The sequence below is a fragment of the Microbispora sp. NPDC049125 genome (genome assembly GCF_040802045.1).
Lineage (GTDB): Bacteria > Actinomycetota > Actinomycetes > Streptosporangiales > Streptosporangiaceae > Microbispora.
The window spans coordinates 1-57,086 of the sequence record NZ_JBEZDW010000042.1 but is presented as its reverse complement, the minus strand read 5'-3'; the positions used below and the strand labels follow the sequence as shown (position 1 = coordinate 57,086).

The following is a 57,086-nucleotide window of genomic DNA, read 5'->3' as shown; positions in this document are numbered from 1 at the left end:
CGGGACCGGACCCAGGCGGTGATCGCCGCTTACGAGACAGGGTTCGTGGTGGCGGGAACGGGTCGATGAGCGTCAAGCCCGGACCGACCGGGCCGGATCGACCAGCCCGGAAGAACAAGCGCGGAAGAACAAGCGCGGAAGAACGCCCTGATGGATGAGGCGTGACCGCTTCGCGAGATGCCGCCGGCCCTGACGTCCCTGGGGGACGACGGCCGAGATGATCGGGCATCGCACCTAGGCGCGGCCTAGGGGTCGCCTCAGGGCATGGTCCGGTAGATCTCCGATGGGACGGTTCCCAGCCCGCCGCCACAGTGATGGCCATGGGGATATTGCTTGGATATGTCGTATTGGCGGCGGGCATGTGCGGGATGGTGATCCTGCATCTCGTGGCGGGTCTCAACCCGCTGAGGCACATGATCAGTGAGTACGCCTTCGCGTCGCACGGCTGGCTGCTGCCCGCCTCGCTGGCATTGGTCGCCGCCGGCTCCGCCACGCTCGCCGTGGGGCTGGCGAGGCGCGACCGGCGTGCCGCGCTGCTGGTCGGGCTGTGGAGCTGCTGCCTGCTGCTGGTCGCCGGGTTCCCCACCGACCGCCCCGGCATGTCGTTGTCCATGTCCGGAGGCATCCACCGTTACGCGGCGTTCGTCGCCTTCCTCAGCGTGCCGCTGGGCGGCCTGCTGCTGTACCGGCGCACCGGTTCCCTCCTGGCCCGGCTGTTCAGCTTGATCGCGCTGGGGTCGCTCGTCCTGGTGGTCCTGCCGTACGTGTGCGGGGCGCTGGGGCTCGACCCGGGGTTGGTGCCGGCCGGGCTCACCCAGCGCATGACGGTGGTGTCCGACGTGGTCGCCCTGATCGCGATGGCCGCGTCAGCCGCCGCAGGCTCCGTACGTGAACGTTCCGGCCCGGACCTTGTAGGAGTCTCGCACCTTCACCCCGCCGGTCTCCGTGTCGACCTCCAGGACGGTGACGTGGTCTCCCGACCCGCCGGTGGCCATGATGTGGAGGGTCACCTGGTGGTCACCGGTCCAGTCCACCATGTCCGGCAGGGTGCCGCCGGGGAGCTTGAAGCGCACCGAGCCGACGACCTGGTCGGTGACCATGTCATACAGCTTGAGCACCGGCTTGCGGGCGGACCCCGTCACGAACGCGACCGTGCGGTCGTCGGAGGACAGCGCGCGGGGGAGGTTGTTGGCCACCACCTGGGGAGGGACGACACGGGCGATCTCCTCGCCGCGCAGGTCGTAGGCGATCAGCTCGGTCGTGTTGTCGCCGGCGAGCTTGGTCACCAGAAGGGCGGATCCGTCGCCGCTGAAGCCCTCGATCTCGTCGGCCGCGGGGATGTCCCCGTTCTCACGGGGGTTGGAGACGTCGAAGACGCGGGCGCGCCAGTCGGCGTCGTCGCCGGTGTACTCGACCGCCAGGTGCCGGCCGTCCTGGGAGAGCCGCAGGTCGGCCTCGTCCGTGCCGACGCCCTTCGGCAGCGCGTTCTTCGGCATGACGTGCACCGGGCCGTGCGTCTCGCGGACGACGATCCGGCCGTCGGAGCGGCGGAAGTAGGCGACGGCCCCGCCGTTCCCGCTGACCGTGATCGGCGCGGCGACCGCGCGGACGGTCTTGCCCTTGGCGTCGTGCGCCCGCACCTGCGCGTCCTTCAGCGTGACATGTGTGCCGTCGTGGAGGTCGAGCCGCCAGGATCCGCAGGGGATCGAACCGGACTCCTTGTCCTCGCACCCCTTGACGGAGACGTAGCGGATGGAGCCGTGGGCCCGCGCGTGGGCCTGCGTGCCGGCCCCCGCCCGAGCTTGAACGCCGGCCTGAACGCCGGCCTGAGTGCCGGCCTGCGCGGGGGAGGGCACGGCCGTGGCCGCCCCCGCCGCCGTCAGAGCCGCGAGGGTGAGGCCTCCCAGCCGTCCCTTCATGGACGGGGTCGTGTGCCGCATGACGATCTCCATCTGTCTCGTTATGTCGTCAGGCATTAGACCCGGCACACCGCGCTTCGGTTGATTACATGTCGGCATCGGCCGCGGGACGGCCGAGAGCTTCCAGGGCGTCCTCGACCGCGCGGTGGAAGGTGGGGTAGGCGTACATCATGTGCCGCAGCCGCGCCACGGGGATCTCGTTCTGCACGGCGACGACGAGTAAGCCGAGCACCTCGCCCCCGGCAGGCCCGGCGCTGACCGCGCCCGCGAGCACGCCGCGGCGGCGGTCCTCGACCAGCTTGACGAAGCCGTCGTTGCCCGCCTTGTGGATCCAGCCGCGGGCCGACTCCGCGACGGGCGCGAAACCCACGCGGACGTCGAGGCCCCGGTCGCGCGCCTGCTCCTCGGTCAGCCCGACCGAGGCGATCTCGGGGTCGGTGAACGTCACCTGGGGGACGGCGCGATAGTCGGCGGCCGGCCCGTCCTCCCCGAGAATGTCGCGGGCGGCGATCCGGCCCTGATAGGCGGCGACGTGGGTGTAGGCGCCACGGCCGGTGACGTCGCCCACCGCCCAGATCCCCTCGGCGGCCCTCATCCGGCCGTCGACCTCCACGAACGCGGCCGACTCGTCGAGACCGGCGGCCGCGGCCCCCACGGCCTCCAGATCGGTGCGGCGGCCGGTGGCGACGAGGAGATTCGCCGCCTTGAGCACCGGCCCGCCGTCGAGGGACAGCGCGAAGCCGTCACCGTCGTGCTCCGCCTTGGCGGCGGTCACCCCCGTGTGGACGCCGACGCCCTCCCCGGCGAACACGCGGGCCAGCAGTTCGCCCGCCTCCGGCTCCTCCTGCGGCAGCAGGCGCGCGGCGCCCTCGACCACGGTCACCTCGGCGCCGAACCTGGCGAACACCTGCGCGAACTCGCATCCGACGGCGCCGCCGCCCAGCACGATCAGTGACGGCGGCACCCGCTCGGCCGCGACCGCCTCGCGGTTGGTCCAGTACGGCGTGCCGGCCAGCCCGTCGATGGGCGGGATCGCGGGCGCGGTGCTGGTGGCGATGACGATGCCACGCCGTCCGCGCAGCACCCGGCCGTCCACCGTGACCTCTCCCGGCCCGGTGATCCTCCCGCGGCCGCGGACGATGTGGACGCCCTTCCTCTCGTACAGCTCCGCCTTGGCCGTGTCGTTCCAGCCGTCGGTGGCCTCACCGCTGACCCGGCGGGCCACCGGCGCCCAGTCGGGGGACACGCGGGCCGATCCCGCCATCCCCGGGACGCGCCGCGCCTCGGCCAGGAGGCCGGCGGCGCGGATCATCATCTTGGACGGCACGCAGCCCCAGAAGGCGCACTCGCCGCCGATCAGGCCGGCCTCGACTCCCGCGACGTCGAGGCCCGCCTCCGCCAGCCGCCCCGCGACGTTCTCCCCGCCGGGGCCCATCCCGAGCACCACGATGTCGTAGTCGTCCCCGTGGTTCGAGGGAGTGTGTCCCCTGCTGTCTGTGACCATGCCCCTTACCTGCCCACGCGCGGGCGTCCCGCACGGGACGGCACCCCCTGCGGACAGCGGAAGGGACCGGCCCACGGAGGACCGGTCCCTTCCGGCGGCCCGCACGGCGGGCGTTGTCCGCGCACGCGGGTCAGAGCAGAATCCGCGGCTCAGAGCAAGGTACGCCGGTCAGAGCAAGGTACGCCGGTCAGAGCAGGGTTCGCCGCTCAGAGCAGCCCGAGCGCCCGTACGGCGTCGCGCTCCTCGACCAGCTCGTTCACCGAGCGGTCGATCCGCTCGCGCGAGAACGCGTCGATCTCCAGGCCCTGGACGATCTCCCACGACCCGTTCCTCGACACGACGGGGAAGGAGGAGATGAGCCCCTCCGGCACGCCGTAGGAGCCGTCGGAGACGATGGCGGCGGAGGTCCAGTCGCCCTCGGGGGTGCCGCGCACCCAGTCGTGCACGTGGTCGATGGCGGCGTTGGCGGCGGAGGCGGCCGAGGAGGCGCCGCGCGCCTCGATGATCGCCGCGCCGCGCTTGGCCACGGTCGGGATGAAGGTGTCGCGCAGCCACTCCTCCTCGACCTGCTCGGCGGCGATCTTCCCGCCGACCTCGGCGTGGAAGAGGTCCGGGTACTGGGTGGCCGAGTGGTTGCCCCAGATCGTCAGCTTGCTGATCTCCGCGACCGGGACCTGGAGCTTGGCCGCGAGCTGGGACAGGGCGCGGTTGTGGTCGAGCCGGGTCATCGCGGTGAACCGGTCCGCCGGGACGTCCGGGGCGGCCGACCTGGCGATGAGGGCGTTGGTGTTGGCCGGGTTGCCCACGACCAGCACGCGGATGTCGTCGGCCGCGTGCTCGTTGATGGCCCTGCCCTGAGGGCCGAAGATGCCGCCGTTGGCCTCGAGCAGGTCGCCGCGCTCCATTCCCGCCGTGCGGGGGCGGGCGCCGACGAGCAGGGCGACGTTCGCGCCGTCGAAGGCCTGTGCCGGGTCGTCGGAGATCTCGATGCCCCGCAGCAGCGGGAACGCGCAGTCGTCCAGCTCCATCGCGGTGCCCTCGGCCGCCTTCACCGCCTGCGGGATCTCGAGCAGGCTCAGCGTGACGGGGGTGTCCGTCCCCAGCAGCTGGCCAGAGGCGATGCGGAAGAGCAGCGCGTAACCGATCTGGCCGGCCGCGCCGGTCACGGTCACTTTGACGGTCATGACGGTCCCCATTCGAGATATGTGTGACTTACGGATGTTACCCGCCAGGGCCCCCGGATCGCGGACCGGCCGGGCGTGGTGCCGGCGGTCATCGGCGGCCCCGGCGGTGTCGGTGGAGCCGCCGTTGCCCGGTGAAGCCGTCCGTTTAGGCGGCCACGCCTTCCGGCGCCGAGAGTCAGGGCGGCCGGGACGTGAGACGGGCGAAGCCGCCACGAGTCATCGGATGTTAACGCGTCCATGCGCACGTCGGAGGGGATGAAAGCGGGGTGGCGCCCGTAATTTCGCGCAGCCTCGAGAGGGCGGAATGAAGATCAAGAAAAGGCGTTTCCGATGATTCGCGGTGAAACTTTCACGAAACAACCACGGGTACCCGGCCGTAACACGGCGACGGAAGCGCTGCTCGGAGGGGGGAGCGGCGTACCTGGGAAGATCCAGGCGAAGTTGCCTCTTGACCTGTCCCTGTACGGCGCCAGAGGTCATGCCTATGGTCTGTGGGAGCGCTCCCAAGCGCAATCATCATCGCCAGGAGGACCTTCGCAATGAGATCCACCCCCCGAGCCGGAGCCGCGCGCTCCCTGGTGCGCCGCGGCACGGTCGCGGCGGCCGTGCTCGCGCTCGGCTCCACGATGGCCGTGGCCGCCGCCACATCGGCGAGCGCCGCGGTCTCGTGCAAAGTCGTCTATGACGTCAATCAGTGGCAGGGCGGCTTCACCGCCAACGTCACCCTCCAGAACCTGGGCGACCCGGTCAACGGGTGGTCCCTCGCGTTCACTTTCCCCAACAGCAGCCAGAAGGTCAGCCAGGGATGGTCGGCCAACTGGAGCCAGTCGGGCAGCAATGTTACGGCGGCGAACCTGGACTGGAACAAGTCGCTGGCCACCGGGGCATCGGTGAACCTCGGCTTCAACGGCGCCTGGTCGGGCAGCAACCCGTCACCGACCGCCTTCAAGCTGAACGGCGTCACCTGCAACGGCCCCGGCCCGACGCAGAGCCCGTCGCCGTCGCCGTCGCCGTCTCCGTCGCCCTCTCCGTCTCCATCTCCTTCCCCCTCGCCCTCTCCGTCTCCGTCTCCGTCGCCTTCGCCGTCGCCGTCGCCGTCTCCGTCGGGGACGCCTCAGCCGGGTGTCCACGTGGACAACCCCTACGCCGGCGCGACGGGCTACGTGAACCCCGAGTGGAAGGCCAGGGCCCAGGCCGAGCCGGGCGGGTCGAGGGTCGCCAACACCTCGACCGCCATCTGGCTGGACCGCATCGCGGCCATCGCGGGCAGCTCGAGCTCCATGGGCCTCAAGGCGCACCTGGACGCGGCCGTCACGCAGGACGCGGCCAACGGCTCCGCCCCGCTGACGGTCGAGGTCGTCATCTACGACCTTCCCAACCGCGACTGCTCGGCGCTCGCCTCCAACGGTGAGCTGCTCATCGCGCAGAACGGTCTCAACCGGTACAAGAGCGAGTACATCGACGTGATCGCCGGCATCATGGCGGACTCCAAGTACTCCAACCTGCGGATCGTCACGATCATCGAGCCCGACTCGCTGCCCAACCTGATCACGAACACGAACAGCTTCCCCAAGTGCCAGGAGGCGCAGTCCAGCGGCGCCTACATCCAGGGTGTCCAGTACGCCCTGAACAAGCTGCACGCGATGAAGAACGTCTACACCTACATCGACGCGGCGCACCACGCCTGGCTCGGCTGGGACTCTAACTTCAACCCGGCCGTGAACATGTTCTACTCGATGGCCACCGGAACCACGGCCGGAGTCGACAGTGTGGACGGCTTCATCGTCAACACCGCCAACTACTCGGCCGTCACCGAGCCGTACTTCACGATCAACACGACCGTGGGCGGCCAGTCGGTGCGGCAGTCGAAGTGGGTCGACTGGAACTACTACGTCGACGAGCAGTCCTTCGCCACGGCCCTGCGCAACGCGCTGGTCGCCAAGGGCTTCAGGTCCGGCCTGGGCATGCTGATCGACACCTCCCGCAACGGCTGGGGCGGTTCGGCCCGGCCGAGCGGGCCCAGCACCTCCACCAATGTCGACACCTTCGTCAACGAGTCGAAGATCGACCGCCGTAACCACGCCGGCAACTGGTGCAACCAGTCCGGTGCCGGCCTCGGCGAGCGTCCCAGGGCCAACCCGGCCGCGGGCTTCGACGCCTATGTCTGGATCAAGCCTCCGGGTGAGTCCGACGGCGCGAGCGAGCAGATCCCGAACGACGAGGGCAAGGGCGCCGACCCGATGTGCGACCCGGCGTACAACGGCAACAGCCTGAACGGCAACAACCCGACCCACGCTCTGCCCAACGCCCCACTGTCGGGCAAGTGGTTCTCCGCGCAGTTCCAGCAGCTCATGCAGAACGCGTACCCGCCGCTCTCGTAAGACCGCACCACAAGCATCACCGCACGGCATGAAGGAAACGGGCCCTGCCGCCACCGGCGGCAGGGCCCGTCCCTGTTCTTGTTGGTCGCTCTGGTTGTCCGGTCGTGCCTGGCGCCGGTCCTGCTAGGCGCCGGAGGCGGTGGCATCGGGTCAGGCGTAGTGATCGGAACGGCCGGATCGGGTCAGCTTGAGCACGACCGACACGATCAGCGCGAGGGCGCCGATGATCAGCAGCCACTTCAGCGCGCCGAAGATGAGGCCGATCACCGAGCCGAGCACGAAGAACCCGACGATGACGAGTGCCGCGATGAGGAGAATTCGTCCCATGCCCTTCACGGTACGGGCCGTCCGCCCCGCGCTACCAGGGAGGACGGCCAAGTTCAGGGCCGTATCAGGGACATCTCAGGGTGCGGTGAGGGCCGGTGTGCGGAGCGGCCTGACACAGGGCTATTCAGTCGTTGGCGTGCAGGGCGGCGTTGAGCTCGATGCCCCTGCCGTCCCTGGCGACGGCCTCGACCGTGCCGTTCGTGGAGTTGCGGCGAAGCAGGAGCCCTGACTTTCCGGACAGCTCGCGGGCCTTCACCACGGCGCCGTCGGGCATGACGACCTTGGTCCCGGCCGTGACGTACAGCCCGGCCTCCACCACGCAGTCGTCGCCAAGGGAGATGCCGATCCCCGAGTTGGCCCCGAGCAGGCACCGCTCGCCCACCGAGACGACCTCCTTGCCGCCTCCGGACAGCGTGCCCATGATCGAGGCGCCGCCGCCCACGTCGGACCCGTCGCCCACGACGACGCCGGCGGAGATGCGGCCCTCCACCATCGAGACGCCGAGCGTGCCCGCGTTGTAGTTGACGAAGCCCTCGTGCATGACGGTGGTGCCGCTCGCCAGGTGAGCGCCGAGCCGTACGCGGTCGGCGTCGGCGATCCGCACCCCCGCGGGCAGCACGTAGTCGACCATCCGGGGGAACTTGTCGACGCCGTAGACCGTCACCGGGCCACGGGCGCGCAGCCGCAGCCGCACCTCCTCGAAGCCCTCCACCCGGCACGGCCCGTGGTTGGTCCACACGACGTTGGCCAGCAGGCCGAAGATCCCGTCGAGGTTCAGCCCGTGCGGCCGGACCAGCCGGGCGGACAGCAGGTGCAGCCGGAGGTACACGTCGTGGGCGTCCACGGGCGGGTCCGACAGGCGAGCGATGCCCGTGCGCACCGCGACGACCTCCACCCCGCGGGCGGGGTCGGGCCCGGTCAGCGCCGCCAGCTCCTCGTCGAGGCCGGCGGCGAGCCGCTCGGTGCCCGCCGCGGCGGGCTCCCCGAGCTCGGGAGAGGGAAACCAGGTGTCGAGGACCGTGCCGTCGGAGGCGATCGTCGCCAGGCCGATGCCGTGCGCGCCCGAGGTCGTGGGGTCGATGGCTGTCATGTCCCCAAAGGTTATCCTCCCCGGAGGAAGACGCCGCCCCGGTCCGCACCCACGGCGCCGCCCGGTCAAGGGCCTTCCGCGCCGGCCCGCCGTCCCGTCCGGCTTGGGACCCGCGCCCACTCCGCCGCCCCTCCGTGCCGCTTCACCGGGGTCTGACAGGCGAGTTGACCGTGAGGCGGATCGATCTCTGACCCCCTATCCGGAAATGTCTAGCTTTCATGCCCGATCAGTAGGTTTTTCATGTTGACTGGTTAAACGTGAAGATTGCGGGGACAACATCATCCCGGCACGGCCGTGTCCTCGATCTCGCCCGCAACCAGGATCGGCCAGGTGGCGCGCCTCGGTGACGACGGCCGGAGCCTGCGGGGGGATCTCGGAACCGGCGGGCGGGCGGCGGAACAGCCGCCCGCGTACACGCCGATGGAGGGGCGAATGATCGACGTGCAGGCGTATGCCCAGCGGTGTTTCCGGGGGGTCACCTCCGACCGGCTGGGCGTGGAGCTGGAGTTCCTGGTTTACGACGCGGAGGCTCCCACCCGGCCGGTGCCCGTCGAGCGGATCGCCGCCCTGCTCCCGCCCTTACCCGGGGACAGCCGCGTCACGTTCGAGCCCGGCGGGCAGCTGGAGCTGTCCGCGCCGCCGGAGGTCCTGCCGGCCGCCGTCGCGCGTCTGGTCGCCGACGTCGGTGTCGTACGGCGGGCACTGGGCGGGGCGGGCCTGGTCCTCGGCTCGACCGGTCTCGACCACCTGAGGCCCCCCGTCCGCCAGCTTCACGAGCCCCGGTACGACGCGATGGCGGCCTTCCTCGGCACTCCGTACGGGGCGGCCATGATGTGCTCGACCGCGTCCATCCAGGTGAACCTCGACTTCGGCGACGACCCGGTGGCCCGATGGCGGCGGGCCCACGCGCTCGGCCCGGTGCTCGTGGCGGCCTTCGCCAACTCGCCGGCCGAGGGATGGATGTCCGGCCGCCAGGAGGTCTGGAGCCACCTCGACCCCAGCAGGACCGCCCCGGTGGACGCGGGCGGCGACCCGGCCGCCGACTGGGCGCGTTACCTGCTCGACGCCCGCCTCATGATGACCAGGCAGGACGGCGACGGCTTCCGGCCCGTGCCCGGCCGCGCCGCGTTCCGCGACTTCGCCCGGGTGGCCGGGCGGGAGCCGGAGGAGGCCGACCTGGCCTACCACGCCACCACGCTCTTCCCGCCCGTACGGCCCCGCGGCTGGCTGGAGATCCGCTATCTCGACGCCCAGGGGCCGGACGACTGGCCCGTCTGCGCCGCCGTCGTCCACGCCCTCGTCACCGACGACCGCGCCGGCTCGGCCGCCATGGCGGCGGCGGAGCCGGTGATCGGCCGATGGGAGGACGCCGCCCGCCTCGGGCTGGCCGACCCCGCCCTGCGGCGGGCGGCCCGCGCCTGCTTCCTGGCGGCGGCCGAGGCGCTGCCCCGGCTGGGTGCCGAGCCCTGGCTGGTCGGCCGGGTCTCCGCCTTCGCCTCCCGGCACATCGAACCCGGCCGTTCGCCGGCCGCCGATCTGATGGAGGAGATGTTCGCGTGACCGAACTGCGCGATCTGCGAGACGTGACCGTCCTGAAGGAGAGGATCGCGGCGGAGCTCGCCGCCGTACGGGACCGATCCCTGTCGTACACCGACCTGGACGACGAGATGCTCGTCAGCCAGCACTCGCCGCTGATGTCGCCGCTGGTGTGGGACCTGGCCCATGTAGGCAACTACGAGGAGCTGTGGGTCCTGCGTGAGGTGGGCGGGATCACCCCGCTGCGCCCGGAGATCGACGAGCTCTACGACGCGTTCAAGTACCCGCGCCGGGACCGGCCCTCCCTGCCGCTCCTCGGCCCCGGCGAGGCCAGGCGCTACATCTCCGGCGTACGCGGCCGGGTCCTCGACGTGCTCGACGCGGCGGACTTCGACGACCGGGACCCGCTGCGGGCCGGGGGCTTCGTGTTCGGTCTCGTCCTGCAGCACGAGCACCAGCACGACGAGACCATGCTCGCCACCCTGCAGCTCTCGCGGCAGCCGGGCCTGATCCGCGAGGGCGAGCTGCCGCCCGGCCGATCGCCGCATCTCGCCTCGGCCCCCGCCGAGGTCTTCATCCCCGGCGGGATCTTCACCATGGGCACCAGCTCGCATCCCTGGGCGTACGACAACGAGCGGCCGGCCCACCGCAGGTTCCTCCCGAGCTACTGGATCGACCGGTTCCCCGTGACCAACGGCGCGTACGCCGCGTTCGTCGACGACGGCGGATACCGCGAGCCACGGTGGTGGCTGCCCCAGGGCTGGGAGTGGGTTGAGCGCACCGGCGTCGAGGCGCCCCTGTTCTGGACGAAGGACGGGGACGCCTGGTGGCGGATCCGGTTCGGCCGCGAGGAGCCCGTGCCGCTGGACGAGCCGGTGCAGCACGTCTCCTGGTACGAGGCCGACGCCTACGCCCGGTGGGCGGGCAAGCGGCTGCCGACCGAGGCGGAGTGGGAGAAGGCCTGCGGCGGCCACACCTACCCGTGGGGCGACGGCGAACCGGCTCTCGACCAGGCCAACCTGGGCCACCGGGCGGCCCGGCCGGCGCCGATCGGGGCGTTCCCCGCGGGGGCCGGCCCGTACGGCGTCGAGCAGCTCGTCGGCGACGTGTGGGAGTGGACCGACTCCTGGTTCCAGCCCTATCCGGGGTTCCGGAGCTTCCCGTACAAGGAGTACAGCGAGGTCTTCTTCGGGGAGAGCTACCGGGTGCTGCGCGGCGGCTCCTGGGCCACCCACCCCTCTGCCGTCCGGACGACCTTCCGAAACTGGGACTACCCGATCCGGCGCCAGATCTTCGCCGGCTTCCGCTGCGCCCGATCGGAGGAGTGAATGTGCCGCCACGCGGCCTGGCTGGGACCGGTCCGGCCTGTCTCCTCGCTGGTCTCCGAGCCGGAGCACGGCCTGCTCCGCCAGTCGTACGCGCCCCGGATGCAGCGTTACGGGGCCGTCAACGCAGACGGCTTCGGCATCGGGTGGTACGACGGGGCGCGCGAGGAGCCGGTCCGCTACCGCCGGGCGATCCCCATCTGGGCCGACGCGAACCTGCCCGCCCTCGCCGAGGTGGCGCGGTCGGCGTGCCTGATGGCGGCCGTACGGTCGGCCACCGTCGGCATGCCCATCGAGGAGACCGCCACGGCGCCGTTCGCCGACGGACGGTGGCTGCTCAGCCACAACGGCCGGGTGCGCCGGGAGGCGGTCCGGGAGATGGCGTCCGATCCGCAGAGCCTGTGCGACTCGGCCTGGCTCGCCTCGGCCGTGTTCGCCCGGCTGCGTGCCGGCGACCCCCTCGGCGAGGCCCTGACCTCGGTGGTCGGCCGGGCTGGGAAGGAGGATCCCGAGGCCCGGCTCAACCTGCTCGTCACCGGCGGCGACCGGCTCGCCGCCGTCGCCTGGGGCGACACCCTCTTCACCCATCTCGCCGAGGGGGTGCTCGTCGCCAGCGAGCCGCTGGACGACCGGCCCGGGTGGCAGGCCGTCCCCGACCGCACTCTCCTTCTCGCGTCTCCCGACGGAGTGCTCGTGACACCCATCGACTGAGGAGCGACCCATGACAGTGACCGACCACCTCGACGGCGCCTACCTGCGACAGGCCCTGGAGCAGGACGTCCGCACCGGGCTCACCTCGTCGCCCAAGTGGCTGCCCCCGAAATGGTTCTACGACGCGGCGGGCAGCGAGCTGTTCTCCGAGATCACCCGGCTCGCCGAGTACTACCCCACCCGCCGCGAGCTCGACATCCTGCGCCGCCACGCCATCGAGATCGCGCGACTGAGCCGGGCCGACACCCTGGTCGAGCTGGGCTCGGGCACCAGCGAGAAGACCGTGCTGCTGCTCGACGCGCTCGCGGCCATGGGGACGTTACGGGCCTACACGCCCGTCGACGTCGACGCCGTCACGCTGGAGGCCGCCGCCGCCCGCCTCGCCGCCCGCTATCCGCGGCTGGACGTACGGCCGGTCCGCGCCGACTTCGAGCGCCATCTGTCGCTGCTGCCCAGGACGGGCCGCCGGCTGGTCGCCTTCCTCGGCGGGACCATCGGCAACCTCCCTCCCGCGGCCAGGGAGGTCTTCCTCAAGGAACTGCGCGCCACCCTGCGCCCGGGGGACACGCTGCTGCTCGGCACCGACCTCGTGAAGGACCGCGGCCGCCTCGTGGCCGCGTACGACGACGCCCTGGGCGTGACGGCGGCGTTCAACCGCAACGTCCTGCATGTCATCAACCGGGAGCTGGACGCGGACTTCCCGCCCGAGGCGTTCCAGCACGTCGCCCTGTACGACGAGGACAACGAGTGGATCGAGATGCGCCTGCGGGCCACCCGGCCCATGCGGGTCGGGATCCGCGCGCTCGGCCTGGACATCTCCTTCGACGACGGCGAGGAGATGCGCACGGAGATCAGCGCCAAGTTCCGCCACGAGGGCGTCGCGGACGAGCTGGCCAAGGCGGGCTTCTCGGTCACCCGCTGGCTCACCGACCCCGCGGGCGACTTCGCGCTCACCCTGGCCTCGCCCCGCCCCTCCGCGAGAGCCTGAGGCGCCCAGCCGGGTCAGACCGTGGAGAGGGGGAGGCGGACGACGAAGCGGGCGCCCTTGGGGGAGTCCTCGACGCGCAGGCTGCCCTGATGGGCGGTGACGATGGCGCGGGAGATGGCCAGGCCGAGACCGGTGCCCTTGGGGTCGCGGCGGTGGCCGTCGCAGAGCCGTACGAAGGGCTCGAAGACGCGCTCGCGGTCTTCGGGGGCGATGCCGTCGCCGTCGTCGAGCACCGTCACCACGGCCTGGCCGTCCACGGGCTCGGCGATGACCCGCACGCCGGTGTGCGCGTGGCGCTGCGCGTTGACCAGGAGGTTGGTCAGCACGCCGATGAGCTGCACCCGGTTGCCGAGGACCTTGAGATCACCACTGGCGTGCGCCTCCACCGGCACGCCACGGGTGCCGGCCGCCTCCTCCAGCACCAGCGCGCCCAGGTCGACCGGCTCGGGCGCGGTCGCGGTGGCGGCGCCGATCCGGGCCATCGCCAGGAGGTCGTCGATGATCGCCTGCATCCGGTCGGTGACGTCCAGCGCGGAGCGGACGGTCTCGCGGGCGTCGACGTCGTCGGGGTAGAGCATCGCCTCTTCGAGCTGGGCGCGCAGGCCGGCGAGAGGCGACTTGATCTCGTGGGAGACGACCGACACGAAGTGGCGCTGGTGCCCGACCGCCTTGTCCAGCCGGTCGAGGGTCTCGTTCGCCGTGCGGGCGAGCTGGGCGATCTCGTCGTCCCCGGGCGGCTGCGGCACGCGCAGGCTGAGGTCGCTCACGCTGATCTGGGACATCTTGGTGCGGATGGCGGTCACCGGGCGCAGGGTCCGGCCGACCACGACCCAGTTGGCCCAGGTGCACAGACCGGTCAGGAGGAGCACCGCGGCGCCGATGGACACATCCAGGTCGTGGCCGGCCAGGACCGACGGCAGCGAACGTCCGGCGTAGACGGCGTGGGGCTCGCCGTCCCAGATCAGACGGGTCGCCAGCGGAGGGACCCGGACGGCCGTGAACATGACGCATCCGTCGCGGGGCGTGCACCGCGTCAGGAACTGGAACCGGTCGGAGGGGGGCGGCAGGGCCGGGCTCAGTGGCGGCAGGGCCGCTCCCTTGGCGTTCGCCGCCACCACCCTTCCCTGAGAGTCGACGAGCTGGAGCACGCCCATGGAGGGGGGTGGATCGAGGGACGCGCCGGGCCGCATCCTCGCGATCCAGTCGGTCGCCGTCTTCTGCGTCTCGATGGCGAAGTGATCCTGGATCTTGGTTCTGATGGCGTAGTCGGCGCCCATGCCGATCAGTGTGAGCAGGATCAGCAGCATGAACGCCGACAACAGCGTGGAGCGGGACCGGATCGAGCGCGGAGGCCACGGGAACGGCGGTCGACCGGCGGCCATGGTCCCCTCCTCCTCTGCGGCGTTTTTCACCTCCACCCGGGGAATTGTATGCCACAGCGTCCGTTTGATGACGATATGCGTGGTTTGTGGTGATTGTTATGACTGGATGGCGGCGAATTCTTGACTGGCGCTTTGTCAGAAGGCGTGCACCGGCTGTGGGGACGGGGTCCTGTGCCGCCGGACGTCCCGTGCCGGCTGGCCGGTGCCCACCGCCATCTTCTCGATCCGGAGCCGGTTGAGCGCGATGGCGAGGGACGTGCCCCAGACCAGGTGGCCGGCGACGAGGACGGCCTGCCTGCCGCGGCTGTCCCGCGAGGCGGGCGGGTAGGCGCCGACAGCCGGGGCCAGCCCCTGGTGGCCCAGGTACCACACGACCAGGCCGTACGCCGCGCCGATCGGAGCGGGCAGCCGCTGCCCGGCGGACAGCAGCCCCAGCACCGATCCGCAGCCCGCGCCGAACGCGTAGTGGGCGATCGTGCCGACGATGTTCTCACCCGGGACCGGCCGGGAGCTCCGGCCCGACATCACCGTCCTCGCCACCCGCCGTGGCGGCTTCTCCCGGATCAGCCCCGCCCTGTCGCCCGCCATCAGTACGGCGCTGTACACGGCCGTCGCGAGCGCGCCCCCGACGGCGCCGTTCACCACATTGCGCATCATGCTGATGGCTTTTCCCGCAAGGGCCGGTTCGTGTGCCCCCGGACTGCCCCGTTCTCGGTAAACAATCACAGCATGCCGTCTACCAGCGCAGATGCCCAGATTCGGCGCTCTCGGCGCACATCACAGGCACGCGGCCACTCGTCCAGGCGATCGCCGGCTACTCCCTGCGTCGTAGATCGACCCGGCGGGTGAACCCGGTGGGGTAGCGCGGGAGACGCCCGAGGTCGGACGCACCCGCCGCCCGGCAGGACGACGATGAGGCGACGTGAACCCAGGAGAAGCCACATGACGACAGCCCAAGTGACAAGCAACAAAGAGACGCTGAGCCGCTTCCACGACGCCGTCAACAGCGGCGACACGGAGATCATCTCCAAGACCATCGACGAGCTCGTCGAGCCGGACCTGCTGTTCCACGCTCCGGTGCCGACCGGCGCGACGGCGGTGCAGGCGCTGAAGTACGTGTGGGAGGTGCTCGTTCGCGCGTTCCCCGACATTCACGTGGCGGTCGAGGACGTGATCGCCGAAGGGGACAAGGTCGTCTGCAGCAACACGGTCACCGGGACGCACCAGGGCGAGTACCTGGGTCTCCCGCCGACCGGCAGATCCGTCACGTACCGCGAGATCTTCATCTTCCGCCTCGCGGGCGGCCGAATCGCCGAGATCTGGGGGGTCGTCGACCTCGCCTCGCTGATGCGGCAGCTCGGCATTCCCGGAGGCTTCCAGGTCCCCGGCGGCGGAGAACCCGGTGGCGGTGCATCGGCGACCGCGGGGGAAACCCCTCGATGAATGTGTTCCTGTGGATCGTGCAGGCGATCCTGGCCGCCCTGTTCGCCCTGTCGGGCCTGGTAAAGCTTCTCCAGCCGAAAGACGCGCTGACCGGCAGATATCCGTGGATGCTGGACTTCTCCCAGGCGGCCGTGCGGTTCATCGGCGTGGTGGAGCTGCTCGGCGCGATCGGGCTCGTCGCACCGGCCGCGACCGGAATCGCGCCCATCCTGACGCCGATCGCCGCGACCGGGCTGGCCGTCACGATGGCCTTGGCGGCAGGCACGCACATCCGCCGCAAAGAGCCGGCCGCGGTGGCGGTCACCGCCACCCTGTTCGTGATCATCGCGCTCCTCGCCTGGGCTCGATTCGGCCCCTACGGCTGGTGATCGCCCCAGGGCGGTGCGCCGGCGCCGCCAGGCGGCACGTCACCGGCTCCCGCGGTCCCCGCTGGACAGGTCATCTCGCCGTGGAGGCGACCTCGCCGAGCAGGCGCTCCCAGTCGGACAGGAACCGGTCCAGGCCGTAGCGGGCGAGCGCGGCGGCCCGCGCGGCCTTGCCGGTCTGCGCGGCCAGCTCGGGGTCGGCGGCGTACCGTTCGAGCGCCTTCATCAGCGTCGGCACCTTGGTCGACACGACCCCCGCCTCCGGCGGCACCGCCTCGACGGCCTCGGTGGTGGCGAGCGCCACCACCGGCATGCCGATCATCATGGCCTCGATGAGCGACAGGCCGAGCGAGGTCCACCGGTAGGGATGCAGGTAGACCCGGCGCCGGGCGAGAGCGGTGTGCATCTGCGCCTGCGGCAGGTCCTCGAACGTGCCGAGATGCCCGGCGAGGCCGAGCGTCGCGTCGAGGGCAGCGACCTTCATGCCGAACACGTCGAGCGGCGCCGCCGTCGCGAAGGCGGGCAGCAGGTCGGTCCCCGCGACCCGCCACCGGCGGACGGGCTCGTTGACGACGACGCCGGCCCGCGCCAGCTCCCCGGTGTAGACGTGGCCGGGGTCGAGCACCCCGTGCTCGATCACGTGGGTCGGGGCCTTCCCAGAGTCCCAGAACAGGTCGTTGAAGTGCGTGACGTGGACCAAGGGGATGTCGTCCCGGTCGGCCAGCGGGTGACGGGTCTTCGGCACGTCCCCCGCCGGCGTGTTGTGCTCGACGTAGACGCCCGGGACGCTCCGGCCGAGCCACTCGCGGGCCAGGTCGAGCTCGTGGGGCCGCTGGTAGACGACGACGTCGACGTGCTCGTCGCGCAACCGGTCGTGCGGGACCTCCACCACGCTTTCTGGCCACGGGTAGGTGCGGGCGCGCCCGCGCCCGTCTTCGCCGCGGTCGGGCGTGAGCGGCACCAGGTAGTCGTGCTCCCCCTGCACGAACGAGGTGGTCCACGAGCCGTGGACATGCCAGACCAGGATCCTCATCGCCTCATCGCTCCCCGTCCATCAAGTCGTCTTCCGCCTCAGGCGCCCCTCTCCCCGCGGGCGCCTCACCCCTCTGCCCGGATGGCGGCGAATTCATCCCCGCCGCCGGGCCGAAATCCCTCCAGTGCCATTTCCGCCGCGCGGCCTATGTCGGCGGCCACCTCGCAGGCCGCCGCCACCTCGGCGTGCCGCGTCACCGGGGTCGGCACGAGGATGCCCCGCGCTCCGGCGACCCGCGCCGCCTCCACGTCGCGGCCGATGTCGCCGATCACCACGCAGTCGGCCGGATCGACGCCGAGCGTGCGCGCCGCCCACAGCACCAGGCCGGGGGCGGGTTTGCGGCAGTAGCAGCCGTCCGCCTCGTCGTGCGGGCACACCGCCCACACGTCGAACGGGCCGAGCAGCTCCTCCACCCGGGCGTTCACCTCGCTGAGCGCCTCCTGGCTGATGAGGCCCTTGGCGATGCCGGACTGGTTGCTCACCACCCCCAGCGGCACGCCGGCCCGGCGGAGCCGGTCAAGCGCCTCACGGGCCCCCGGCACCGGCTCCACGAGGCTCGGGTCGCCGTTGTACGGAACGTCGTGGATCAGCGTTCCGTCGCGGTCGAACAGGACCGCGGCGGGCGGATGGGCATGCCGGTGAGGATGGGACACGTCGGCCTCCTGCGCGGCGTACTGGTGAATCGCCGAACGGCTACCCGGGCGTGGCGAGGGCAAACCCCGGGCATGACTACACAGAGTGACGATGGTTGTGTCCCTCTCCCGCTCACGTCGAGTTCTCCGCAAAGCGGCGTTTAGAAGCGCTTCTCTCGGTAACCAGACCCCCACTGCGCAACGGAGGTACACCGTGCGATTTTTAGGAATAAATGCGATATTCCATGATCCGTCCGCAGCGCTCGTGGTGGACGGCGAGATCGTCGCGGCCGCCGAAGAGGAGCGGTTCAGCCGCCGCAAGCACGGCAAGCGCCCGGTCCCGTTCTCCGCCTGGGAGCTGCCCGAGCTGGCGGCCGCGTGGTGCCTCGAACAGGCCGGCCTGCGCCCCGAGGACCTGGACGCCGTCGCCTACTCCTACGACCCCGAGCTGGTGCGGGCGGAGGACGTCCCCGCCGACCGGTGGGAGGAGCTGCGGACCACCTACGCCCGGCGGGCTCCGAACTTCCTCGCCACCGCGCTGCCCGGTCTCGACCCGGCCCAGGTCCGGTTCGTGCCGCACCACATCGCGCACGCGGCCTCCGCCGGGCTGGCCGCGCCGTACCGCGAGTCGGCCGTGCTCGTCTGCGACGGGCGCGGGGAGGCGGTCTCGCACCTGGCCGGGCACTACCGCGACGGCGAGCTGACGGTGCTGGCCAGCCAGGGCCTGCCGCACTCGCTCGGCCTGATGTACGAGGACCTCACCCAGCATCTCGGCTTCCTGCGGTCCAGCGACGAGTACAAGGTCATGGCCATGGCCTCCTACGGGGAGCCGCGCTTCCTCAAGGAGATGCGCGAGCTGATCTACCCCACCGGCGACGGGGGTTTCCGGGTCGAGCCGATCGACTGGAGCGCGTACGCCAAGGCCCTCGGGAAGGGCGAGCGGTGGACGGCCGACCACGCCGACCTGACGGCGAGCGTGCAGACCCGGCTGGAGGAGGTGCTGCTGGAGCTCGCGCGCTGGCTGCACGGGCGGACCGGGGCCCGCTTCCTGACCATGGCCGGGGGGGTCGCGCTGAACTGCGTGGCGAACACCCGGCTGCTGGCCGAGGGGCCCTTCGAGGACGTGTGGGTCCAGCCCGCCGCCGGCGACTCGGGCACCGCGCTCGGGGGCGCGCTGCACCTCGCTCAGGCCCACGGTGACCCGATCACCTCGATGCCGGGCGCCGATCTCGGCCGCCAGTGGTCCGACGAGGAGCTCGCCGCCTGGCTCGACGTGGCGCGGGTGCCGTACGAGCGGCCCGCCGACCTCGCCGCGACGGTCGCCGAGGAGCTCGCCGCCGACCGGATCGTCGCCTGGTTCCAGGGGCGCAGCGAGTACGGCCCGAGGGCGCTCGGCCGCCGCTCGCTGCTCGCGCACCCCGGCAAGCCCGGCAACACAGAACGGCTGAACGACGTGAAGGGCCGCGAGCAGTTCCGCCCCATCGCGCCGATGGTGCTGGCGGAGCGCGCCTCCCAGATCTTCGGAAGAGGGCCGATGCCGAGCCCCTACATGCTTTTCGTCCACGACGTGCGGCCCGAGTGGCGTGACCGGATCCCCGCCGTCGTGCACGTGGACGGCACGGCCCGGATCCAGACCGTCGAGAGCGGGCGCGACCCGCTGCTCGCCCGGCTCCTCGCCGAGTTCGAGGCCCGTACGGGCCTGCCCGTGGTGGTCAACACGAGCCTCAACACCGCGGGCCGTCCCATGGTCGACGACCCCAGGGACGCCCTGGAGTGCTTCGGCTCCTCGCCGGTGGACGTGCTCGTCCTCGGCCCGTACGTGGTGCGCAGAGGGGCGGTGTTCGCCGGATGACCAAGTCCCAGACCAGCCGGGCGACCAGCCGGACGACGGGCCCCGCGACCGGCCCCGCGACCGGCTCCGTGACGGGCTCCGCGACGGCTACGGCGCCGCCGGTGACCGTGGTGATCCCGACCATCGGGCGGCCGAGCCTGCACGAGACCCTGGCGGCGATCGGCCCCGGGCCCGACGTCCTGGTGGTCGACGACAGGCCCGGGCCCGCCGGGGCGCTGCCGCCGCTGCCCGTGCCGGACGGCGTCCGGGTGCTGCGCTCGGGCGGCCGGGGCCCGGCGGCGGCGCGCAACGTGGGCTGGCGGGCGGCCACGACGCCGTGGGTGGCCTTCGTGGACGACGACGTCGTCCCGATGCCCGGATGGGCGGACGCCCTGGCCGGCGACCTGGCCACGCTCCCGGCGGATGTGGGCGGCTGCCAGGGACGGCTGGAGGTGCCGCTGCCGGTGCACCGGTTGCCGACCGACGCCGAGCGCCACACGGCGGGCCTGGTGGTGTCCGAGTGGATCACCGCGGACATGGCCTACCGGCGCACGGCCCTGGAAGCGGCCGGCGGCTTCGACGAGCGGTTCCCCGGCGCCTACCGGGAGGACTGCGATCTCGCGCTGCGCGTCGAGGCCTCCGGATTCTCGCTCGTCAAGGGGGAACGCCTGGTCAGGCACCCCGTCCGCGACGACGGCTTCTGGGCGAGTGTGCACCACCAGCGGGGCAACGCCTCCGACGCGCTGATGCGGCGGGTGCACGGCCCCGGCTGGCGTGCCGCCACCGGCGGCCGGCCCGGCCGCCTGAAGATCCACGCGCTGACCACGGGCATGGGCCTGCTGGCCGCCGGGCTCGCCGGGGCGGCCTCCGTCCAGGCCGCCCGCAATCGTCCGGCCTCCCGGACGGCCGGCGCCGCGAAGGCGGCGGGCCTCGCCTGGCTGGGCCTCACCGCGCAGTTCGCCTGGTCGCGGATCGCGCCGGGACCCCGCACTCCGGAGGAGGTCATGCGGATGGTGGTGACGAGCGCCGTCATCCCGCCGGTGGCCTGTGCGCACCGGCTGAGGGGAGAGCTGGCAGCGCGGAGAGGGGGAGGCTCGTGATCGGGACCGCGCTCGTCGTGCGGCCCGACAACGCCGGTGACGTGCTGCTCGCCGGGCCCGCCGTGCGCGCCGTCGCCGCCGGGGCGCGCGAGGTGGTCATGCTCGCCGGGCCGTACGGCAGGGCGGCCGCCGAGCTCCTCCCCGGCGTGGACCGGGTGCTGGAGTGGCGCGCGCCCTGGATCGATCCCGGCCACGTGCCCGTCACCGGCGCCGACACCCAGCGGCTGATCGACGAGGTCCGGCGGATCGCGCCGGAGACGGCGCTGATATTCACGTCGTTCCATCAGTCGGCGCTGCCGATGGCGCTGCTGCTCCGGCTGGTCGGCGTCCCGGTGATCGCCGCGATCAGCGAGGACTACCCCGGCTCCCTGCTCGACGTACGCCACGTGGTGGACGAGAGCGTGGACGTGCCCGAGGCGGAGCGCATGCTCGGCCTGGCCAGGGCGGCCGGGTTCGAGCTGCCGCCGGGCGACGACGGGGCGCTCGCCGTGCGGGAGCCGCTGCCCGACGTGGAGCGGCTCACCGGCCCGCCCGGCTACGTGGTGGTGCACCCCGGGACGACCGCGCCCGCCCGATCCTGGCCCCTGGAACGCTGGGCGGAGGCCGTCCAGGAGCTGGTGGCGGCGGGGGAGCGGGTCGTCGTGACCGGCAGTCCCGGCGAGCGCGCGCTCACGGCCCTCGTCGCGGGCCCGGAAGCGGCCGACATCGGCGGCGCCACCTCGCTGGCCGAGCTCGCCGCCGTGCTGGCCGGCGCGTCGTCGGTGGTCGTGGCCAACACCGGCCCCGCGCACCTGGCCGCCGCCGTCGGCACCCCGGTGGTCAGCCTGTTCGCGCCCGTCGTCCCGGCCGCCCGGTGGGCGCCGTACCGAGTGCCGTCGGTGCTGCTGGGCGACCAGCACGCCCCCTGCGGCGGGACCCGGGCGCGTGTCTGCCCGGTGCCCGGACACCCGTGCCTCTCGTCGGTCCGTGGCGAACAGGTCGCCGAGGCGGTCCGCCGCCTGGCGGCCGTGAAGGAGAGGGTGCCATGAGGATCGCCCTGATATCGGAGCACGCCAGCCCGCTGGCGGCTCTCGGCGGCGTCGACGCCGGCGGGCAGAACGTGCACGTCGCCGCGCTCGCCGCGGCCCTCGCCGCGCGGGGCAACGACGTGACGGTCCACACGCGCAGGACCTCGCCGGACCAGCCGGACGTGGTGCCGGTGGCGCCCGGCGTGACGGTGGAGCACGTGCCCGCCGGGCCGCCGGAGCCGGTCCCCAAGGACGAGCTCCTGCCGTACATGCCGGAGTTCGCCGACCACCTGGCCGGCCGATGGCGGGCCGAGCCTCCCCACGTCGCGCACGCCCACTTCTGGATGAGCGGGCTGGCCGCGCTCACGGCGGCCGACGACCTCGGCGTCCCGGTCGCGCAGACGTTCCACGCGCTCGGCACGGTCAAGCGGCGCTGGCAGGGCGACGCCGACACCAGCCCGCCGGACCGGATCGCCATCGAGCGCGATGTCGGCCGGCGCGCCCTCGCGGTGATCGCGACCTGCGGCGACGAGGTCAAGGAGCTGCTGGCGATGGGCGTGCCGGACGAGCGGATCGCCGTCGTGCCGTGCGGCGTGGACCTCGAACTGTTCCGCCCGGACGGCCCGGTGGCCCCGCGCGGCGGACGGCCCCGCGTGCTGAGCATCGGCCGCATGGTCCCCCGCAAGGGGGTGGACACCGTCGTCAGCGCGATGCGGCTGGTCCCCGGGGCCGAGCTGGTCATCGCGGGCGGAACGGACGGGGACGAGGAGCCGGAGCGGCTGCGTGCGCTGGCCGGCGCGTTCGGCCTGACCGACCGGGTCCGGCTCATCGGCAGCGTCGGCCGGGCGGAGGTGCCCGCGCTGATGCGCTCGGCGGACGTGCTCGCGACCGTGCCCTGGTACGAGCCGTTCGGCATGGTGACACTCGAGGCCCTCGCCTGCGGTGTTCCCGTGGTGGCGTCGAGCGTCGGCGGCCACCTCGACACCGTCGCGGGCTGCGGGGTGCTGGTGCCGCCGCGCAAGCCGCGCGCCCTGTCACGAGCGTTGTGCGACCTGCTGGACCGGCCCGAGCTGCGCGCCGCGCTTTCCGCGGCCGGGGTGCGGCGGGCCCGATCGCGGTACGGCTGGCCGCTGGTCGCCGCCCAGACCGAGTCCGTGTACCGCGACATGGTCGGCGAACGCCTGGACGGCGTCGCCGCCGCGGGAGGTTGAGCGATGCATCCTCACCTGGCCCGGCTGAGCACCGCGCTGACCGCGGTGGACCCGGAGACACCCAAGATCAACGCGTGGGGCCTCAAGCTCGCCGCAGTGCTGTCCGGCGGAGGCCGCCTGCTGGCGTGCGGCAACGGCGGCTCGGCGGCCGAGGCCCAGCATCTGACGGCGGAGCTGGTCGGGCGGTACAAGGTCGACCGGCGGGCGTACGCGGCGATCCCGCTGCACGCCGACACCTCGACCCTGACCGCGATCGGCAACGACTTCGGCATGACCGAGCTGTACGCGCGGCAGGTGCGGGCGCACGGCCGGCCGGGGGACGTGCTGGTCTGCCTGTCGACGAGCGGCTCCAGCCCCAACGTGACGGGGGCGGCGGAGGCCGCGCGTGACTGCGGCCTGACGACGTGGGCGCTGACGGGGCCCGCTCCCAACCCGCTCGCGGAGTTGTGCGACGAGGCGATCGCCGTTCCGGTCGGCGACACGGCGACGATCCAGGAGGTGCACCTCACCGTGATCCACATGCTGTGTGACGTGATCGAGAAGGCCTGCACGTGAGGAGGACCGGCCGGTTGACACGTGGGTGCTGTCACGAGCGTGGTGAGCGGGCCCGGGCGCGGCGGCGCGCCGTCGGGCACGTCGGTGGGCACGGTGGCGGGCACGGTGGCGGGCACGGTGGCGGGCACGTCGGCGTCGCGAACCCGCCGGTGAAGGAGGCCGCATGAGCCGGCTCAACGGTCGTGGAGAGCGAGCCGGGAGACCGGGCGCGGGCCCGCTCGTCATCGTCGGGGACTCGCTGCTCGACGTCGACGTCGACGGGGACTCCAACCGCCTGTGCCCGGACGCCCCCGTGCCCGTCGTCGAGAGCCGGGCCGAGCGCCACCGCCCGGGAGGGGCCGGCCTGGCGGCGCTGCTCGCCGCCCGCGACGGCGCCCGGGTCGTGCTGGTGACCGCCATCGGCGACGACCCGTCCGGCCGCCGTCTCGAAAGCCTTCTCGGAGCGTCGGTCGAGATCGTCCGGCTGCCGCTGCGCGGGACCACCGTGCGCAAGACACGTATCCGCGCGCGGGGACAGACCCTGCTGAGGGTCGACACCGGCGACGGCCGGCCCGAGGCCGGTCACGGCATCTCCGCCGGAGGCTCCGACGCCGGCAGGGCTGTTGGCGGGGCCGCTCCAAAGGCCGCTGACAGGGCCGCTCAAAGGGCCGCGGCCGCTCTGCGGAGCGCGAGCGCCGTCCTGGTGGCCGACTACGGCGGCGGCGTGGCCGAGCTTCACCGGGACGTCCTGCGCGGCCTCCGGGTCCCGATCGTCTGGGACCCCCACCCCAGGGGCCCCCTGCCCATGCCGGGGTGCGCTCTCGTCACGCCGAGCGAGGCCGAGGCGCGGGGGCTGAGCGGCCTGCCGTCCGCGGAGCCCGACCGGGTGGCCCGCCGCCTGGTGCGGGACCTCGACGTCGAAGCGGTGGCGATCACGCTGGGGGAGCGGGGAGCGGTGCTGGCGCGCCGGGGCGGCCGGCTGGTCCCCATCCCGCCTCCCGCCGTCAGCGTCGGCACGGACCCCTGCGGCGCCGGCGACAGGTTCGCGGCCGCGGCGGCGGCCGCCCTGGCGGACGGGGCCTCCACCGAGGACGCCGTCGCCCGGGCGGTCGGCGAGGCCACCCGCTTCGTCGAGGCGGGGGGCGCCGCGGCGCTGCGCCTGCCCGGTTCCGCCGCCGAGGCGCCCGCGTCCTTCGGCCCTGCGCCGTTCGGCCTTGCGTCGTTCGGCCCTGCGTCGTCTGGTCCTGCGCCGTCTGGTCCTGCGTCGTTCGATCCCGCGTCGTTCGATCCAGGGGCGTTCGATCCCGGGGCGTCGGCCTTCGAGGTCGCCGCCGCCGTCCGCGCGGCGGGCGGACGGCTCATCGCCACCGGCGGCTGCTTCGACCTGCTGCACGCCGGTCACGTCAGCCTCCTGCGCCGGGCGAGGTCACTCGGCGACGCGCTCGTCGTGTGCCTCAACTCCGACGACTCGATCCGGCGGCTGAAGGGGCCGAGCCGCCCCCTCGTCGGCGAGCGCGACCGGGTGGAGATCCTGCGGGCGCTGGCCTGCGTGGACGCGGTGGCGGTCTTCGAGGAGGACACGCCGTCGGACGTCATCGGACGCCTCTGCCCCGACGTGTGGGTCAAAGGCGGCGACTACACCGAGCGGTCCATGCCCGAGGCCGAGGCCGTACGGCGGGTAGGCGGGGAGGTCGTGATCCTCCCCACCGTGCCCGGTCACTCCACGACCGGCCTGATCGCCGCCGCTCAGGCGGCCTCCTGACCGACTCCCGGCGGGCCGCGCGGCCCGCCCACAGAAAGGGACATATCGATGGTGGGAAACATATTGATCACCGGAGGGGCGTCCGGCCTCGGCCGGGCGACCGCCGCCGCGGTCGCGAAGGCGGGCGGACGGCCACTCGTGGTCGACCTCGCGGCGCCCGACGGCGACGTGGACCACGTCCGCGCCGACCTGTCCGACCGGGAGCAGGCCGAGCGTGCCGTACGTGAGCTGGCCGAGCGTGCGGGCGGGCTGGACGGCGTGGTCACCGCGGCGGGCATCGACGCCTGCGGGCGGCTGGAGGACGTACCGGCGGAGAAGTGGGAACGGGTGCTCCAGGTCAACCTGCTGGGAACCGCCTCGGTGGTCCGGGCGGCCCTGCCGTACCTGCGCCGCTCCGGGGGCAAGGTCGTGACCGTCGCGTCCACGCTGGGGATCAAGGCGGTGAGCGACGCGACGGCGTACTGCGCCGCGAAGTTCGGCGTGGTGGGCTTCACCCGCGCCCTCGCCGCCGAGCTGGCCGGTGAGGTGGGGGTGACGCTGCTCATCCCCGGCGGCATGCACACCAGCTTCTTCGACGACCGCGACGAGCAGTACAAGCCCGGCCCCGACGCGCGGCTCAACCAGCCCGAGGACGTCGCCGCCACGATCCTTTTCGCGCTCGGTCAGCCGCGCGGGTGCGAGGTGAAAGAGCTCGTCGTCTGCTCCTCCACGGAGACGTCGTGGCCGTAGAAGTGGCTGGAGAACAGGAGGGGGACGGGCGGCCGGTGCTGCTCGCCTTACGCGGGCTCGGGCTCGGCGACCTGCTCACGGCGGTCCCCGCGCTGCGGGCCCTGCGCCGGGCCTACCCCGGGCATCGCATCGTGCTCGCCACGCCCGCCTACCTCGGCACGCTGCTGCCCCTGATCGGCGGCGTCGACGAGCTGCTCGACGTGTCGGGCCCGGGACCGGTGCCCTTCACGGCCCCGGACATCGCGGTCAACCTGCACGGGAGCGGGCCGGAGAGCATCATGGCGTTACGCCGCACCCGGCCGGGGCGGCTGCTCAGCCACGCCCATCCCGGCGTCCCGGCGGTCGACGGCCCCCCTTGGCGCGCGGAGTCGCACGAGGTGCGGCGGTGGTGCTCCCTGCTCGACTGGTACGGCATCGCCGCCGATCCGGACGACCTGGCCCTGCGCGACCCCGGCCCCAGCCCGCTCCACGGCGGCGAGGTGATCCTCCACCCGGGGGCGTCGGCGTACGCCAGGCAGTGGCCGCCGGACAGGTTCGCCAAGGTCGCGGCCGAGCTGGCCGGGCTCGGCCACCGGGTGGTGGTCACCGGCGGCATCGACGAGACGGCCCTGGCCAGGCAGGTGGCCGCCCTCGCAGGCCTGCCGGACGACGCCGTGGTGGCGGGCCGTACAAGCCTGCCGGAGCTGGCCGCGCTGGTCGGCCACGCGGCACTGGTGATCTGCGGGGACACCGGCATCTCGCACGTGGCCACGGCGACGGGCACCCCCTCGGTGATCCTCTACGGGCCCGTGGCGCCCGCGCTGTGGGGGCCGCCCCCCGGCCGCCCGCACGTGCCTCTCTGGGCGGGGCGGACGGGTGATCCGCACGCGGACAGCCCCGCGCCGGGCCTGCTGGAGATCGGTGTGACCGAAGTCCTCGACGCCGTACACGGACTGCTGGAGGTGGGTGTGTGATGAACGGTGCCCGTGTGGTGGTGACCGGCGGGGCCGGCTTCCTCGGCTCCTATCTGTGCGAACGGCTCCTGGAGCGGGGCGCCGCCGTGGTGTGCATGGACAACTTCCTGACGGGGTCGCCCCGCAACGTGGAGCACCTCATGGGCCGGCCGGCGTTCCGGCTGGTCGAGTGCGACCTCACCGGGTTCGTCCACGTGACCGGCGGCGTCGACCTGGTGCTGCACTTCGCCTCCGCCGCGTCCCCGGCCGACTACCTGCGCCACCCGATCGAGACGCTCAAGGTGGGCAGCCTCGGCACGCTGCACGCGCTCGGGCTCGCCACCGAGAAGGGCGCCAGGTTCGTCCTGGCCTCCACCAGCGAGGTGTACGGCGACCCGCTGGAGCACCCTCAGAAGGAGACGTACTGGGGCAACGTCAACCCCGTCGGCCCGCGCAGCGTGTACGACGAGGCCAAGCGGTTCGCGGAGTCGCTGACCACGGCCTACCGCAACTCGCGCGGCGCCGACACGGGCATCGCGCGGATCTTCAACACCTACGGCCCCCGGATGCGGCCGCACGACGGCAGGGCGATCCCCACGTTCATCCGGCAGGCGCTGACCGGCGAGCCGATCACCGTGACCGGTGACGGCGGCCAGACCAGGTCGATCTGCTACGTGGACGACACGGTGGAAGGCATCCTCGCGCTCGCGGCCGGCGACTTCGCCGGGCCGGTCAACATCGGCAACCCGGCGGAGATGTCGATGACCGAGCTGGCGGAGATGATCCGCGACCTCACGGGCTCCTCGTCGCCGATCCGGTACGTCGAACGGCCGGTGGACGACCCGGCCGTGCGGCGGCCGGACACCACGCTCGCCGAGTCGCGGCTGGGCTGGCGTCCCCGGGTCGACCCGGCGACCGGCCTGCGCCGCACCATCGAGTGGCTGGCGGAGGAGCTCCGCTCGCCCTACCCCGCCGTCGCCTCGTGACCCGCACGCGCTCCACTGCTTTGCGCCGCGATTCGCGCGAAGAAGTTCACGATTTGATCCAGTCGGTCGACGTAGTGAGCGAACGCTTTGCCGAAGTCGGGGTCAGGGGCGGCCGACAGTAGACGTTGATCCAGTCAGCGTCGGGCACATGCTCGGCGGTCATCCCGCATCGAACTGCGGCCGGTACCAGGGCGGCTGTACCCCGAACCCGCTTACTACTTGAGGTCTGAGGCGGCTGGACGGGCAGCGGTCTCGCCGGTAGCCGTGGGTCTCTTTGGATCGCTCATGTCAGAACGTGTTCTGATGTACCCTGATGGTGTGAGCACTGGCCATGCCGACGCAGTGACCTTCTCTGACTTGTCGAGAAATCCCCGGGCGGTCGCCGAGCGCGCGGCACGCCTGGGACGCGTGCGTGTCACCCATCGCGATGCTCCAGATTTCTACCTGACGGCAGCGGACCGTGAAGAGGAGCGCGAACAGTCGTTCACCACCGCGTCCCGGCTGTTCCTTGCCTTGATCAAGCATGATCCCACTGCGCGTGCGCTGGTAATAGCGATGCCGGAGGTCTTCCCTTGGGTCCGCCACCTATCTTCTGACGAACTGCGTGCCTTCACCCTGGAACTGGTCGAAGCGCTCTCCGATGCGGCGGAGCTGGAGGTCGATGCCACCACGCAGGAAGTCATCGCCGGCTGGCGAGCCACTGCCAGGATCAAGGCCCACCCTGCGCACTACGCCGAGGCTCGTAAGCCCACAAACGGCGACTTCGGGCCGGTGCAGGTTTCGGCATGAGCCCGAAGCGTGGAGATCGGGTTACGGTGCCACCACCGGATGGCGAGTGGGATATCCGGTTTGGCGCCAGCGAAGCGGTCAGGGGCTGGGAAGAACTGTGCCGTCATGCCTTGGCCAATACGCGCCGATGCTTCGAGGCGCTGCGGGTTGATCCCCGTTCACGCTCGAACCGCGACCGTCAGCATCGCCTACGCGGCGATCTCGCGACTCATCGTCACAACGGCGAGGATTTGGAGCAGTGGGAATTCGAGGTCACCAGCGGCGGGCGTGTCCGCTATGCCATCGATGATGTCACTCGCACTGTCTGGGTAATCTATGCGTCGCCTCGGCACCCCAAAGACACCGAATAGCCGGCGACAGCTGCACGAAGACAAGTGTTGCTACCAGTAGTACGAAAACCCCAGGAGGCGCCGGCCCGTGGGGAGGACGAGTGGCTTCGGGCTCACGTGGAGGACTCTCTCGCCTTTTGGGGACGCTTGATGTGCTTCTCCGAGGGGCGGCGAGCATGGGCGGGATCGGGTGGCCAGTTCGTCGAGATGCGCTTTAAGGACCTCGACGCAGCCTTGCGGGCTGGGTATGCCCAGGTGCAACACCGTGTTGAGGCTGAGTCCGTCCAGCAATGAGCTCAAGCGCCGGGGCGGAATCGACCGGGTCGGCTGTTCGGTGGATGCCGAAGCGCCGCCCGTCGGGGATGCTCGGCGCGTGATCTCCTTGGCTACGCTGAGCGTCATGGCATCGGTTCCCGTCGGTGACAGCGCCGTCGACGCGCTCCGGTGGTGAACGGCGCCCGCGCCGGCGTCTCGCGGTGGGATCGCGCGAGGTCGGCCGTGCCGTACCTGTTCATCCTCTTTCCGGCGGTCTTCGCCCTATCGCGCGACTGGCGGCCGGAGGTGCTGGCTCTGGCGTCGCTCGCAGGAGCCCTGCACTGGCTCGTGGTCATGTCGGGTCCCGGCCGGATCACGCGACCGCTGACCGCGATCGGCTACTTCGCCGTGATGCTGGTCATCGTGGGGGCACTGGTCAGGATCGACCCGCTTTTCACCGTGGCAGGCGTGGGAGCGTTCATACAGGCCTTCGCCCTGCTGCCGGGATGGTGGGCGTACGGTGGGGTGGTCGCGACGGCCGGTGTGCTCGTCGCCGCCCCCTCCGGGCTCGGGCGGACTCCCGGCGAGAAGCTCTACTCCTTCCTCATCGCCGTGCTGGTCGCCTCGGCGAGCGGCCTTTTCATGCGGCGGATCTCCGACCAGAACGAGCAACGCAAGGTGATGATCGTGCAGTTGCGGGCGACCGGCGCCAGACTGGCCGCGCTCGCCGAGGAGAACGCCGACCTGCAGGCCGAACTGCTGATCCGCGCCCGTGAGGCCGGCGTGCTGGGGGAACGGCAGCGGATGGCCCGGGAGATCCACGACACCATCGCGCAGGATCTGATCGCCATCCTCACCCAGCTCGAAATCGCCGACAGCGTGAGCGACGACGCGGCCGCCGCCCGCGCGCGCATGGAAACGGTGCGTTCGCTGGCCAGGCAGGGCCTGAACGAAGCTCGCCGTTCGGTCCGTGCGTTGCGCCCGGCGCCGCTCGACGACGCCCAGCTCGCCACCGCCCTCCGCGACGTCGCCGCGAAATGGGCGCAGACCACCGGCGTGTCCGCCTCGGTGACCGTCACCGGCGATCCGCTGCCGCTGCACACGGAGGTGGAGATCACCTTGCTGCGGGTGGCGCAGGAGGCGCTGGCCAACGCCGGCAAGCACGCCTCGGCCACCCGGGTCGCCCTCACCCTGTCGTACATGGAGGACGTCGTGGTGCTGGACGTGCGCGACGACGGGGCCGGTTTCACCTCCGGGGCGACTCCCTCGGCCGCGGGCGAGGGCGGCTTCGGCCTCATCGCGATGCGTCAGCGCGTCACACGGCTGGCGGGGAGCTTCGCGGTCGAGTCGGCGCCCGGCCAGGGCGCGGTGATCTCCGCCACGGTCCCGGCCATTCCCCCCGACCCGGACACGGAGTCGCCAGGCCCCTCCGCCGACGCGGTGTGAGACACACGCGCCGCGATGCCGGCTTCCGGCGAATCCATGACGCCGGCGTGCCGGGGAGCCCGCCACGCCGCCGGCCTCGCGGAGCGTCACGCGGAGTCCTTCACCGCCGTCCATCCACCGTCGACCACAAGGCACGCGCCGGTGACGTACGAGCTCTCCTCGCAGGCGAGGAAGGTCACGGCGGCGGCCACCTCGTCGGGCCGGCCGAACCGCGCCGCCGCGGTGGCGGCCGCGCTGCGGCGGCGGTCCTCCTCGCCGATGCCGTCCCAGGCGGGGGTGAGGATCGGCCCGGGAAGCACGGTGTTGACCCGCACCTCCGGGCCGTACTCCACGGCCAGCTGACGGCCGAGCGACACGAGGCCGCCCTTGGCGGCGGCGTAGGCCGGATGCAGGGGGATGCCTACCAGAGCGTGTACGGACGAGCTCAGCACGACGGCGCCCCGGTTCTCCCTCAGGAGCCCGAGGCACGCCTTGACGCCCAGATACGTCGCCGTCAAGTTGACCGCGAGCTGCCGGTCCCAATCGTCTTCGGCCATCTCGTGGGCGGGAGCCCTGACCACCACGCTGGCGTTGCTGTGGAGCACGTCCAGCCGTCCGAACTCGGCTCGCGCCACGTCCGCGATCCGCCGCCAGGTCGCGGCGTCGGCGACGTCACCGGTGATCGCCAGCACTTCCGGCCGGTCGGCGGCCTGGCCGGCCACGTCCACCGCGATCACCCGGGCCCCCTCGGCGAGGAACCGCTCCACCACCGCTGCACCGATGCCGGAAGCCGCGCCGGTCACCACGGCCACCTTCCCGGACAGCAAACCTCGCCCCATCATCCCCGCCTTATCGATATTTGAGTGATATGTCCGGTCGGTCATCGTCGTCAGTCAACACGTGCGCGGGCTCGTGCGGAATGGTGGATGCTGGAGATCACCTGGACGTTCCGACGGCATGCCATACTGGGCGGATGCCGATCCAGGAAGGGTTCGCCAACCAGCGGCTGACCGTCGTGCCGCGGCGTGTCGTGATCGAGGCGCACTCCCGCCCGGTGACCCGGCGCCTCATGGTCACCGACACCGGGTACTATCCGCATGCCACGGATCACCTGATGAAGCGGCCTGGTGGCATCGCCGAGTCCATCCTCATCCTGTGCACGGCCGGCACCGGATGGGCGGAGATCGAGGGAACGCGGCATCGCATCGGGTCGAGCACGGCTCTGGTGATCCCGCACGGAACACCGCACGCGTACGGCGCCTCGGAGGACGCACCCTGGACGATCTGGTGGTGCCACCTCCGGGGAACCGACCTGCCCGAGCTCGTCAAGGAGATCGGCGTGGGCGCGTCCAGGCCGCTGCTTCCCATCCGCCGGCTCGACCGGGCGGTCGCGCTGCTCGACGAGATCGTGACGACCCTCGAACGGGACCATTCGCCGGCGAGCCTGATGGGCGCGGCGGGCGCGGCGTGGAAACTCCTCACACAGATCGTGGTGGACCGGGCCATGCCGGTGCCCGGAGACCCGCTGCAACGCGCGATGGCCTACCTCGCCGAGCGGCTGGACAGCACGGTCCGGGTCGCGGACCTGGCGTCGATGGTCGGCGTCTCTCCCTCCCATCTGAGCGCGCTGTTCCGCCGCGCCACCGGGGGCGGGGTGCTCGCGCACCACACGGCGCTGCGGATGGCGCAGGCGCGCAACCTCCTCGACACGACGGACGCCACGGTGGCGGCCATCGCCCGCGAGGTCGGCTATCCCGACCCGTTCTACTTCTCCCGTCACTTCAAGCGGATGCACGAGGCCAGTCCGACCGAGTACCGCAACCGAGCGAAGGGCTGAGCCCGTCCGGGCCCTGCCTCACGGCGTCACGACAACGCGACATCACGGCGTCACGATGCCGGCGGCGCGCTCACGACCCGCAGCAGCACCGACCGGTCGACGTCCAATGAGGGCGCCTCGACGCCGGCGAGCCGCAGCGCGCGTCCCGGCAGCGTGACCCCGGCGCGCTGCCACGGCGGGAGGACGGTGCCCGCCGCGGGCGCCGATCCCGGGTAGACGGCTTCGACGGTGTAGTCGCGCGCGTCGTCCAGACCGGGCAGCCGGATGCGGCCGGGCGGCCAGGTCGCGGGCCGTTCGACGACGCTGAACGCGTAGAGCGCCTCACCGCGGTCGCGCGCAACGACGCCCTCCAGGCGGAACGCCGCGTCGGGAAGGTCGGCGTGGACGACGTCGCCCGAGTGGAGCAGCGCCCGATGCTCCTTGTGGAAGGCGATCCACCGGGCGAGCGCCGCCCGGGTCTCGTCGTCGGCGGTGAGCAGGTTCGTCTCGACCCCCAGGTGCCCCCACAGCGCCTTCTCCGCCCGATAGTCGAGCGGATGCGTCCGGTGCGTCGTGTGCGACTCCTCGGCTCCGATGTGCGTGCCCTGCATCTCCGGGGGCACCAGCAGCCCCGTCCAGCGCTGGATCTCCAGCCGCTCGTGCGGGTCGTTGCAGTCACTCGGCCAGACCCGGTCGGCGAACTCCAGGACGCCGAGGTCGACGCGTCCGCCGCCGCTGGCGCACGACTCGATCTCCAGCCCCGGGTGGGCGGCCTTGAGCTGCGCCATCAGCCGGTAGACCTGCTCGACCTGCGTGCGCACCCCCGGGCGCCCACCGGGAGTGTGGCCGGCGTCGAGCAGGTACCGGTTGTGGTCCCACTTGATGTAGGCGATGCCGAGCGACCCGACGAGGTGGCTCATCCGCTCGAACAGGTACGCGTACGCGCCGGGGTGGCCGAGGTCGAGCACGTGCTGGTAGCGGGAGGCGGGGCCGGGGCCGTGCCCTCCGTCGAAGATCCATTCCGGGTGCTCGCGGGCCAGATCGGAGTCGAGGCTCACCATCTCCGGCTCGAACCAGAGCCCGAAGTCCATCCCCAGCTCGCGCACCCGGGTCGCGAGGGGTTCGAGACCGCCGGGCCAGACGTCCGGATCGACCGTCCAGTCGCCGAGCGAGTTGGTGTCGTCGCGGCGGCCCAGGAACCATCCGTCGTCGAGCACGAACCTCTCGGCGCCAGCCTGCGCTCCGCGTTCGGCGAGCGCGGTCAGGGTGGCGAGATCGTGGTGGAAGTAGACCGCCTCCCAGGTGTTCAGCACCACCGGCCGGGGGGAGCGAGGGTGATGCGGCCGTGACCTCAGGTGCCGGTGGAAGCGCGAGGCGAGGTCGTCCAGCCCGGCTCCCCACGACCCGTACTGCCACGGAGTGCGATGAGACTCGCCCTCCCCGAGCACCACTTCGCCCGCGAGCAGCACCTCGCCCGCGGTGAGATGCCGGGTGCCGGCGGGGGTCCGCTCGGCGGCGAGCACCTGGTTGCCGCTCCACGCGAGATGGGTGGCCCACACCAGGCCGTGCCGGAATCCGAAGCCCTCCTCACCGGCGACCAGCAGCAACGTGTGCTCAAGCCCCGGCTTGCCGCCCCTGGAGGCCCGGACCCACTCCCCGACATGGAAGGGGCGGCGCTGCGGCACCCGCTCAAGCGCCCAGCGGCCGGTCAGGTCGAGGATCTCCGTCGCCTCCGGCGGCACGGGGAGAGCCAGTTCCAGGGAACCGACACGGTACGGAGCCGCCGTGTCGTTCCTGACGGCCGCACGCTGGCGGACGAGCCCGCTCGCGGAGAGCACCTGGATCTCGATGTCGACGGACAGGCCGTACTCGGGGTCGTGCGCCGTGCTGCGCAGCACGGGCCCCTCGGCGTCGTCGCGGGCCTCATGTGCCGCGTCGCGGAACTTCGGGGCCCAGCGACGGCCGTCGCTGTCGCCGGTGAGCCCGGGGCGGCCGAGCCAGCCCTCCGTCAGCTGGGGAAGCACCGGGACGGGCTGGGGGTAGGTCACCTCGCTGTCGCCGACGGCGGGAAGAGCGGCCGTCCGCAGGGCCGCCAGGGCGTCGTCCCCGAGCGCGCCGAGATCCGGTCCCCAGTGCAGGACGCGCGGAAGCCGTCCGCCGTCGACGGCGATGACGAGGCTGGTGCCACCCGCGCGCAGGTGGATCGGCGTGTCGTTCACTTGTGTCTCATCCACTTGTGTCTCATCCCTTGAGTCCGCTGCTCGCGATGCCCGCGAAGAACTGCCGCTGCAGAACCAGGAAGACGATCACGAGAGGTATCGAGCACACGAGCGCACCCGCCATGAGCGTCGGGTAGTCCGTTCCGAACTGTCCCTGCAGTCCCGCCAGGCCCACCGGCAGCGGCCGGTTCTCCCCGGAGGGGGAGACGATGAGCGGCCAGAGCAGGTCGTTCCACGAATAGAGGCCGGTCAGCACGGCGAGCGCGGCGAGCATCGGCCTGGCCATCGGAAGCATGACGTACAAGAACACCTGGAACGTGTTGGCGCCGTCGAGCCGCGCCGCCTCCTCGTAGTCCTTCGGCATCGTGAGGAAAGCCTGCCGCATCAGGAACGTGCCGAACGCCGAGAACAGGCCGGGGATCGCGAGGGCCGGCAGGGTGTCCAGCAGCTTCAGATCGCGGATCAGCTCGAACTGGCCGATCAGGAAGAGCTGGCTGGGCACCATCAGCATGGCGATGAACAGGCCGAACAGCGGCCCGCTGCCGCGGAACGGGATGCGCGCGAACGCGTACCCGGCGAGCGCGGCCACCACGATCTGACCGGCGACCCGCAGGACGAGGGAGCCGGCGGAGACCGCGAACATCGACCAGAACGGCACGGTCGAGAAGAACGTCTCGAACGAGTGCAGGCTGAGATCCTCGGGAAGGAACGTCGGCGGGATCCTGGTCACCTCGGCGGTCGTCTTGAAGACGGTGAGGAGCTGCCAGACGAACGGCACGACCATGAAGGCGGCCGCGATGACGAGGAGCACGTGGATCGGCCATGCGCCGGGCGGTTTCCCCCGCCGCCGGGAGCGCGGCGCACGCCGGACGGCGGCCTCGGCGGATCGAGCAACCTCGGCGGATTGAGCGGCCTCAGCGGATTGAGCGGACTCAGCCATAGAAGACCCAGGATTTCTGCAGACGGAACTGGAGCGCCGTCGCCATCATGATCACCATGAGGAGCACGATCGCGATCGCGGCGCCGTAGCCCTGGTCGAACTGGACGAACGCCTTCTCGTAGAACAGGTACACGATCGTCTTGGAGTCGGTGAGGGCCGTGTTGTTCACCCCGCGCAGCATGATGAACAGCAGGTCGAACATCTGCAGCGCGGCGATCACGTTGAGGATCGTCACGAAGAAGATGCTCGGGGTGAGCAGTGGGACGGTGATGTGGAAGAACTGCCGGACCCGGCCGGCGCCGTCCAGGGAGGACGCCTCGTAGAGGGTCTTCGGGATGGCCTGCAGCCCGGCGCCGAGAATGATCAGGTTGATGCCGAGGCCCATCCAGATGCCGACGACGCCGAAGGCGTAGATCGTGAACCGCGGGTCCGCCACCCAGAACTGCCCGTCGACGCCGAACCACGCCAACACGGAGTTGAGCAGCCCGAAGTCGCCGTTGTAGATGAACCGCCAGACCATGCCGACGGCGACGGGCAGGGTGACGACCGGCAGGAAGAACAGCACGCGGTAGACCCCGCGCCCCCGGCCGACCTGCTCGATGAGCGCGGCGAGCACGACGGCCAGGGGAATGCCGAGCAGGATGATCGCGGTGTAGATCGCGGAGTTTCTGAACGCCTTCCAGAAGTCGCCGTCCCCGATGAGGTTCCGGTAGTTGTCGATTCCCACGAAGGTGGCGGGCCCGAACGCCGGCACGTCCTGGAAGCTCTTGACCAGCGTGGACAGGAACGGCCATACATAGAGCGCGAGCAGGCCGATCGTCGCGGGGGCGATGAACGCGAGCGCCCACCACCCGCCGGATGCGCTGACGCCCGTGCGGCGGCCGCCGGTGCGGCCGGCCGGCCGTCGCACGGGCTTCGTCACCACGTTCGTCATTGCTTGGCGAGCACCTGGTCGACGGCGTCCTGGTACTCCTTCGCCGCCTGCTCGACGGGCTTCTTGCCGTCCCACGCGGGAGTCAGGTACTGCGCGGCGAGGCCCTGCCACTCGGACGCGTTGCCCGCGACCGGGAGCGGAACGCTGTAGTCGATGGCGTCGATGAACACCTGCAGGTGGAACTCGGGCATCGCGTCGAGCCACGGCTTCTGCGTCCCCTTGTAGGCGGGGAGCACCGTTCCGGTGGCCGCCTGGATCTCCGCCGCCTTGGTCCCGCCGAGGAAGGCGAGGAACTTCTTGAGCGCCTCCGGGTGCTTGGTCCCGGCGTATCCGGCGTTGCCGATGCCGCTGGTGACGGTGGCGCGCTTGACGCCCTGCGGCAGCGGCGCGACGTCCACCTTGCCCTTCAGGTCAGGATTCTTGTGGAACCTGAAGGCCCAGTACGCGCCGGAGCTGTACATGGCGACCTTCTGGTTCTCGAACATCGAGACCGCCTCGGTGTCCGACAACTGCTTCAGCGTCGGAGACGAGCCCGCCGCCTGGAGGTCGGTCCAGAACTTCAGGCCGGCGACCCCCGCGGGGCTCGCGAAGTCGGAGGCGGTGCCGCCGGTGTTGATGATGTTCCCGCCGGCCTGGAGGATCGTGTTGTAGAAGCCGCCCTGCGAGTCGATCGGCGCCGCGATTCCCCACACGCCCTTCTTGGGGTCGGTCAGCTTCTTGGCCGCGTCCTGGACGTCCTTCCAGCTCCATGTGTCGTCGGGGTACTTGACCCCCGCGGCGTCGAAGAGCGCCTTGTTGTACCAAAGGCCGTTGGTGTCGAAGTCCTTCGGCAGCGCGAAGATCTTGCCCTCGTAGGTGTAGGAGTCGGAGACCGGCTTGGGGTAGGACCCCATGTCGATGCCGGCGGACTTCACGGTGTCCGACAGGTCGAGCAGCTGGCCGCCCTTCGCGTACTCGCGGAAGTGGTCGGCGAGCATCCAGAAGGCGTCCGGCGCGGTCCCGCCCGCGGCCCCGACCTGAAGCGTGGACCAGTATTCGGGCCACGGCAGCGTCTGGACCTTGATGGTGATGTTCGGGTTCGCCTTCTCGAACTCGGCCGCGATCTGCTCCATCGCGGGGGTCTGGTCCTCACTCCAGTTCGCGTAGGTGAGGGTGACCTTCTCGTCCGAGGCGGCGCCGGACCCGCCGGACCCGCCGGATCCGCTGGAGCAGGCGGTGAGGAGGCCTGCCGCCACGATCGTCGCCGTGGCGGTGATCCACTTGCGTCTCATCATGTTCCTCTGATCGTGTCGCGTGCCGGTCGGCGACCGGCACATGGGGGGTCACCTGTCGGTGGAGGGGACGTGAACGGTGATGTCGACCCAGTCGACGTGCACGCCGGCGTCGCCGGTAGTCGTGGTCTCGCTGCGCAGGCAAAGGGTCTGGACGCCCTGGATTCCGAGGCGGAACGCCGTGACCGGCTTTCCCGCCTCGACCACGGCGGTGAAGATCTCGTGGCCGTCCGCGAGGACGGCGACCGCGGCACGGCCGGTCGACTCGTCGTCCACGCCGACCGCGCCGGTGAACGTGTCCGCCCGCCCGCCGAGGTGGAAACGCGCCTCCGAGTACGGCGAGGTGCCGAGGCCCCGGCCGAATTCCCGGCCCGCCACGCGCAGGGGCCCGCCGTCGCCGGGGTTGCCCGCCCCGTTCGACTGGTCGCGCTCGACCGGTCCGTCGTCGTTGACGAACGCGATCATCGGCAGGTCGGGCAACGCGTGCTCACCCGGGGTGAGGGGGCGCACGACGCGTGCGTGGGAGACGACCGGGACCACGCCGTCGCCGTCCCGCTCCACCGTGACGACCCCGAGCCGTCCGGGACGAAGTGCACGGCCGGGGCGTACGGCCCAGCCGGTCTCGCCGACGCGGGTGGCGGACCAGCCGGGGGGCAGGCGCAACCTGGCGTCGGGGTCGGTGGTCAGCGACGCGGTCCCGTCGGCACCGATCTCGGCGACGGCCGGGTGCACGGCCGGGGCGGGATGACGCGGACGTGGCGCGGCCCGGAACAGTTCGGTGCCCGCCGGCGCCACGATGGCGGCGAAGCCGCCGTCGCGGGCCACCTCGACCTCGATCACGCAGCCGGCGGTCGTGGTCGTCTCGGCGAGACCGGTCGCCGGGACCGTGTTCCCGGCGACATCCGCGGCGACATTTGCGGCGACATCCCCGGCGACATCCGCGGCGGCGTCCTTGACGATCCACACGCGGGCGTCCGGCCCCGCGCCGAGCGCGTCCAGCGGCACCCGGATCGTGCGCGCGTCCCCCGCGGCGATGCCGCCCACGAACCATCGATCGCCGGCCCGGCGGGCGATGACCGCGTGGCTGTCGGGGTCACCCGCCAGCAGGACCGTCTCGTCCCAGTACGGCGCCAGCTCCGCGAGGAACCGGGCCGCGAGCGGGCGTGAGGCGTAGGCGTCGACGTGGTCGGCGAAGTGGGTGATCCCGCACTCGAACGCCACGGAGAGCCCGAGCTCGTGGCCGTCGCTGGTCGTGCGGTTCGCTGCGCCGAACGCGACGGGCGTGGCGTCCATCGCCCCGACGACGTTGCGGGTGAAAGGCTGGACGACGTTGTGGGACGCGGTGAGCGCCTGATTTTCGAAGAACACGTAGTATTCGGCGCCGCGGATCGCCTCGTACCCGATGACCTGCGGGAACGTGCGTGCCCAGCCGCGGGGGATGACCGATCCGTGGAAGTTCACCATGAGGCCGAGCCGGGCGGTCTCGGTGAGGATCGTGTCGTACCAGCGATAACGGTCCTTCGACTCCGACTCCATGAAGTCGACCTTGATCCCGGCGACGCCCCACGAGCGCCACAGCGCCAGCTTCCGGAGGTCCTCCGGGCTGTTGAGGTCGCGCCAGATGGTCCACAGGTGCACCTGGACGCCCCGGCGGCTCGCGTAGGCCACGATCTCCGGCACCCAGGTCTCCTCCCACCCGCAGTCGATGAGCAGGTGCTCCCAGCCGAGGCCGGCGGCGACGTCGACGAAGTGCCGCTGCTTGTCCAGCTGCGCCCCCGAGTAGAAGTCGGACCACCATGACCAGGCCGCACGTCCCGGCCGGACCCACTCGGCTTCCTCCAGGCCGGTGTGGACGGGCGGCGCCAGCTCCTCGACGAACAGCGAGGTGACGAGCTCGGGCAGGGTCCCGACGAGGAAGACGCGCCACGGTGTGACGACCCCGCGGGCGACCTCGACGGCGTCGTCGGCGAGGGTGAAGCGCAGCGTCCGGCCGCCGTCCGCGTCGGGCTCGCCCGCCTCCACGTGCGCGCCCGCGAAGCGGCCGTCGATGCCCGACTCCGTGATCAGGACATGCGTCGCCGCGTCGAGCCTGGTGAGGAACGGGAACCCGTACGCGCCGCTCGCCAGATCGGCGGTGTCCACTCCGAACCGGGGGGTCTCGTACCAGGTCTGGTAGTCGAGCACCCAGCTCCTCGACGCGGCCGGAAGGGTGACGGCCGTGCGGTCTCCCGTGACGCGGGTCGTCCCGTCCAGCGAGGGCAGCGCGTAGCGGACCGCGACGCCGTCACGCCCGGTGCGCACGACGACCTGCCATTCGACGACCTGCCGTTCGACGCCGTCGCCCTCGCGGAAGGTGTGCACGCTTTCGAGGTGCTCGTAGTCATGGTCACCGGCGGCCTTGCCGGATCGGAGGGTGAGCCGGTCCGCGACCGTGCGATCCGAGACGTGCACGAGCTCCGCGTCCGTGCCGAGGCACATGCCTTCGATCGAGAACCCGAGCGGAACCCGGTCCAGGATGATCTCGTCGTCGCGGCTGACGGTCAGTCGCACGCCCGCGTCCGTGGTCTGGACCCGGGCGCTCAGCGAGCCCGTCCTCGCCGCTGCGCGGGGGCGTACATCGTCGTTCAACGCGTTCTCCATCGGCTGCCGTGGGGTTGTTCACTTGGGCGGACCCAGAACGGTCTCACTAGACATATGCGCTCGGGTGAGGCAAAACTATGGGCCCTGTTGAGCACGGCCGGAATGGTGGAACCGGTGGATCGGCTGGACATTCCGACTAACTCAGCCGGCCGTGGCCGGCTCCGCGCGGGCGCGGCTTCGCGGGGCAGGCGGAAGCCATGGCGCCGCGGCGGCCGGGACATCGGAGGTCAGGTGTGCGGCGGGGAGGTCACGCCGCGTCGTGCGCTCCGGCGCGATCCGCGCCTGATTCAGTGTCAGCGGGGAGCGCCCTCAGGGGCCCTCAGGGGCCCTCAGGGGCGTGGCGGGGGCCGCGCCGCTCGTGAACTCCGGCGCCGGCCGGGTGATCACAGGTATTCGGCGGCGGCGTCGAGGAGCCACTCGGCGAGGTAACCGGCGAACGACGAGCGAACAAGCAGCAGGAACTCGTCGCCCTCCCTCGCGGCGAGCACCACGCCGGCCCGAGCCAGCGTGGTCTGCGCGCAGCTTCCCGGGCCGAACACCCGGGGATGCAGGTCGATCGGGCAGCCGTGGGCCAGGAGGTCACGGGAGCGTGGGCCGTCCACGATCAGCGTCGTACGCTGCGCGGACACGTCGGTGATCGCGACGTGCGCGTCTTCGACGCCCGCCGCCGCCTCGGCCAGGCGCGCTTCGAGACCGTCGCGGCCGGGCGGGGCGATCACCAGCCACTCGTCGGGCCCCATCCATAGGACGTCTCCCGCGTCGCCCGTGGCGTACGTTCCCGGCTCGGTGGGGAGCGGGGCGCCGAGGGCGAGCCCGATCGCGGACGCGGCCCGCGAGGCGGGATCCACCCGCACGTCGATCTGGGTGAGGAAGGGGACCTCCGCGACGCGCAGGCCGTCGGAGGACACCGGCGCGAACCACGCCAGCGGGCTCAGTCGCTCAGCCATCGCGGCGGGCTCCCTCGGGGTCGTAGAGGACGTGATGGGTGACGGTCACGGGCACGGGGTCGCCGCCGTCGCCGAGCGGCGCGTACAGCCGGTCGCCGACCCGGTCCCGGCCGCCCCGGACCAGGGCGAGGGCGAACGTGCGTCCCAGCGCGGCGCTGCGGTAGCTGGAGGTGACGTGACCGAGCACCGGGACCGGCGGCTCGGGCAGGCCGGCGTCCGCCACGAGATGGGCCCCCTCGGGAAGCAGCAGCGAGGGGTCCTCCGGCAGCAGCCCGACCAGGTGCTTGCGATCCGGCCTGGCCGTGTCGGGGCGGGAGAAGGACCGCTTGCCCACGAAGTCGGCCTTCTTCTTCGACACGACCCAGTCCATGCCGAGGTCGGCGGGGGTGACCGTGCCGTCGGTGTCCTGCCCGATGATCGGATACCCCTTCTCCGCGCGCAGGACGTGCATGGTCTCGGTGCCGTACGGCGTGACCACGCCGGTCGCCTGGACGGCCTCCCAGAGCGTGAGACCGTCCCAGGCGTTGACGTTGATCTCGTAGGCCAGCTCCCCGGAGAAGCTGATCCGGCACACCCGCGCGGCCAGCCCGGCCACCTCGGCGTCCCGCCAGGTCATGAACGGGAAGCTCGCGTTGTCCACCGCCAGCCCGGGAGCCAGCCCGGCAAGAACGGCGCGGGAGCCGGGGCCGGCGAGGGCCACGGTGGCCCAGTGCTCGGTGACCGACGTGCAGTAGACCCGCAGCGACGGCCACTCCGTCTGCAGCCACTCCTCCATCCAGTCGAGGACGGGGGCGGCGTTGCCGGTGGTCGTGGTCACCAGGAACCGGTCCTCCGCCAGGCGGATCACGGTGCCGTCGTCGAAGACCATGCCGTCGGCCCGGCACATCACGCCGTACCGGATCGATCCGACCTTGAGGGTACTCATCATGTTCGTGTAGAGCCGGTCGAGAAGCTCGGCGGCGTCCGGTCCCCGCACGTCGATCTTGCCGAGGGTGGAGGCGTCCAGCGCCCCCGCGCCCTCCCGTACGGCACGGCACTCGCGCAGCACGGCGGTCTCCATGTCCTCGCCGTCGCGGGGGTAGTACCAGGGCCGCTTCCACTGGCCGACGTTCTCGAAGAGCGCGCCGTTCGCCACGTGCCACCCGTGCAGCGAGGTCACCCGGACCGGGTCGTGCAGCGCCCCGCGGTCCCGCCCGGCGAGCGCGGCGAAGCTCACCGGCACGTACGGCGCGCGGAACGTGGTCGTGCCCAGATCGCCGATCTCCACGCCGGTGGCGTGGGCGACGACGGCGCTGGTCAGCACACCGGAGAGCTTGCCCTGGTCGTGGGCCGTCCCGGCGGTGGTGTAGCGCTTGACGTGCTCCACGGAGCGCAGCCCGGCCCCTGTCGCCCGCAGGACGCCGGCGACGGTCACCTCGCGCTGGAGATCCACGAAGTGGGTCGTGTAGTCGTCCGCGGGGACCAGCCACAGGGCTTCGGGCGGGAGCATCGGCTCCGGCTCCGCCACGTCGAAACGGCGACCGGCCGCCGCCGGGAAGCCGGCGGCCTCGGCCGCCCGCGCACCGGCGGCGGCGCCGTCCTCCAGGCAGCCGGCGAGGGTGAACACGCCCCTTGCGGCGCCGGCCACCTCGACGGCCTGACGGCTCTTCCCGGGGAGGAACGCCGAGAGCGCCTCGTCGTAGCGCAGCTCGCCGCCCGACTGGCTGAACAGGTGGGCGACCGGGTTCCACCCGCCCGACACGAGCAGCAGGTCGGCCTCGATCTCCCGGCGTCCCGAGCCTCCGGCCGAGCTGCCGGCCGAGCTGCCGGCCGGGGCGACGGTCACCGAGGCCACGGAGCCGTCGGAGCCCCCCGCCGTCCCGGTGACGACGTGGCCGGCGAGCACCTCCAGGCCGTCCCGCGCCGGGGCGCCCCGCCGTACGTCGGCGACGGCGGCGATCTCCACGCCCGCCGCCGCGAGGTCGCGCGCGGCGTCGTACGCGGCGTCGTTGGTGGTGAACACGACCGCGCGGCGGCCGGCCAGCACGCCGTACCGGTTGGCGTAGGCCCGCGCGGCGCCGGCGAGCATGACGCCAGGCAGGTCGTTGCCGGCGAACGCGATCGGCCGTTCGTGCGCGCCGGTGGCGAGCACGACGCGCCGCGCCCTGATCCGCCAGATCCGCTCCCGCGACGCCGCGCCCTCCTCACGCCGCTCGACCGCCACCAGGTAGTTGTCGTCGTAGTGCCCGAACACGGTGGTCCGGTGGAGCACCCGCACATCCGCCGGTCCCCCCGGCCCCGCGAGCCCCGCGAGGCCGGCGAGCACGGAGGAGGCCCAGACCGCTCCCGAGACCCCGTCGACCGTCTCCGCCGTGTCCGGCAGCGAGCCGCCGGCCACCGGCCGGTCGTCGGCGAGGATCACCCGCGCGCCGGAGGCCGCGGCCACGGAGGCGGCGGCCAGCCCCGCCGGGCCCGCGCCCACCACGAGCACGTCGCAGTGCGCGTGGACGGCGTCGTAGCGTGCCGGGTCGGGCCGGTCGGCCAGCACCCCCCGGCCGGGCAGGCCACGGGCCACCAGCCCGTCGTACAGCTCGACGGTGGTCGCCTGCAGCATCGGCTCGGGGAAGGGGTGCTCGACCTGGACGATCGCGTTGGGCTCCTCGGTCCAGGCGGCGTACACGCCCCGGGGGCGCCCGAGCCCCGGGCTCGTGGCCACCGTGCGGACGCCGTTGGCCAGCAGGGCGGCGGCGAGCGTGTCGCCGCGCAGGCCCTCGTAGTCGCGGCCGTCGAACCGGAAGCGCAGCGTCTCGCCCCGGTGGCCGTCCCGCCGGCGGGATGTCATGCGGTCACCCCGCCGGTGACGGAACCGTTGCCGGAACCGGTGCCGAACTCGTTGGTCGCCGTGTCGCGGGTCAGCGTGAACCAGCGGCGGCAGCCCGCCGCGTGGCTCCACCGCTCGTCGAGGCGGCCCTTCGGGTTGGCGCGGAAGAACAGGTACCGCGCCCACTCCTCGTCGGACAGCGCGGCGGGGTCGCCGGGATAGGCGACGTGCGCCTGTCCTCCGTAGTGGAACTCGGCCTCGTCGCGTGGGCCGCACCAGGGGCAGGGGATCAACAGCATTCGGGTCGGCTCCTGGTCGTCAGTGGGCCACGGCGGCGGCGCCGTGCTCGTCGACGAGCGCGCCGGTGGTGAACCGTTCGAGGGAGAAGGGGGCGGCCAGGGGGTGCGGCTCGCCGTGGGCGACCGTGTGCGCGTAGCACCAGCCCACCCCGGGGGTGGCCTTGAAGCCGCCGGTGCCCCAGCCGCAGTTGACGTAGAGGTCGTCGACGCCGGTGAGCCCGACGATGGGGGAGGCGTCGGGGCTGACGTCGACGATCCCCGCCCAGGTGCGCAGCACGTGCGCCCGCGCGAACACGGGGAACAGCTCCAGGGCCGCCGACATCTGCCGCTCGATGATGTGGAACGCGCCGCGCTGCCGGTAGGAGTTGTACGCGTCGATGCCCGCCCCCATGACCAGCTCGCCCTTGTGGGCCTGGCTGACGTACACGTGGACGGCGTTGGACATGACCACGGTCGGGTGGACCGGCTCCAGCAGCTCGGAGACCAGCGCCTGGAGGGGGTGGGTCTGCAGCGGCAGCCGCACACCGGCCGTCTCCGCCACCACCGACGAGTGGCCGGCGGCGCTGAGCGCCACCTTCCCTGCCGCGATCCGCCCCCGCGTCGTCTGTACGGCGACCGCCCGGCCGCCCGCCACCTCGACGCCGGTGACCTCGCAGTTCTCGATCAGGTGGACGCCCATCGCGGCGGCGGCGCGGGCGTAGCCCCAGGCCACGTAGTCGTGCTTGGCGATGCCCGCCCGCGGCTGGAAGGTCGCCCCGAGCACCGGGTAGCGCACGTCAGGCGACACCTCGACGATCGGGCAGACCTCCTTGACCTGCTCCGGGGTCAGCCACTCGGCGTCCACGCCGTTCAGCCGGTTGGCGTGCACGCGGCGGACGCCGTCCCGCACGTCCTGGAGGCTGTGCGCGAGGTTGAGCACGCCGCGCTGGCTGAACAGCAGCGGATAGCCGAGCTCCTCCTCCAGGCCCTCCCACAGTTTGAGCGCGTGCTCGTAGATGCCGGCGCTCTCGTCCCACAGGTAGTTGGACCGGATGATCGTGGTGTTGCGCGCCATGTTGCCGCCCGCGAGCCAGCCGCGCTCCAGCACCGCCACATTCGTGACGCCGTGGTTCTTCGCCAGGTAGTACGCGGTCGCCAGGCCGTGGCCGCCGCCCCCGACGATCACGACGTCGTACGACCGCCTGGGCTCGGGGCTGCTCCACAGCCGGTCGGGCTGCTCAGGGACGCCGTGCATCACGAGACCCCCGGGTAGAGCGGATGCTTGGCGGCCAGGGCCTCGACGCGTCCCCGCAGATGGGCCAGGGCGTCCGGCGAGCCGTCCCCGCACAGGGCCGCCGCGATCACGTCGGAGACCTCGGCGAAGTCCGCCTCGCCGAACCCGCGGGTGGCGAGCGCGGGCGTGCCGATGCGCAGGCCCGAGGTGACCATCGGGGGGCGCGGGTCGAACGGCACCGCGTTGCGGTTGACCGTGATCCCCGCCGTGTGCAGCCGGTCCTCTGCCTGCTGCCCGTCGAGGGCCGACTCCCGCAGGTCGACCAGGACGAGGTGGACGTCGGTGCCGCCGGTCAGCACCCGCACCCCGGCGGCGGCCGTGTCGGGCCGCCCCAGCCGGTCGGCGAGGATCCGCGCCCCCTCAAGCGTGCGGCGCTGCCGGTCGCGGAACCACTCACCGGCCGCGATCTTGAACGCGACCGCCTTGGCGGCGATGACGTGCTCCAGGGGGCCGCCCTGCTGGCCGGGGAAGACCGCAGAGTTGATCTTCTTGGACAGCTCTCCGGTCGACAGGATCACCCCGCCGCGCGGCCCGCCCAGCGTCTTGTGGGTGGTCGTGGTGACCACGTGCGCGTGCGGCACCGGCGAGGGGTGCAGCCCGGCCGCCACCAGGCCGGCGAAGTGCGCCATGTCGACCAGCAGGTACGCCCCGACCTCGTCGGCGATCTCACGGAAGGCGGCGAAGTCGAGATGCCGGGGATAGGCCGACCAGCCCGCGATGATCAGCTTGGGCCGGTGCTCGCGGGCGAGCCGCCCGACCTCCTCCATGTCCACCAGGCCGTCGGCCTCGCGCACGTGGTAGGCCACCACGTTGTAGAGCCTGCCGGAGAAGTTGATCCGCATGCCGTGGGTGAGGTGGCCGCCGTGGGCGAGGTCGAGCCCGAGGATCGTGTCGCCGGGCTCCAGCAGCGCCGCCATGGCCGCCGCGTTGGCCTGCGCCCCGGAGTGCGGCTGCACGTTGGCCGCCTCGGCGCCGAACAGCGCCTTCACCCTGTCGACGGCGAGTCGCTCGATCACGTCGACGTGCTCGCAGCCGCCGTAGTAGCGCCTGCCCGGGTAGCCCTCGGCGTACTTGTTGGTCAGCACCGACCCCTGCGCCCGCATGACGGACACCGGCGCGAAGTTCTCCGAGGCGATCATCTCCAGCGTGGACCGCTGGCGGTGGAGCTCGGCGTCGATGGCCGCCGCCACCTCCGGGTCGATCGCGTCGAGCGGTGCGTCGGCCGGCGATTCGGATGAGTTCATGAAAGGTCCTCCAGGTCAGCCGCGGAGCCGGGTCATCGCGGGGTCGAAGAGCGGCTCGGCCGTGACGACGGCGGCGATCCGCCGGTCGAAGTAGCCGATGTGGACCGTCTGGCCGGGCTCGGTCAGCTCCACCGGAAGCCAGGCGTACGCGATGCCCTTCCCGATCGTGTAGCCGTAGGCGGCGCTGGTCACGTAGCCGACGCAGTGGTCGCCGTCGTACACCGGCTCCTTGCCCATGACCACGGCCTCGGGGCCGTCGATCGTCAGGCAGGTGAGCCGCCGCCGTACGGCCGCGCGCCGCTGGAGCAGCGCCGTACGGCCGATGAACTCGCCCTTGTCCGGTTTCACGGCGAACCCGAGCCCGGCCTCCCAGGGGTCGTGCTCGTAGGTCATGTCGGTGCCGAAGGACCGGTAGCCCTTCTCCAGCCGCAGGCTGTTGAAGGCGCCCCGCCCGCCCGCGATCATCCCGTGCGGCCGCCCCGCCTCCCACAGCGTGTCCCACAGCTTGGCGCCCAGGTCGGCGGTCGTGTACAGCTCCCACCCGAGCTCGCCGATGTACGACAGGCGCAGCGCGGTGACGGGCACCGAGCCGACGTACCCCCGGGTGCCCCGGAAGTAGCGCACGCCGCCGGCGGCGAAGTCGGGCCCGGCGAGCGGCGCCACGACGTCGCGGGCGCGGGGCCCCCAGACGCCGACGCAGCACGTGCCGGCCGTGATGTCCCGGATGACCACGTCGTCGCCGGCGTGCCGGTGGAACCAGTCGAGGTCGAGGTTGCCGTTGGCGCCGACCTGGTAGAGGTCGCGGCCGAGCCGCGCGATCGTCACGTCGCTGCGGATGCCGCCGTCGGTGTCGAGCAGCAGGCAGTACGTCACCGAGCCGACGGTCTTGTCCACGTCGCCGGTGGAAAGGCGCTGCAGGAACGCGGTCGCCCCCGGGCCGCCGACCTCGATCCGCTTGAGCGCGGTCATGTCGTACATCGCGACCGACTCGCGGGACGCCTGGGCCTCGGCGGCCACGATGGGCGACCAGTGCCGGGCGGCCCAGTCGCCGGGGTGCGGGATGTCCCGCCCCTCCAGCAGGGCGGCGTTCGACTCGTACCACTGCGGGCGCTCCCAGCCGCCGGCCTCAAGGAAGTGGGCCCCCAGCTCGCGCTCCCGCGTGTAGAACGGGCTGGTGCGCAGCGGACGAAGCGTGGCCGGCGGCTCCAGCGGGTGGATGACGTCGTAGACCTCGACGTAGTTCTGGCAGCCGCGGGCCTGGACGTACTCGGGGGCGAGCTGGTGGGGCTCGAACCGGTTGACGTCGCACTCGTGCAGGTCGAACGACGAGCAGTGGCCGTCGGCCAGCCACTCGGCCATCGCCCGGCCGACGCCCGCCGAGTGGGTCACCCAGACCGCCTCGGCCACCCAGAAGCCCTTGACGTCGGGCGACTCGCCCATCAGGGGCATGTTGTCGGTGGTGAAGGAGAACAGGCCGTTGAAGCCGTCCTCGATCTTGGTCTCCCGCGTGCCGGGCAGCAGCGACCGCGTCTCGGCCCAGGCGGGGGCGAAGTCGTCCTCGGTGAAGGGCAGCATCGACGGCATGACCTCGGCCGCGTCCACGGAGACGATGTCCTCCGGGGCGATGGGCATCGGCCGGTGGCCGTAGTAGCCGATGCCGAGGCGGTCGAACCGCTCGCGGTAGTAGAGGTCGGCGTCCTGGTGGCGCAGGATCGGCCGGGCCGCCTCCTCGGTCTGCCCGGCCAGGTCGGGGACGGGGCCGGTCCAGGCGAGCTGGTGGGCGAGCGGGGTGAGCGGAAGGGACATCCCCGCCATCCGGGCGACCTTGGGGCCCCAGATGCCGGCGCAGCACACCACCACGTCGGCCGGGATCTCCCCGCCGGTGGTGAAGACGGAGGCGACCCGGCCGTTCACGACGCGGATGTCCAGCACCTCCTGCCGCTCCAGCACGCGCACGCCCCGGTCCCTCGCCCGGGCGAGCTGGACGTCGACGGCGCGTACGGCCTTGGCGAGGCCGTCGGTCGGCACGAACAGGCCGCCGAGCACCCGGTCCCGGTCGAGCAGGGAGTGGCGGGTGACGCACTCGTCCGGGCCGAGCAGCTGGGCCTCCACGCCCCAGGCGGTCGCCCAGCCGTGCCGGCGGCGCAGCTCGCGCAGCCGCTCGGGGGTGGTGGCCACCTCCAGGCCGCCCACCTGGAGGAAGCAGCCGAGCGCGCTCAGCTTCTCCACGGTGTAGCGGGCCATCTCCGTCATCGTCTTCGACGAGTTCGTCTGGAAGACGAGCCCGGGGGCGTGGGAGGACGACCCTCCGGTGGCCGGAACCGGTCCCTGGTCCACCACGGTGATCCGGTCCCAGCCCTTCGCGGACAGCTCCTCGGCGAGGGCGGCTCCGACGACTCCGGCTCCGACGACGACGACGCGTGGGCCTGCCATACACACCTCCGGTGTTGCGCATACCGGAACGTCATGCGCGCTCCGCAACAGCGTCCCCCACCCGGCGATCGGCTGTCAAGGAACACATCAGCCCTGATGGCACCCCACTTGCCGGTCACCTGCCGCCTCACACGGCGGCGAGTCGCGGGTCAGGCGCGGAACCAGTTCTGGGGCCGCGGATCGACGTTCTGCCACACGTGCTTGATCTCGCGGTACTCGTTCAGCCCCGTGGGCCCGAGCTCCCTGCCGACGCCCGACTGCTTGAACCCGCCCCACTCGGCCTGCGGCACGTACGGGTGGTAGTCGTTGATCCAGATCGTGCCGTGCCTGAGCCTCGCCGCCACCCGCTGGGCCCGCCCGGCGTCGCGCGTCCACACCGCTCCGGCGAGGCCGTAGTCGGTGTCGTTGCCGAGCCGGACCGCCTCGTCCTCGTCGCGGAATCGCTCCACGGTCAGGACCGGCCCGAACGACTCCTCCCGGACCACCCGCATCCCGCCGTGGCACTCGTCGAGCACCGTCGGCGGGTAGAAGTGACCCTCGCCGGGGACCCGCCGCCCGCCGCAGCGCAGCACCGCGCCCTCCGCGATTCCGGCGGCGACGTACGCCTCCACCTTGGCCAGGTGCCCGGCCGAGATCAGCGGCCCGGTCTCGGCGGCCGGGTCGAACGGGCCGCCGAGCCTGATCCGCCCGGCCCGCCGTACGACCTCGTCCACGAACGCGTCGTGCAGCGAGTCCTCGACCAGCAGCCGGGCGCCGGCCGAGCAGACCTGCCCTGAGTGCAGGAAGACGGCGGTCAGCGCGAAGTCGACCGCGGTCTCGAAGTCGGCGTCGGCGAAGACGATGTTGGGATTCTTGCCGCCGAGCTCCAGCGCGACCCGCTTGACCGTCCCCGCCGCCGAGGCCATCACGGCCCGGCCCGTGGCCAGGCCGCCGGTGAACGACACCATGTCCACGTCGGGGTGCGCCGACAGCGGCGCGCCCGCCTCGGCGCCTGCGCCGAGCACGAGGTTGCCCGTCCCCGGCGGCAGCCCCGCCTCCTCCAGCAGGCGCATCAAGAGGATCGAGGTGGACGGGGTGAGCTCGCTCGGCTTGAGCACGAACGAGTTCCCGGCCACCAGCGCGGGCGCGACCTTCCACGACGCCTGGAGCAGCGGGTAGTTCCACGGTGTGATCAGCCCGCACACGCCCACCGGCTCGTACACCACGCGGCTGATCGCGTCCGCTCGCCCGGTGTCGATCACGCGCCCGGCGTCGGTCCCGGCGATGCCGCCGAAGTAGCGGAAGCAGCGGGCCACGTCGTCCACGTCGTACTCGCTCTCGGCGAGCCGCTTGCCCGTGTCGAGCGACTCGGCCGTGGCGATCTCCTTGCGGTCACGCTCCAGCAGGTCGGCGACGCGCAGGAGCAGCGCGCCCCGCTCCGCCTCCGGCGTACGCGGCCACGGGCCGTCGTCGAACGCGGCGCGGGCGGCCGCGACGGCGCTCACGGTGTCGGCGGCGGTGGCCTCCGACACCGTGGCCACCAGGGAGCCGTCGGCCGGGCAGCGGATCTCCCTCGTCCCGCCCTCGACCGGGTCACGCCACTGGCCGCCGATGTACAGATCCCTCACTGGGCGTTCTCCTGCTGCGTCGTCGCGGTCTTCTGGGTTTTCCGGTGCCGGTAGAACTCGATGTGCTCGGGGGGCAGGGGAGTGTCGCCCAGGATCAGGTCGGCCGCCTTCTCCGCGACCATCATCACCGGGGCGTAGATGTTGCCGTTCGTCACGTACGGCATGACCGAGGCGTCGACCACCCGCAGGCCGTCCACCCCGTGCACCCGCATGGTCAGCGGGTCCACCACCGACAGCGGGTCGACGCCCATCTTGGCCGTGCAGGAGGGGTGCAGCGCGGTCTCGCCGTCCCTGGCGACCCAGTCGAGGATCTCCTGGTCGGTCTCGACCTCCGGGCCGGGGGACAGCTCGCCGCCGTTGAAGTCGTCCATCGCGGGCTGGTTGAGTATGGCCCGGGCGACCCGGACCGCCTCCACCCACTCCCGCCGGTCCTGCTCGGTGGACAGGTAGTTGAACCGCAGCGCGGGCTTGTCCCGGGGGTCCGCGCTCTTGATCTTCACCGAGCCGCGGGCGTCGGAGTACATCGGCCCGATGTGGACCTGGTAGCCGTGCCCGCCGGCCGGGGAGCTGCCGTCGTAGCGCACCGCGACCGGGAGGAAGTGGAACATGAGGTTGGGGTAGTCGACGTCGTCGTTGCTCCGGGCGAAGCCGCCGGCCTCGAAGTGGTTGGTCGCCCCCGGCCCCTTGCGCAGGAACAGCCACTGCGCGCCGACCCACGGCCGGTTGCGCCACTTCATCGCGGGCTGCATCGACACCGGCTGCTTGCAGGCGTACTGGATGTAGACCTCCAGATGGTCCTGGAGGTTCTCCCCGACGCCCGGCAGGTCGTGGACGGGTGTGACGCCGAGGGCCTTGAGCTCGGCCGCGTTGCCGATTCCGGAGAGCTGGAGGAGCTGAGGGGAGTTGATGGCCCCGCCGCACAGGATGACCTCACCGGCGCGGATCTCCTTGCCGTCGCACTCCACGCCCACGGCGCGGGTGCCCTCGAAGAGGATCCTGGTGACGAACGCCCGCGTCCTGATCTCCAGGTTGGGCCGGCTCTTCACGGGGTGCAGGTACGCCCGGGCGGCCGACAGGCGGCGCCCCCGCCGGATGTTGCGGTCGAAACGGGCGAAGCCCTCCTGACGCACGCCGTTCACGTCGTCGGTCAGCGGGTAGCCCGCCTGCTGCACGGCGTCGAAGAACGCGCCGAACAGCGGGTTGGTCGCCGGCCCGCGCTCCAGGGCCAGCGGCCCGTCGTGCCCGCGCATGGGGTCGTCCGGGCCCGCGGCCAGGCAGCTCTCCATCCGCTTGAAGTACGGCAGGCAGTGGGCGAAGTCCCAGGTCTCCATGCCCGGATCGGCGCCCCAGCGCTCGTAGTCGAGCGGGTTGCCCCGCTGGAAGATCATGCCGTTGATGCTGCTCGACCCGCCCAGCACCTTGCCCCTGGCGTGGTAGATCCGGCGGCCGTTCATGTGCGGCTCGGGCTCGGACTCGTACTTCCAGTCGTAGAAGCGGCTCCCGATCGGGAACGTCAACGCCGCCGGCATGTGGATGAACACGTCCCACGGATAGTCCGGACGGCCCGCTTCGAGCACGAGCACCCGGTTCGCCGGGTCGGCCGACAGCCGGTTCGCCAGGGCACTTCCGGCCGAACCTCCGCCGACTATGACAAAGTCGTACATGTCTGCCTCCCGGGCAGGATGATATTGATATGCGCAATAGAGTGCACCATCCGCAACGCGGTGACGGAATGGACCGCGCCAACGCCGTCGCGCGCTACAGTCCCGCTATGGCCGACGACACCCCGACAGCGCGCACAGAGGGAAGCGGCGGCGTCCAGTCCGTCGATCGGGCCATCGCCATCCTGGAGATCCTGTCCCAGCGGGGCGAGGCGGGGGTCAGCGAGATCGCTCTGGAGATCGGCGTGCACAAGTCGACCGCCTTCCGGCTCCTCGGCGCCCTGGAGTCGCGCGGCCTGGTGGAGCAGGCGGAGGACCGGGGCAAGTACCGCCTCAGCTTCGGCATCATCCGCTTGGCGGGCGGGGTCGCCGCCCGGCTGGACCTCACCCAGCAGAGCCGTCCCGTCTGCAGGCGGCTCGCCGAGGAGATCGGCGAGACCGTCAACATCGCGGTCGCGCGGTCCCACTACGCGGTCAACCTCGACCAGGTGCGCGGCCCGTCGGCGGTGACCGCGCACAACTGGGTCGGCCAGCTCACCCCGCTGCACGCCACGTCGAGCGGCAAGGTCCTGCTCGCCCACCTCGACGACCGGCACCGGGCGCGGCTCATCGACGCCGGCGGGCTGGAGAGCTTCACGCCGAGCACGGTCACCTCCGCCGCCGAGCTGGTCAAGCAGCTCGACGAGGCCCGCCTGCGCGGCTACGCCGTCACCGTCGAGGAGTTCGAGATCGGGCTGAACGCCATCGCGGCCCCCATCCGCTCCTACGAGGGCGAGGTGGTGGCCGCGGTCAGCGCCTCCGGCCCGGCCTACCGCTTCGGAGAGGAGCGCATGCATCAGCTCGCGCCCCTGCTCATCGCCGGCGCCGACGACATCAGCCACCGGCTGGGCTACGTCGGCTGACCGGTGCCGAGCCGGCCCAGCACCCACTCGTGGAAGCCGCCGATGTGGTGCTCGGTCGGCACCAGGACCCCGCCCTTGGCGTACGCCCGGGAGCCCATGGCCGGCTGGCACCTCTCGCAGGCCTCGAAGTCCTGCACGTTCACCCGGTGGAACAGCTCGATGGACGGTTCGAGATCCCGTCCGCTGTCGATCACGTCCGGGCGGAACAGCCAGTCGCACTCGACGACGGTCCGGTCCACGGCCAGCGGGAAGATCCGGTGCAGGATCACGTGGTCGGGCACGAGGTTGACGAACATCAGCGGCTTCACGGTCAGGCCGTAGTAGCGGCGGTCCTGGCTGTCGTCCAGGCCGGGGATGCGGTCCACGCCCGCCGAGCCGTCCACCGTGAAGCCCTCGACGCCCTCGCCGAACTCGGCGCCGTGCCCGACGAACAGCTGCGTCGCCAGGCCCTCGGCGAACTCGGGGAGCACCTCCACCAGCTCGGGGTGGATGGTCGCGCAGTGGTAGCACTCCATGAAGTTCTCGATGATGAGCTTCCAGTTCGCCTTCACGTCGTAGACGGTCCGGCGGGCCACCGCGAGATCCTCGATGCCGTAGTTGTGGATCGAGTCGAGGTCGCCGAGCCGTCCGGAGACCTGCGCCTGCACCTCGTCCTCGAACGGCTCCGGCTCGTCGGCCAGGTTGACCCACACGTAGCCCAGCCACTCACGCACGTGCACGCGGACGAGCCCGAACTCGACGCGGTCGATGTCCGGCATCTTCGTGAGGTTCGGCGCGGCGATCAGGCGGCCGTCGAGGTCGTAGGTCCACGCGTGGTACGGGCACTGGAAGGCCCGCCGTACCTCGCCTGACTCCTCGGTGCAGATCCGGGCCCCACGGTGGCGGCAGACGTTGAGGAACGCCCGGACCGAGCCGTCCCGCGACCGGGTGACGATCACGCTCTCCCGGCCGATCTGCACGGTCTTGAACGCGCCGGGCTTGCCGAGGTCGGCGGCGCGGACGGCGCACACCCACATCGACTCGAAGATCCGCGACTGCTCCAGCGCGAAGATGTTCTCGTCCGTGTAGTAGCCGCCCGGCAGCGTGGCGATCACGCTCGGGGGCAGGCTGCCGGTTGTCACGCGGTCTCCTTCGCGGGCGGGCGGGAGGCTGTCGGCTCGTTCACATGGGCTCCTTCGTTCCTCGCGCTCGCGAGATCGCCATCGGGCTCCTGCTCGCCATCGGGCTCCGGCCGGTCACGGGGCTCCGGTTGGTCACGGGGCTCCGGTTGGTCACGGGGCTCCGGCTCGTCATCGGGCCCCCGCGGGTTGCAGGCTGCGGCGCCACCGGGTGAACTGGCGCACCCGGTCCACGCCGAGCACCGCGACGGCCTGGCCCTCGCGCCGGTAGACCGCGAGGAAGCCGCGCCCTCCGGCGTCGCCCTCCTCCACGGTCACCATGTCGCCGGGAAGGGCGTGTCCCGCGAACTGGACGCGCAGGCCGTACTGGTCGGACCAGATGTACGGCGGCGCGAGGCCGTCCGGCACTGCGGTCCCGCCGGACAGCAGGGTGCGCACCGCGATGTCCGGCCGGCGCGCGGCCCCGGTCCAGTGCTCGACCCGCAGGTGCCGTCCGAGCGCGGGGTCGAACCAGGCGGCGCAGTCGCCCACGGCCACGACGCCGGGCACACCGGTGCCGCCGCCGGCGTCGCAGAGCACCCCGTCGGCCACCTTCACGCCGCTGCCGGCCAGCCACTCGACGGCCGGTCGCGCGCCGATGCCGGCGAGCACCACGTCGGCGGGCAGACGCCGCCCGTCCTCCAGCACCACTCCGTCGACGCGGTCGTCCCCGGTCAGGGCCCGTACGGCGGCGCCGCAGACGAGGCGCACCCCGTTGTCCTCGTGAAGCGTCCCGAGCGCGGTGCCCATCTCGTCGCCGAGCGCCCGGGCGAACGGCGCGGGGGCCACCTCCACGATCGTCACGTCGAGCCCGAGCGCGCGGGCGGTGGAGGCGACCTCGGCACCGATGAATCCGGCGCCGACCACGACCAGGCGGCGCCCGGCCGCGAGATCGGCGCGCAGCGCGCGGGCGTCGTCCAGCGTGCGGAGCGTGTGGACCCCGGCGAGGCCCCCGGACGGCTCTCTGGGCGGCTTTGCGGACAGTTCTCCGGACAGCCCTGCGGGCAGGGTGCGCGCGGCGGCCCCGGTGGCGATCACCACGCCGTCGGCCTCGACCGCCGTGCCGTCGCCCAGCGTCACCCGGGCGCCCCCACGGTCGAGAGGCGTCAGCCCGGTGGCGGGCACGCCGAGCAGCCACTCCGCGTCCAGGTCCTCGCCCTCGGCCTCCAGCGCGAGGTCGGCCTCGGTCATCTCGCCGGCCAGGAACTCCTTGGACAGCGGCGGCCGGTCGTAGGGGCGGTGTGGTTCGGCGCCCACCAGCGTCAGCCGGCCGTCGAAGCCCTGGGCGCGCAGCGCGCGGGCGGCCGACAGCCCCGCCAGCGACGCGCCGACGATCGCGACGGAGTTCATACTGGCCTCACGCCGACCTCGTGCGGGCGCCCGGGGGAAGGTTGGGCGGGGCGTCCGACGGCACCACGAACACCGTGCCGTCCTCGACCACGACCCGGTGGGTCCGCACCGGGAGCTTCGCCGGAGGCGCGTCCACGTGCCCGGTGCGCAGGTCGAATCGCGAGGCGTGCAGCGGGCACTCGACCTCGCAGCCCTCCAGCCACCCGTCGGCGAGCGACGCGTCCTGGTGCGTGCACGTGTCGTCCACCGCGTACAGCTCGCCGTCGTCGGCGTGGAAGACGGCGATCGGCGGGTCGAGGTCGAGCCGGATGGCCTCGCCCCGGGGAAGGGCTGCGAGCGGGCACGCAGGGATCATGCGGCTCTCCCCAGTTTCGTCAGACGGAACGATCGGCGCTATGCGCAACAGCCTGGTTCCCAGCTGGGGCAATGTCAAGAGGCGATCGGACGCGGGCTCCCATGGGGGACAGGCGGTCCGTTCCGGTGCCGTGGAGATCCTCCAGGCGGCGCTGCTCAACGACGTGACCTGTGGGAGGCCGTGGCCATGATCTCCTCACTGCGCCGGGCTCCACTGCGGGTGGACGACGCACTACGGGAGTCGCCGTGCGCCGAGTTCGTGGCGGCATGAACGGCGGGCTGATCGGGGCGAGTCCACACGCCCTCACGAGCGGACAGTGGGCATGCGAGAAGGCGCCGCCTCGCTGGGGATGCGGGCGGCTCGGCCTTGTAGCCGGGGCCCGATCAGCTTCGGAGAGGGGTATAGCGGCCGGTGTAGGTGAAGGTCCATCGGTCGGTGCCGATGCGGCGGCGTGTGTAGCGTTCGGGGTGGCGGTAGCGGTCGCGGTTGTGGAATTGGCAGGCGGGGCCGAGGAGTTTGAGGTCGGTC

Annotated in this window: 49 protein-coding genes and 1 pseudogene (1 of these 50 running past the window's edge); 24 read left to right on the top strand and 26 right to left on the bottom strand. The window is 72.1% G+C overall.

From position 1 onward, the window contains the following. Both AB0B72_RS34045 and AB0B72_RS34040 read left to right on the top strand, forming a co-directional pair. Window positions 1–69, top strand: partial view of a response regulator gene (locus AB0B72_RS34045; protein WP_367743489.1) — the final stretch only. 576 nt of this gene lie to the left of the window's left edge; only the last 69 of its 645 coding nucleotides appear in the window; its start codon lies beyond the left edge, outside the window; the stop codon is at window positions 67–69. Window positions 70–314: 245 nt separating this feature from the next. Next, window positions 315–806, top strand: a pseudogene (locus AB0B72_RS34040) (DUF998 domain-containing protein); the annotation flags it as partial. Between the two features lie 60 nt (window positions 807–866). Here the strand turns inward: AB0B72_RS34040 and AB0B72_RS34035 are convergent. The 3 genes from AB0B72_RS34035 to AB0B72_RS34025 form a co-directional block, all read right to left on the bottom strand. Further along, on the bottom strand, window positions 867–1,940 hold the full coding sequence (locus AB0B72_RS34035) for a hypothetical protein (protein ID WP_367743487.1): 1,074 nt from the start codon (window positions 1,938–1,940) through the stop codon (window positions 867–869). Window positions 1,941–2,004: 64 nt separating this feature from the next. Then, entirely contained in the window at window positions 2,005–3,423 is a 1,419-nt protein-coding gene (locus AB0B72_RS34030; protein ID WP_367743486.1) for an NAD(P)/FAD-dependent oxidoreductase, read from the bottom strand. Window positions 3,424–3,629: 206 nt separating this feature from the next. Next, window positions 3,630–4,607 carry a malate dehydrogenase gene (locus AB0B72_RS34025; RefSeq protein WP_367743485.1) on the bottom strand — a complete coding sequence of 326 codons (978 nt, stop codon included), beginning with the start codon at window positions 4,605–4,607 and terminating at the stop codon, window positions 3,630–3,632. A gap of 539 nt (window positions 4,608–5,146) precedes the next feature. Between AB0B72_RS34025 and AB0B72_RS34020 the strand changes: the two genes are divergently transcribed. Next, window positions 5,147–6,988 (top strand): glycoside hydrolase family 6 protein, encoded by a 1,842-nt coding sequence (locus tag AB0B72_RS34020; RefSeq protein WP_367743484.1) that lies wholly within the window; start codon window positions 5,147–5,149, stop codon window positions 6,986–6,988. A 150-nt stretch (window positions 6,989–7,138) separates the two neighbouring features. Here the strand turns inward: AB0B72_RS34020 and AB0B72_RS34015 are convergent, their stop codons facing one another. Continuing rightward, window positions 7,139–7,315: a hypothetical protein gene (locus AB0B72_RS34015; RefSeq protein ID WP_367743483.1), complete on the bottom strand. Its 177-nt coding sequence runs from the start codon at window positions 7,313–7,315 to the stop codon at window positions 7,139–7,141. Between the two features lie 124 nt (window positions 7,316–7,439). After that, a complete protein-coding gene (gene dapD / locus AB0B72_RS34010) occupies window positions 7,440–8,405 on the bottom strand; it encodes a 2,3,4,5-tetrahydropyridine-2,6-dicarboxylate N-succinyltransferase (RefSeq protein ID WP_367743482.1) in 966 nt (321 codons plus the stop codon). 330 nt (window positions 8,406–8,735) lie between these two features. On the opposite strand from dapD, the gene AB0B72_RS34005 reads away from it, so the two are divergent. The 4 genes from AB0B72_RS34005 to egtD are packed head-to-tail and all read left to right on the top strand — an operon-like array spanning window position 8,736 to window position 12,965. Continuing rightward, complete coding sequence (locus AB0B72_RS34005; RefSeq protein WP_367743481.1) at window positions 8,736–9,965, top strand: glutamate-cysteine ligase family protein; 1,230 nt, start codon at window positions 8,736–8,738, stop codon at window positions 9,963–9,965. Further along, window positions 9,962–11,269, top strand: coding sequence for an ergothioneine biosynthesis protein EgtB (egtB, locus tag AB0B72_RS34000; protein WP_367743480.1), 1,308 nt, complete (start codon window positions 9,962–9,964; stop codon window positions 11,267–11,269). The genes AB0B72_RS34005 and egtB overlap by 4 nt, the downstream gene beginning before the upstream one ends. Further along, window positions 11,270–11,977: an ergothioneine biosynthesis protein EgtC gene (egtC, locus tag AB0B72_RS33995; protein WP_367743478.1), complete on the top strand. Its 708-nt coding sequence runs from the start codon at window positions 11,270–11,272 to the stop codon at window positions 11,975–11,977. Between the two features lie 10 nt (window positions 11,978–11,987). Next, window positions 11,988–12,965 (top strand): L-histidine N(alpha)-methyltransferase, encoded by a 978-nt coding sequence (gene egtD / locus AB0B72_RS33990; protein ID WP_367743476.1) that lies wholly within the window; start codon window positions 11,988–11,990, stop codon window positions 12,963–12,965. A 14-nt stretch (window positions 12,966–12,979) separates the two neighbouring features. Here the strand turns inward: egtD and AB0B72_RS33985 are convergent, their stop codons facing one another. Next, window positions 12,980–14,383 (bottom strand): sensor histidine kinase, encoded by a 1,404-nt coding sequence (locus AB0B72_RS33985; RefSeq protein ID WP_367743475.1) that lies wholly within the window; start codon window positions 14,381–14,383, stop codon window positions 12,980–12,982. Window positions 14,384–14,482: 99 nt separating this feature from the next. Then, the gene (locus AB0B72_RS33980) at window positions 14,483–15,004 is read right to left on the bottom strand and encodes a DUF6789 family protein (protein ID WP_367743474.1); all 522 of its coding nucleotides are present in this window, start codon (window positions 15,002–15,004) and stop codon (window positions 14,483–14,485) included. Between the two features lie 285 nt (window positions 15,005–15,289). Between AB0B72_RS33980 and AB0B72_RS33975 the strand changes: the two genes are divergently transcribed. After that, the gene (locus AB0B72_RS33975) at window positions 15,290–15,790 is read left to right on the top strand and encodes an ester cyclase (RefSeq protein ID WP_367743472.1); all 501 of its coding nucleotides are present in this window, start codon (window positions 15,290–15,292) and stop codon (window positions 15,788–15,790) included. Further along, window positions 15,787–16,158, top strand: coding sequence for a DoxX family protein (locus tag AB0B72_RS33970; RefSeq protein ID WP_367743471.1), 372 nt, complete (start codon window positions 15,787–15,789; stop codon window positions 16,156–16,158). The genes AB0B72_RS33975 and AB0B72_RS33970 overlap by 4 nt, the downstream gene beginning before the upstream one ends. A 70-nt stretch (window positions 16,159–16,228) precedes the next feature. On the opposite strand, the gene AB0B72_RS33965 is transcribed toward AB0B72_RS33970, so the two are convergent. Both AB0B72_RS33965 and AB0B72_RS33960 read right to left on the bottom strand, forming a co-directional pair. Then, window positions 16,229–17,188 carry a glycosyltransferase gene (locus AB0B72_RS33965; RefSeq protein ID WP_367743470.1) on the bottom strand — a complete coding sequence of 320 codons (960 nt, stop codon included), beginning with the start codon at window positions 17,186–17,188 and terminating at the stop codon, window positions 16,229–16,231. Between the two features lie 65 nt (window positions 17,189–17,253). Next, the gene (locus AB0B72_RS33960) at window positions 17,254–17,841 is read right to left on the bottom strand and encodes a D-glycero-alpha-D-manno-heptose-1,7-bisphosphate 7-phosphatase (RefSeq protein ID WP_367743468.1); all 588 of its coding nucleotides are present in this window, start codon (window positions 17,839–17,841) and stop codon (window positions 17,254–17,256) included. A gap of 193 nt (window positions 17,842–18,034) precedes the next feature. Here AB0B72_RS33960 and AB0B72_RS33955 point away from each other — a divergent pair, with 193 nt between their 5' ends. From AB0B72_RS33955 to AB0B72_RS33895, 13 genes are all read left to right on the top strand, one after another. Then, on the top strand, window positions 18,035–19,672 hold the full coding sequence (locus AB0B72_RS33955; RefSeq protein ID WP_367743467.1) for a carbamoyltransferase: 1,638 nt from the start codon (window positions 18,035–18,037) through the stop codon (window positions 19,670–19,672). Next, on the top strand, window positions 19,669–20,751 hold the full coding sequence (locus AB0B72_RS33950; RefSeq protein WP_367743466.1) for a glycosyltransferase family 2 protein: 1,083 nt from the start codon (window positions 19,669–19,671) through the stop codon (window positions 20,749–20,751). The genes AB0B72_RS33955 and AB0B72_RS33950 overlap by 4 nt, the downstream gene beginning before the upstream one ends. After that, a complete protein-coding gene (locus AB0B72_RS33945; protein ID WP_367743465.1) occupies window positions 20,748–21,779 on the top strand; it encodes a glycosyltransferase family 9 protein in 1,032 nt (343 codons plus the stop codon). Before AB0B72_RS33950 ends, AB0B72_RS33945 begins: the two co-directional genes overlap by 4 nt. After that, complete coding sequence (locus AB0B72_RS33940) at window positions 21,776–22,969, top strand: glycosyltransferase (RefSeq protein WP_367743464.1); 1,194 nt, start codon at window positions 21,776–21,778, stop codon at window positions 22,967–22,969. Before AB0B72_RS33945 ends, AB0B72_RS33940 begins: the two co-directional genes overlap by 4 nt. 3 nt (window positions 22,970–22,972) lie before the next feature. Then, window positions 22,973–23,524 (top strand): SIS domain-containing protein, encoded by a 552-nt coding sequence (locus tag AB0B72_RS33935; protein WP_367743463.1) that lies wholly within the window; start codon window positions 22,973–22,975, stop codon window positions 23,522–23,524. A 21-nt stretch (window positions 23,525–23,545) separates the two neighbouring features. Next, a complete protein-coding gene (locus AB0B72_RS33930) occupies window positions 23,546–23,677 on the top strand; it encodes a hypothetical protein (RefSeq protein ID WP_367743461.1) in 132 nt (43 codons plus the stop codon). 10 nt (window positions 23,678–23,687) lie between these two features. Next, window positions 23,688–25,265: a PfkB family carbohydrate kinase gene (locus tag AB0B72_RS33925; protein ID WP_367743460.1), complete on the top strand. Its 1,578-nt coding sequence runs from the start codon at window positions 23,688–23,690 to the stop codon at window positions 25,263–25,265. Window positions 25,266–25,307: 42 nt separating this feature from the next. Beyond that, window positions 25,308–25,994 (top strand): SDR family oxidoreductase, encoded by a 687-nt coding sequence (locus AB0B72_RS33920; protein WP_367743504.1) that lies wholly within the window; start codon window positions 25,308–25,310, stop codon window positions 25,992–25,994. Then, a complete protein-coding gene (locus AB0B72_RS33915) occupies window positions 25,985–26,947 on the top strand; it encodes a glycosyltransferase family 9 protein (protein WP_367743459.1) in 963 nt (320 codons plus the stop codon). The genes AB0B72_RS33920 and AB0B72_RS33915 overlap by 10 nt, the downstream gene beginning before the upstream one ends. Further along, on the top strand, window positions 26,947–27,912 hold the full coding sequence (locus AB0B72_RS33910) for a UDP-glucuronic acid decarboxylase family protein (protein ID WP_367743457.1): 966 nt from the start codon (window positions 26,947–26,949) through the stop codon (window positions 27,910–27,912). The genes AB0B72_RS33915 and AB0B72_RS33910 overlap by 1 nt, the downstream gene beginning before the upstream one ends. Window positions 27,913–28,230: 318 nt before the next feature. Continuing rightward, entirely contained in the window at window positions 28,231–28,701 is a 471-nt protein-coding gene (locus AB0B72_RS33905) for a hypothetical protein (RefSeq protein WP_367743456.1), read from the top strand. After that, on the top strand, window positions 28,698–29,051 hold the full coding sequence (locus AB0B72_RS33900; protein ID WP_367743455.1) for a hypothetical protein: 354 nt from the start codon (window positions 28,698–28,700) through the stop codon (window positions 29,049–29,051). Before AB0B72_RS33905 ends, AB0B72_RS33900 begins: the two co-directional genes overlap by 4 nt. A 426-nt stretch (window positions 29,052–29,477) precedes the next feature. Beyond that, window positions 29,478–30,731 carry a histidine kinase gene (locus AB0B72_RS33895; protein WP_367743453.1) on the top strand — a complete coding sequence of 418 codons (1,254 nt, stop codon included), beginning with the start codon at window positions 29,478–29,480 and terminating at the stop codon, window positions 30,729–30,731. Window positions 30,732–30,817: 86 nt separating this feature from the next. Here AB0B72_RS33895 and AB0B72_RS33890 read toward each other — a convergent pair whose 3' ends face one another. Then, a complete protein-coding gene (locus AB0B72_RS33890; RefSeq protein ID WP_367743451.1) occupies window positions 30,818–31,513 on the bottom strand; it encodes an SDR family NAD(P)-dependent oxidoreductase in 696 nt (231 codons plus the stop codon). 170 nt (window positions 31,514–31,683) lie between these two features. Here AB0B72_RS33890 and AB0B72_RS33885 point away from each other — a divergent pair, with 170 nt between their 5' ends. Then, a complete protein-coding gene (locus AB0B72_RS33885; protein ID WP_367743449.1) occupies window positions 31,684–32,547 on the top strand; it encodes a helix-turn-helix domain-containing protein in 864 nt (287 codons plus the stop codon). Between the two features lie 50 nt (window positions 32,548–32,597). Here AB0B72_RS33885 and AB0B72_RS33880 read toward each other — a convergent pair whose 3' ends face one another. From AB0B72_RS33880 to betA, 13 genes are all read right to left on the bottom strand, one after another. Further along, window positions 32,598–34,760, bottom strand: coding sequence for an alpha-galactosidase (locus tag AB0B72_RS33880; RefSeq protein ID WP_367743448.1), 2,163 nt, complete (start codon window positions 34,758–34,760; stop codon window positions 32,598–32,600). A gap of 7 nt (window positions 34,761–34,767) precedes the next feature. Then, window positions 34,768–35,556 carry a carbohydrate ABC transporter permease gene (locus tag AB0B72_RS33875; protein WP_367743447.1) on the bottom strand — a complete coding sequence of 263 codons (789 nt, stop codon included), beginning with the start codon at window positions 35,554–35,556 and terminating at the stop codon, window positions 34,768–34,770. A 121-nt stretch (window positions 35,557–35,677) separates the two neighbouring features. Further along, window positions 35,678–36,619 carry a carbohydrate ABC transporter permease gene (locus AB0B72_RS33870; protein WP_367743446.1) on the bottom strand — a complete coding sequence of 314 codons (942 nt, stop codon included), beginning with the start codon at window positions 36,617–36,619 and terminating at the stop codon, window positions 35,678–35,680. Then, a complete protein-coding gene (locus AB0B72_RS33865) occupies window positions 36,616–37,893 on the bottom strand; it encodes a sugar ABC transporter substrate-binding protein (RefSeq protein WP_367743444.1) in 1,278 nt (425 codons plus the stop codon). The genes AB0B72_RS33870 and AB0B72_RS33865 overlap by 4 nt, the downstream gene beginning before the upstream one ends. Window positions 37,894–37,941: 48 nt before the next feature. Then, on the bottom strand, window positions 37,942–40,518 hold the full coding sequence (locus tag AB0B72_RS33860; protein WP_367743443.1) for a glycoside hydrolase family 97 catalytic domain-containing protein: 2,577 nt from the start codon (window positions 40,516–40,518) through the stop codon (window positions 37,942–37,944). Window positions 40,519–40,913: 395 nt separating this feature from the next. Beyond that, window positions 40,914–41,477: a sarcosine oxidase subunit gamma gene (locus AB0B72_RS33855; protein WP_367743441.1), complete on the bottom strand. Its 564-nt coding sequence runs from the start codon at window positions 41,475–41,477 to the stop codon at window positions 40,914–40,916. Further along, a complete protein-coding gene (locus tag AB0B72_RS33850) occupies window positions 41,470–44,298 on the bottom strand; it encodes a 2Fe-2S iron-sulfur cluster-binding protein (RefSeq protein ID WP_367743440.1) in 2,829 nt (942 codons plus the stop codon). The genes AB0B72_RS33855 and AB0B72_RS33850 overlap by 8 nt, the downstream gene beginning before the upstream one ends. Next, the gene (locus AB0B72_RS33845; protein WP_367743439.1) at window positions 44,295–44,576 is read right to left on the bottom strand and encodes a sarcosine oxidase subunit delta; all 282 of its coding nucleotides are present in this window, start codon (window positions 44,574–44,576) and stop codon (window positions 44,295–44,297) included. Before AB0B72_RS33845 ends, AB0B72_RS33850 begins: the two co-directional genes overlap by 4 nt. A gap of 19 nt (window positions 44,577–44,595) precedes the next feature. Continuing rightward, on the bottom strand, window positions 44,596–45,810 hold the full coding sequence (locus tag AB0B72_RS33840; protein ID WP_367743438.1) for a sarcosine oxidase subunit beta family protein: 1,215 nt from the start codon (window positions 45,808–45,810) through the stop codon (window positions 44,596–44,598). After that, entirely contained in the window at window positions 45,810–47,093 is a 1,284-nt protein-coding gene (gene glyA, locus AB0B72_RS33835; protein WP_367743436.1) for a serine hydroxymethyltransferase, read from the bottom strand. Before glyA ends, AB0B72_RS33840 begins: the two co-directional genes overlap by 1 nt. A 15-nt stretch (window positions 47,094–47,108) precedes the next feature. Next, window positions 47,109–49,526 carry an FAD-dependent oxidoreductase gene (locus tag AB0B72_RS33830; RefSeq protein ID WP_367743435.1) on the bottom strand — a complete coding sequence of 806 codons (2,418 nt, stop codon included), beginning with the start codon at window positions 49,524–49,526 and terminating at the stop codon, window positions 47,109–47,111. A gap of 149 nt (window positions 49,527–49,675) precedes the next feature. Then, window positions 49,676–51,133 carry an aldehyde dehydrogenase family protein gene (locus AB0B72_RS33825; protein ID WP_367743433.1) on the bottom strand — a complete coding sequence of 486 codons (1,458 nt, stop codon included), beginning with the start codon at window positions 51,131–51,133 and terminating at the stop codon, window positions 49,676–49,678. Next, window positions 51,130–52,797, bottom strand: a complete 1,668-nt coding sequence (betA, locus tag AB0B72_RS33820) for a choline dehydrogenase (RefSeq protein WP_367743431.1) — start codon at window positions 52,795–52,797, stop codon at window positions 51,130–51,132. The genes AB0B72_RS33825 and betA overlap by 4 nt, the downstream gene beginning before the upstream one ends. A 107-nt stretch (window positions 52,798–52,904) precedes the next feature. Here betA and AB0B72_RS33815 point away from each other — a divergent pair, with 107 nt between their 5' ends. Then, entirely contained in the window at window positions 52,905–53,696 is a 792-nt protein-coding gene (locus tag AB0B72_RS33815) for an IclR family transcriptional regulator (RefSeq protein ID WP_367743430.1), read from the top strand. Here the strand turns inward: AB0B72_RS33815 and AB0B72_RS33810 are convergent. From AB0B72_RS33810 to AB0B72_RS33800, 3 genes are all read right to left on the bottom strand, one after another. Then, entirely contained in the window at window positions 53,684–54,817 is a 1,134-nt protein-coding gene (locus AB0B72_RS33810) for an aromatic ring-hydroxylating dioxygenase subunit alpha (protein WP_367743429.1), read from the bottom strand. The two genes, AB0B72_RS33815 and AB0B72_RS33810, sit on opposite strands and share 13 nt — an antisense overlap. Before the next feature lie 168 nt (window positions 54,818–54,985). Then, window positions 54,986–56,203 carry an NAD(P)/FAD-dependent oxidoreductase gene (locus AB0B72_RS33805; protein ID WP_367743428.1) on the bottom strand — a complete coding sequence of 406 codons (1,218 nt, stop codon included), beginning with the start codon at window positions 56,201–56,203 and terminating at the stop codon, window positions 54,986–54,988. A 7-nt stretch (window positions 56,204–56,210) separates the two neighbouring features. Further along, on the bottom strand, window positions 56,211–56,558 hold the full coding sequence (locus AB0B72_RS33800; RefSeq protein ID WP_367743427.1) for a bifunctional 3-phenylpropionate/cinnamic acid dioxygenase ferredoxin subunit: 348 nt from the start codon (window positions 56,556–56,558) through the stop codon (window positions 56,211–56,213). Window positions 56,559–57,086: the final 528 nt, after the last annotated feature.

What these genes read in the sequence shown, in the direction of transcription:
- AB0B72_RS33940 (WP_367743464.1), top strand. Translation starts at nt 21,776, where the DNA reads ATGAGGATCGCCCTGATATCGGAGCACGCCAGCCCGCTGGCGGCTCTC.
- AB0B72_RS33830 (WP_367743435.1), bottom strand. Translation starts at nt 49,526, where the DNA reads ATGGCAGGCCCACGCGTCGTCGTCGTCGGAGCCGGAGTCGTCGGAGCC.
- AB0B72_RS33925 (WP_367743460.1), top strand. Translation starts at nt 23,688, where the DNA reads ATGAGCCGGCTCAACGGTCGTGGAGAGCGAGCCGGGAGACCGGGCGCG.
- AB0B72_RS34025 (WP_367743485.1), bottom strand. Translation starts at nt 4,607, where the DNA reads ATGACCGTCAAAGTGACCGTGACCGGCGCGGCCGGCCAGATCGGTTAC.
- AB0B72_RS33815 (WP_367743430.1), top strand. Translation starts at nt 52,905, where the DNA reads ATGGCCGACGACACCCCGACAGCGCGCACAGAGGGAAGCGGCGGCGTC.
- AB0B72_RS33865 (WP_367743444.1), bottom strand. Translation starts at nt 37,893, where the DNA reads ATGATGAGACGCAAGTGGATCACCGCCACGGCGACGATCGTGGCGGCA.
- AB0B72_RS33970 (WP_367743471.1), top strand. Translation starts at nt 15,787, where the DNA reads ATGAATGTGTTCCTGTGGATCGTGCAGGCGATCCTGGCCGCCCTGTTC.
- AB0B72_RS33845 (WP_367743439.1), bottom strand. Translation starts at nt 44,576, where the DNA reads ATGCTGTTGATCCCCTGCCCCTGGTGCGGCCCACGCGACGAGGCCGAG.
- AB0B72_RS33855 (WP_367743441.1), bottom strand. Translation starts at nt 41,477, where the DNA reads ATGGCTGAGCGACTGAGCCCGCTGGCGTGGTTCGCGCCGGTGTCCTCC.
- dapD (WP_367743482.1), bottom strand. Translation starts at nt 8,405, where the DNA reads ATGACAGCCATCGACCCCACGACCTCGGGCGCGCACGGCATCGGCCTG.
- AB0B72_RS33805 (WP_367743428.1), bottom strand. Translation starts at nt 56,203, where the DNA reads ATGAACTCCGTCGCGATCGTCGGCGCGTCGCTGGCGGGGCTGTCGGCC.
- AB0B72_RS33910 (WP_367743457.1), top strand. Translation starts at nt 26,947, where the DNA reads ATGAACGGTGCCCGTGTGGTGGTGACCGGCGGGGCCGGCTTCCTCGGC.
- AB0B72_RS33980 (WP_367743474.1), bottom strand. Translation starts at nt 15,004, where the DNA reads ATGATGCGCAATGTGGTGAACGGCGCCGTCGGGGGCGCGCTCGCGACG.
- AB0B72_RS33900 (WP_367743455.1), top strand. Translation starts at nt 28,698, where the DNA reads ATGAGCCCGAAGCGTGGAGATCGGGTTACGGTGCCACCACCGGATGGC.
- AB0B72_RS34015 (WP_367743483.1), bottom strand. Translation starts at nt 7,315, where the DNA reads ATGGGACGAATTCTCCTCATCGCGGCACTCGTCATCGTCGGGTTCTTC.
- AB0B72_RS33885 (WP_367743449.1), top strand. Translation starts at nt 31,684, where the DNA reads ATGCCGATCCAGGAAGGGTTCGCCAACCAGCGGCTGACCGTCGTGCCG.
- AB0B72_RS34035 (WP_367743487.1), bottom strand. Translation starts at nt 1,940, where the DNA reads ATGCGGCACACGACCCCGTCCATGAAGGGACGGCTGGGAGGCCTCACC.
- AB0B72_RS33935 (WP_367743463.1), top strand. Translation starts at nt 22,973, where the DNA reads ATGCATCCTCACCTGGCCCGGCTGAGCACCGCGCTGACCGCGGTGGAC.
- egtD (WP_367743476.1), top strand. Translation starts at nt 11,988, where the DNA reads ATGACAGTGACCGACCACCTCGACGGCGCCTACCTGCGACAGGCCCTG.
- egtC (WP_367743478.1), top strand. Translation starts at nt 11,270, where the DNA reads ATGTGCCGCCACGCGGCCTGGCTGGGACCGGTCCGGCCTGTCTCCTCG.
- AB0B72_RS33850 (WP_367743440.1), bottom strand. Translation starts at nt 44,298, where the DNA reads ATGACATCCCGCCGGCGGGACGGCCACCGGGGCGAGACGCTGCGCTTC.
- AB0B72_RS33975 (WP_367743472.1), top strand. Translation starts at nt 15,290, where the DNA reads ATGACGACAGCCCAAGTGACAAGCAACAAAGAGACGCTGAGCCGCTTC.
- AB0B72_RS33965 (WP_367743470.1), bottom strand. Translation starts at nt 17,188, where the DNA reads ATGAGGATCCTGGTCTGGCATGTCCACGGCTCGTGGACCACCTCGTTC.
- AB0B72_RS34020 (WP_367743484.1), top strand. Translation starts at nt 5,147, where the DNA reads ATGAGATCCACCCCCCGAGCCGGAGCCGCGCGCTCCCTGGTGCGCCGC.
- AB0B72_RS33950 (WP_367743466.1), top strand. Translation starts at nt 19,669, where the DNA reads ATGACCAAGTCCCAGACCAGCCGGGCGACCAGCCGGACGACGGGCCCC.
- AB0B72_RS34030 (WP_367743486.1), bottom strand. Translation starts at nt 3,423, where the DNA reads ATGGTCACAGACAGCAGGGGACACACTCCCTCGAACCACGGGGACGAC.
- AB0B72_RS33800 (WP_367743427.1), bottom strand. Translation starts at nt 56,558, where the DNA reads ATGATCCCTGCGTGCCCGCTCGCAGCCCTTCCCCGGGGCGAGGCCATC.
- glyA (WP_367743436.1), bottom strand. Translation starts at nt 47,093, where the DNA reads ATGAACTCATCCGAATCGCCGGCCGACGCACCGCTCGACGCGATCGAC.
- AB0B72_RS33870 (WP_367743446.1), bottom strand. Translation starts at nt 36,619, where the DNA reads ATGACGAACGTGGTGACGAAGCCCGTGCGACGGCCGGCCGGCCGCACC.
- betA (WP_367743431.1), bottom strand. Translation starts at nt 52,797, where the DNA reads ATGTACGACTTTGTCATAGTCGGCGGAGGTTCGGCCGGAAGTGCCCTG.
- AB0B72_RS33840 (WP_367743438.1), bottom strand. Translation starts at nt 45,810, where the DNA reads ATGCACGGCGTCCCTGAGCAGCCCGACCGGCTGTGGAGCAGCCCCGAG.